Source organism: Marinobacter sp. (assembly GCF_048266785.1).
In the GTDB taxonomy this organism is placed as follows: Bacteria; Pseudomonadota; Gammaproteobacteria; order Pseudomonadales; family Oleiphilaceae; genus Marinobacter.
The window spans coordinates 57,322-114,992 of the sequence record NZ_JBLWYX010000013.1 but is presented as its reverse complement, the minus strand read 5'-3'; the positions used below and the strand labels follow the sequence as shown (position 1 = coordinate 114,992).

Genomic DNA, 57,671 nt, shown 5'->3' with positions numbered 1-57,671 from the left:
GACGTCACTGTCCAGATTGTTGCTCTTTGCGCCTTGAATTTCGACATGGATACTCAATATCTTTTCGATGTAAGGCAGACAATACTCTGTAAAAAATTCTCGGGCCCTGTTGATGCGAAAGGGGTCAAGCATCTTATGAAGCGCTTGCTCCAGCTCCGCGTAATTTTGAACATCGAAGGTTTCAATCACTCGGAATTTAGTTGGGACCCCAGTCGTGTAAAGCTGCCGAATGCGGACAGAAACATCTCCTGTCGTAATACCAATCTTTACAATTTCCACACCCGTTTTTGTGAATAGCCCAGTACCAAGGACATAGACAGTGCCAACTCCTTGCTCCAAGCGCTGCAAATTCTCCGAATCTATTAGATCCACCGCTTCGATGTCACTCTCGTCGGCAAACGAAGACGGGGACTCCATGGCCAGGGTCATTGGCCGAGTTGATTTGTCGGCGTAGATATCCGATGCCTGTCGTGTGGCAATATAAATTTCAGCCAGAAGGGCGTGATCTAGATTGTTATAGTGGCCTTTATCGACGTTTCTTCGGTGGGCCGCTGTTCCATACCAATCCGTATAGTCGGCTTTGATCTGATCGCGCAACTGTTGCGGAGTTGCCCCTTCTGGCCTTTGACGCAAGATCATTCGAATAAGCTCGATAAATTTCATTGCCAGCAAACTCCTTTATTTCGTTCGTGGTAATCCACAAAACCGCCCATTTCGAGCTACTTCATCCAATCTGAAAACCATTCACTCGGGTTTGGCGATGCTCTTCGCAATTGCAGAGCGACATCTGTCACGCCGTTTGCACCAAATACTCCGAGCCAAGTCGTTGCCTTCCTCGTCCGCGTTGAGCAGAAAGCCTTCATACATTGCCTCCATTTCGTAGGCGAGCGCAAGGAGGTCAGGGTCTGGGTCTTGGAGTTTGTAGGCAGACTCGAAAGCGCGAAGATCCTCGTGTTCTTCAAATCCGTGCGGACCGTCACGCACAGTGATCCAGCCTTCATCCGACACAAAAACATCAATGGGGTCGAAATCAATTTGAACATTACCCTTCTCGAACTCAACCGCGACCAACGAGGATCGAACTGCGGCTGCCATGTGCGGAGTTAGATTGAGGGATTTAGACATAGCTAGTTCCTGATTCTGATTCGCCGAGGCCGCGACGAATCGAGGTGATTTTTTATGCGCGACTCACATATTTAGAGAAAAGCGAGTCCATCTCCTTCTCGAGAAGCAACTGGTTGCAACGTTCCAGTTGTCCATAGACTCCGAGGAGAGCAATCACAGCGTTCTTCTTCGAGTCAAAATTTGGCCCCAGTTTCAGCCCTTCAAGAGCCTGTTTCGTCGATTCGAGCTCCGCGTACTCTTCCAAATCATCCAAGCCTTTCGCCTTCATATCGCGCACCGTCAGACTTATCTCGAACGGCGCTGCGCCGAGATATAAACGGGCAATAGAATCGAAAGTGTCGACCATTTTTTGAACGCCAAAATCCGAATCATCTTCACGTACTGCTGCGCTCACCCCAAGCACCTGCCCTAATGAGGTTGTAAGCTCGTTATGGCTCTCCAACAACCGCTTCTGTCGCTCCTTGTAGTAATCAAAGAGGTGCTGTCTTGCTGAAAATTCGTTCGCCTCCCGTAGTTGAGCGAGCGTAGCTTTAAATTGTAAAGACGCGGCCTTATAAGCCGCGAACGCTGCAATAGCGGCCGGTCCAACAATTTTGATGGCCTCCAGGCCAATAGAATTGAGAAGCTCAGCAAGAACTGGGTCCATGATTTTTCTCTGTAAAGTTACGACTTATCTTTTCCGGCCTTTTTGCGGTACGAGGCCAAGGGGGTCCCACAGTGTTATTGGGCTCTATGAGAATCGTCACCGGTTTTCAAGGCTCATTCACCGGCCATACTTTGGTTCCTATTGATTTGAACTTCTTTACCGCCAAAGCACCACGCTCATTTCGGGCTTTCGAACCTGGCGCCAGGATTGCCTCCTGAACCACTGGGCGTTCCGCCTCCCACATTTCGATTACTTCAAACCTGTCGTCCAGCAAAACCAACAGGACGGTGTCCCATTCGTGGTCAAGGCGAATCGATCCCAGCCTCTGGCCAGCCCCGGGGTTTTCCGGCAAACAACGGCCCTTGATTTGAACCTTTCGTCCCGCGAGATCAGTTGCGTCGTAACCAGCTTGCCTTGCCTCGGCTAGCTTTAAGTCGAGTAGCTTAGCGGCGGTGAACTCTGCAATCTCACCAGTAATTCCCAGTGGTTTGCCGGTCAGCTTTTTAAAACGAACAGCGACATCTTTTGCCGCCGAAAGAATTTCGTGCAACTCGTTATCCACGGCATTCCTCTCTGTCTGACACTTACAGCAAATCTATCTTCCCGTCGAACTCCAAAACGTTGAAACTCCATTCAATTAATTCGGAGGCTAGACCAAACAATAGTTCGATACCATCTGATCTGACCAGTTGCTCGCCTTTTCCTCTAGAGTCATCCCCTCGCAACTAAAAAATAAACATACAGCGGGCCAGGCGATCAGCCCAGGCAGAACGAAACCGAAACCCCAAATCCCAAATCCCAGCTCCAAACGGGTACTTTCAAGAATTGATGATTGGTCGGAAATTAACCAAATATCCGCTAACTTCAACCTGTATCTTTTGCTTACATTTTACTACTAGAACTGGCATGGCCGGCATGACAGCATTCTGACTGAGCTCACGCCATGAGTGAGATGACTTTAGGAAAAACGGAAATCAGTGCCTTGGATGCAGCTGAATTGAGGGAGAAAAAAATAATGTCAGGAATAAATCAGTACTTGAAGGAAAGACTTCCGGAGATGGGCGGGCGAACTTGGATAGTTTCTGATATACCCGACAAAAAGCTGAGCAATGCTATCAAGTCATTTAAATACGACGGTGACCCTGAATCAGTAATTGGCATTTGCGACAACACGACGTTAGGAAGCGCCAAAGAGGGATTTTTACTTACAGGCGCCAAGATTATTTATAAGGAGGTTTTTGAGGACCCTGTCGTTTTCCCGTATGAAGATATCGAGTCGATTGAATATCAGGTTCACGTTGAAACTAACGCGAAGGGTAAAGAAAAGAAAACCGAGTTCATGGTTATAAAACAAAAAGATGGAGAAACTCAGGAAATAAAGAACTGCAGCCTGGTTAATCGCGAAAAGTTGGCCGATATTGTGTCTGGTGCACTGAGCGAATTTGAGAATTTTGGTGAACAGAAACAGCTGCAACCGATCGAGGATTTGTCCGAGGAACTGAAGACAGCTTATGTGAAAGTCATCGTCAATCTGGCATTTGATGATGATGACAATGTGGATGATGCTGAATTTGCAGAAATTCTACAGCTGATGACAAGGCTAAAACTGAAGGTTGACTCACGACACGCAATACGCGGCTATATCAGCGACATCAACAACCTGGCACCTGTCCCAGATCTGGTAAAGATCGTTGATTCTTACTCGCCAGATGGCATGAAGAAATCGTTGCACATCTCACTAGTGAAAGATCTCATCAGCGCACACTCCTCGATGACCGGGCATGACACCGCCAATTTCAGTTTTCTTGAAAAACACAGAAGCGCCTTTGCCATTAGTGACGAGGAAATTGAACTGGCTCAAATGGCGATTGCCAATGATCGAAAGATCCTCGACAGAAAATATACCGACAAGGCAATCACCAAAAGCCTTAAGGATCTCAGCGCCAAAGCCGGAGCAGTTGGAGTACCTCTGGGTGCTGTATACCTCTCCGGCTCTGTCGTGGGCTTATCTGCAGCAGGCATGACATCCGGATTGGCCACTCTCGGGATGGGCGGGGCTCTCGGTCTTTCTAGTATGGCTACTGGCGTGGGTGCCGCTATTATCCTTGGTGTGGTTGCATACAGGGGGGTCAAACATCTCACCGGCTCTGGTGTGGATGAGGGCGACAAACGCCGCGAAATCATGTTGCAGGATGTCATTCGTCAGAGTCAGCGCACGCTGAATATGGTTATTGAGGACATCAATCACTTATCAACTGAGCTCTCCGATGCCCTAGCTCAGGAAAGCGTTACGAAAGCCCAATTCGATAAAATCAGAGCAAAGCTTTCCCAGTATTCCCGCGCCTCAAAGGTCCTAGGAAATAAAGTTGAGCAGGCCGAAGCAGACAGAGCACGATTAAAATCTCCGGAATTTCTTGATATTGATCGTCTAGGAGCGCTGACGCAGGATCAGGACAAGAAAAAATATTACGACATGGTTCTGAGCTTTTACGAAGAAGCCCAACTTAAGGAAGAGAAAGACGGCGAGATTGTTGAGTCAAAGGTGTACAGGCTGTCTCAACGTCGAGATTCCGAAGAATTGGAGCAGCTTGGACAAATCTTTGAGATTCTGGGTTATGAGAGCACGCAGGCTGCTATTAAGGGCAAACTCAAGGGATTTTTGAATAATGACAAAGCATAGAACGGAAGCCTATGCCTTGCTGGCCCAAAAGCATCAGCAATCCGCAGCTCAGAAAAAAATGGGTGAGATTAAGTCCGGTGTTGAGGCCCTCAACGGCCTCCGGGATGAAAACATTCAGACTTTTAACGATCTGGACGCCGAGTTGGACGCGCTTTTAGAGGGAGTAGGCATTGAGTTCGATCCAGACGATAGCTTTGTGGATACGGAAATCCAGGCGCTGCTGGAGTCTAATCATGGAGATCGTAACGCCGCGAGAAAAATATCACTCTTAGAAGTGATAGAGCTTGAGGACGAGTCAGGCTGGAGCCAATACCTGGCTTCAGTTGAGTGTTATGCGTACCGGAACGACCTAGATCTCACGGGTGATCCGTTCAGTGCTTTGCTGACGGAATCCCAAAGGATTGCAATTGAAAAACGCATTGATGAAGACCTTACCTACAAAAATGCACAGTGCGATAAATATGATTACATGCTGGCGGGAACCTGTGGCTTGCTCGCCGGACTAGTAGATATTCTTTTCGTGGGTGTGCCTGGCAAGGGGAAAATCGGCGAGACAGCAGACCAAGCTATGGATGGTGTCATTGTTAATACGGCGAAACTGCTTGGATGGTCAGGCCCCAGAGCGGGCAGCGACCCAAAGGCAAGTGCCATCGGTTATTTGGAGAGAAATTTTAAGGTTAACTACGATCAGACTCATGGCAATGCGCCGGGCTCCAAAGGCACTGGAGGAAAGGTTAAGCATCTGACCCCAACAAACCACCATGTGAAAAACTTGGGTCACTCCCCTGACCTGATCGGTCTGTTATTTTCTATCATCAACCAGTTCAACAACACGTCGACATTTGTCGATGATGGGCGGCTGATAACAATCGATACGGATAGCTACGAGCTTCAGGGTAACAACTTTCCCGCCAAAGTTTTTTCTGGATTCTGCAACTGGCTGGGTCACCTTGCCTCGGATATGGGAGGCTCCTCCGGCTCATCAGGTCGTGGTACTGGCATACCGATGCCCTTCTATTCAATGCTTCAATTCTTAAATTTTGGTTCATTCGGTCAACATAAAGACACGTTCGCAAAAGTCGCTGTGAAGGTATTTGAGCAAGGATATGACCTGCGACACGGAATGGCGCTTGCGGTACCGGTGATGATTGCCGAGCTATTCACGAGAATGGCGTGGAGTTTTAAGCAGAACCTATACCACGGCAAAGATTGGAGTGACTGCATACCAGTAGGAGCGAATCCCGAGCTAAGACGCATGCTGCTTGTCGCCCATGGTTCGTTGTGTATGGTTGACGGCGTAGATGCCGGTCTCCGATCCGGCGGGAACATGGTGCAATTCATGTTGCGTGCGAACGTGCTTGCCTGGGCAAGATTCGGATTTCTCGCTATCAAGGAAACGAGAGCATGGTACGCGACTGGTTCGCTTGATATCGACGCAGCGAATGGCCAGCTGGATCGGGAATATCAAGTACTGCTATCTCGCGACCGTACGGCTTGTTAATTAAAAAGGACCCAGAGAATCGAATAGAGTGGCCGTGATTTGGCCACTCGTCTTCCATCACTCAGCAACGGACTTCGCCGGAGGCAAGTTCCCTTTCAGTTTCGACACCACTGAAGAGTCATTCGATACGTTTCCTGTCTCTGCTGCCGGAAAGAACTCCTCCACCAGAGTCGCCTCATCTTCATCATATTCAAACAGCGCATTGCCGAAGCCCTTCGCTGCAGCCGCATCCAATGCATCCTGGTCAACGCCCTCCTCCTTTAGCTGCCTTGCTTGTTCCATTGCCTCGGCCACCGCCTGCTGCAGTAACACCCCTTCCTTGATAACCAGATCAACATAGTAGATAGGCGTCCGGTGGCTCTGAGTCGTGCTCTTCCCTCTCAGCTTCAATTCCAACGGCATGTAGGCCAATAGACCACCAGAGACTGCCTGGTAGTAGCTCAGCCTGGCCGCAAGCGTCCGGATGCTGTTGTAGCCGGTCGTGCGGAAGATGAAGGTGCCGAGATCATCGTCACCACCGACCTTGACGTTCAGACGGCCATAGGGCTTGCACAGACCACCTTTGCCAAACTCACAGAGCGTCGGTCCCGGGCATGGCAAAGATTGCACTCCTGATTGCGTCAGGCGCTTACAGATGTCGCCGTTACCGACACACATTGGCCGTCCACTTTTGCGGTCGAACATGGTGTACTCAGCCCGCAGATTGAGATCCGCATCATTGAACAACATACGTACCGGGATGGTTCGCAGCTTGCCGTTTGGCGCATCCTTTCTGAGCTCTTCGTCCATGGGGTGTAAAAGCCACCCGGCGTCCCTCTCCTGGATCTGGGAAGTGATGGTGAATTGGTCGTCTTTCTGCGGTAGGCGGATGCCGTTCTTTTCAACGACCCGACCAATGCTGATACGCCCCAGTACGGGAGGCGTGATGGCTAAACCTTTAATCATGATGTCTCTCCTTAGAAAAAGGACCACGGGGCACTCGTCACGCCCGCGTGGCCAATGGGGGTTTTATGCCTGAATGAGAAACCGCCGACTGCCCGGCTTGGTTAGTGGGTATTGATCCAGAAGCTCTGGCTGATCCTTCAGCAGTTGCTTCACGTTGAGCCCCACGGAATCCTTGTTCCGCTTCCAGCTGACGCTGCCACTGGGGAAGGTTGCTTTTGAGGCTTCGCCCATCTGGCTTTCGATTCGCTGTTTCAGGTGGGATTCGGTGGATTTGAGGCATTCCATGTCCGAACGAATAGCCAATAGCTCGTCGAACGCATCCGACAGTTCTTTGCTTTGGCTGAAGTCCAGGGTCTCCCCTCTGTCCACTGGATACAGATGGCGCAGGGCGCGTTCGGCAGAATCCGTGCCGTCCACAGGTGGCGGCGTATCCGTCTCCACGAAATCCCAGAACTGGCGCTCCAGTACATACAGCGCATCGATGAGTTCCTTGTTCCGTTCAACGCGATAGATCCTCAGCTCCTGGCCACACAGCAACACGCACACGTCTGCGGACTGTTTGCCGGTAACGGCCAGTTGGTGCTGGACCTGGCACTGAATGTAGTCCGGCACGCCCTCTTTCCAGAGTCGTGAGCCGAACTCCCCTGCCGTCTTGCACTCAAGGATCTGCACGTCGTCATCGGCCACCACGGAGTAATCCAGGTTGGCCAGCATCCAGTGCTTTTCGGGATCTGGGTGTTGCAGGACCGCATTCACCCTTCGCACCTTGCGGCCCGTCTGCTGGCTGTACTGTTCCGCCACAATCGGTTCCAGGATATGCCCCCAGTAGACCGGTGAAGCGGGATCGTCTGAATCCGGTTTTGGTAAGCCAGCATCTCTGCCAGTCTTGACCATCCAGAGCTCCAACTGGGACTGGTAAGGGTTCATGCCCACGGCTGCAGCCGCATCGCTACTGCCAATGCCCTGCTTCCGTACCTTCAACCATTCGTCCCGGCTGAGGCCCTTGGTGGAGACCAGGCGCAACGCCGGTCGCTGTTTCTGAATTGTGTTTGCACTCATGCCCATGGTGTTTTCCTCCAGACATAAAAAAAGCCCACCAGAGCATCAGGCTCCGGTGGGCTTTATGGCGTTTTCGAGATTTGTGGGGGTGGCTCAGGCCACAAGTGACATGGCCTGCTCTAATGCACGGCTCTTCATGGCAGCACCGGTACCGAACCAGGCGGAATCCAGGCGGTGGTCCACGGTTTTGGCCCGGCGTTGGTGATCGATGAACTCAGTAACGGCATTCAGCAGGCCGTATGCCGTGCCGTCAGATGAAGCCAACGTGGCGCCCATGCCCTCGCCTTCATAGAGTGACAGCGCTTTGGCCATGGATCGCTCGTTGGTCTTCCCGACACCACTTCCGGAATCATCGGTGAACACCTTCAGGAAGTAGTTCCTGGCCTCTGTGGTCTTCACTTTTCGCTCACTCAGGGTCCTCAGTCGGTACATGAAGTCGTCCCACGCACTGACTGAGATTCCAAGCTGTTTCTTTACCAGGTCCGCATCGAAGGCGGTGCTGTGCTTCACCTTGACGGCATTGGTCGTGGAGCCTTTCAGGGCAACCGCGAGAGTGTTGTTGCACACCACGCGGATACTGGTGAACTGAGCAGTCGTGGCCATGGTGCCGTCACAGGCGGTAGCCAGCAGCACGTAGGCATTGGTTTGATCGTTACCCTTAAGCATGCCGGATTGGCCGGTGCGGGCCAGCGCCCACATCTTGCGACCGCCTTTCAGGACACCCGCTGTCTCCAGTTCAAAACCGGAAACCTCGGTCAGATCCCGGTAGAACTCCAGGATTTCTTCTGGCTGGACCACTTTGAAACGGTTACCAACCACCGATAGCGGTGCCCGTGTATCTGAGCGGTAAAGCACTTTGGAATCCGGATAGGACAAGATCTCGCCCAGGGTGCCTCCAGAGTTGTTGACGTAACGTACCGGGCTTTCCTTAATCTGCCAGTCCAGTCCGGCTTGCTTTGCCCAGACCTCCAGGGGCTGATTCGAAGTCAGTTCATTCCCCAGGCCATGCCAAGGGGTTTGGCCAACGTAGGCCATTTGCTCGATGAGATGAGCCATGGTTGTTCTCCTTTGAAATGCGCCAAGGGAATTAGCGGATATCGTCCCGGGAGTCGGGACCGGTACTGAAGGCATAGCCACAGTCAAGGCAGCGCAGGTTGTCCAGCACCCGGTCATCCAGGACGTCGCCAAGAATCACGCCAGCGGAAGCGCCGGTAGCACCACCCAGTAGCGCACCAATGACAGCACCGCCGATACCGCCCACGGTCGCGCCGACAGGACCAGCGACGACTCCGAGAGCTGCACCCGCTTGGGCACCCGCCGTGGCAGCGGCATAGCCTCCGTAGGTACCGGCAGACGCACCGACTACACCAGCGGCTTTCTTGCCGTAGTTGTTCTTGCCAATCCGCCGGGACAGGCAATTGGGGCATTGTTCAGACATTGGGAATTACCTCTGTGAATGGGGAGGAAAGGCACTGTCAGTGCCCTGGTTCATAGAGGTGATATAGGTTTGAAAAATCTTGGTTTCAGATCGTTTCAATGGAGTTAGCCGCCTCACACGTGACAACGAAGCGGATGGTGGGTATCGATCTGATCCATGGCTGAGTTCGCCGGAAAACTGAATGGTTCGGTTCATGTTCCGCTGGTGATATGTCAATGTACCGGTCAGAACTTAAACGGGTCACACTTCATGACACCGAAGATCTTGCAATTAGGATTTGGCAATTGTGAAAGCGGGTGCCGATAGGGAGAGGATTGCATGGGAAAGAAGTCCCGCAAGAAACGCGAGCGCAGAATTGCACGAATGAGAGCCGACCCTTCGGCCCTGTTGAATGAGATGCTCAAATCTCATCGACAAGAAGCCGACACTAGGGATCAGGTCAATCCGTTTCAAGAGCATCTCGAGGCGACACGGAGGGTGCTCCGAAAATATGAGGGCCTCGACGCAGCAATTGCTTTAGGCGTCTCCGAGCTTTGGCCGGCTAACGCCGGCAGCCCTATCAAACACATTTTCGCTTGGGCTGTCCTGATAAGCCTTCCAAAGGATGAGGAAAGCGGAGTAGCGATCGCTAACTACGCAGACTTCAAGGCATTTTCTGAAGCACTTTACGAGGCATGGCCCGAGTTCCCGATGCTGGAGGATTTCTCTCCCGAGGCCGACTGGGGGCAAATCAAGATGCGCCTCGGAGGGGCCTTCGTCCCGATGTTCTACGGTAGCTGCCTTGAACGCACCCCCGACTTCGTAGAAGCCTTCCGCATCACTTACGCTCACGTTCCTGAAGCCCAAGCACAAATGGACCTCGCCGTTGCGTTGCAAGCGCGAATCATCGAATCGATGTCGGACCTAGGTGCCTCTACCGCCGGAGAAGCACCACACGCCCACGTCGAGGTGCCTCCAAAAGAATTCTGGCAGGCTTGTAGGCAAACGCTTAAAAAAATCGGTACCGATATTGCTGAGTGGCGAGAAAAGGCGGGCAACGCCCTCGACACTCCCTTTGGCACATTCAAGGCCCCATTGGCATCGAATGCTTTCGGGGACGCTGTAATGCAAGGAATGGCCCTCCCCTTTTTAGCGGTCGAAAGCGACAGCACGTGGGTGCCGATGTCAGTCCGTAGCGCCCCAGCAGTCGTCATTGACCACTGGGCCAACAAAGAAACGGATGGGGTCAACGCTCAGACGCATCGCAGTCTTGCTCGGTTCGTTGCCGAGCGGTTCCCAGAGACGGTCGCGGGCCCCCTAACGATGTTCATCGATGATGCCATCTGTGAAGACCTCCCTATCAGTTGCATCATCTCAGCCAACTCTCGTGTATACCTTATATGCACATGCGACCACGCATCGAATAAGCGGATGTCAAACTGTGCAAAAAAAACGTACGCCAAGATAAGGCGCGGCGCGGCGATCCACTTTCGTCTCGCTGACGGACGCGGACTCATGTTGCACAAGAATGGGTCCTCTGGGCCAAATGCCGACGAGCTCCGAATCGTCATTGTGGTAACCCAAGCGGGCACTTCGTTCGGCTCGATAAATGTTCCCGAAAGACCCGCGCGTTTATTGCCGCTAGCAGACTTCATCACTATTTTCGATAGCCTCAGAGATCTAGACGAACTGGAGAGCTACTGGGAGTTCGTTGACGTTCAGAGAGCTTCTCTCAGCTTGTTCTCTAGTGGGCCCGCAGATCTTTTTGCATCATACAAAGACACACACGGTGTCCTCATAGATGGAGCAACTTCGCCGACCTTTATTGGATTGGACCCTCATTGGGGAACGTCCTGGCGTTTCAATTCGCTTGCCAGTTTTTGGTCACGTGCACCGCGAATATTTCCGGACGGCTCTTCGGGCTGGCGGGTGACTTCCGGAACCGATGGCGTCAGCGAACTCGAATCGCGACATCATACAGCGATTGCGTACTCCACATCAGTCGCGTCATGCACGGTTCAAACACAAGTAGAACTATCTGAAGCGCTAAAACCTGAGGATGCTCGTCTCATAGATCTCTTTGCTCAGCTCCTCGCGGACAGCATATACCGGAGCCGCGACCAGATATCAGACATCCAGCTTTTCAGCGCGCCTCATGTCCTGTTTAACTGCGTTCCAGCCCCCTCCTGCTCTGTCGAGGCAGAGGAAGCCCCTAAGCCAATAGAGGAATTCGTCCATGTAGTAATTTCAGTTGAAGAGGACGTCGTTCGCAAAGGACTCTTTCATTTGAGCGTTGACCCAAGAGCAGTACTTGCTGGATTAAACGCGGCTAAAGACGCATCGTTCGAGGTTCGTTGCTTGCTGGAAACACTCAAAAGAAGTCAAACTGCAAGCGGATGGGAATTGCCCGACCATTTTGGAGATCGGCTCGGCAGCATGGCGAAAGAGCAAGCCCGTTACCACCTGAAAGTTGTTCCCCGAAACGTTGATGTTCCGGACTATGTGAACCCCGTCGTCCCCACACCTACCGATTACAAGCTTGCACGGAAGCAATTGGCTTCAGAATTCATGGCGCTCGATCTGTCTCCTGGGCGATATGAACTGTCGGAGGCCAAGACAAGGATTGATTCTGGAAGCGGCCGCTTGCGTCTGTACATTGAGAATAAGCTAGCTTCACTCGATCGGCATCAAATGCTGCGGGCATGCATTGAGCAACATGATGCACTCCTAGTTAGCGAGAGAATGAAGGTTCAACGAACCCGTCAAAGCCTAGCGCATCAAGTCGATTACGACAGGCTGGATGCAATTGAACAAGCTCGGAAAGAATATGGTTCTGTAGCTCGTCATTATCGATATCTACTAGAAAAGGTGGTCAGCTCGCCTCCAAGTGGCACCGGAGAGGTTAACAATCGAGTACTTAGAGAGCTGGTGGGACTGGTTGATTGGTATATGGTTCTTACCGGTGCTAGCGACGTCCTTCACAACGGCATAGATGTTGGCGGTGTTGTCATCGACGACTCGTACATTCCAGAAGTTTTCTACTCAGATGGTTATGAAGATCGAGAGGCTGAGTTCGCGCGTGAGTATGCAAAGTCACGATTGGGTCTTGGAGCAAACAGCGAAGATGCCGTGGAGGGCGAGCCAGAAGAACTGCTTTCCTCAGATAGTCTACGAAGCGCGTTCACAGCTGATTTAGAATTTGACTTTCAGCGCATGGTCACGGCCCTTGCGGTTTTATCACAAGCTCACAGGTATGGCTTTGGCGACAGACTCGCTCTCTCGTATGCCGCTGCCCCTAATCTGGTTGCACAAAGACTGGCAGATAACATTGAAAACCTTGATTTTGCAGAGGCCGAGAGGATTGTAGCATTCCTCACGCTCTCTGAGCTCGGCGTGCGCAGGCTGCCCGGGAGGGATGTTGATGAATCTGATGTCCCGTTTTGGGAGCATAATAAACGAACCCATCGATACGCGATCAGGCCACTGATTGTCGACGGTCCAGACTTACGTTGGGGGGCGGAGGTGACCAGTCGGGCAATGCATAACTGGATGTCAACGGTGCGGGATGGTTACCTCCCGGCGGATTTCGATTGGCCGCATGTTCGACCAGTCATTCGAAAGATCAAAGCAAGTATCGAGAAACGTCTGGAAACTCGTACGGAGGAGATATTTCAAAAGCACACTCCATTCGTTAAACGAGGTGTCGATTTTTTCAGGAAGTTCCGTGAAGAAGGGTTCGACGATGTTGGTGACTTCGACCTACTTGCTTACTGGCCAGGCATCAATCTGCTCGTAACTGTTGAATGCAAGTACAATCAACCACCCTACACGATCAAAGATGGCCGTCGACTTCGTGACAAAATTTTCGGGAAGTCCGAGGATGATAGAGGTGGACAGTTCAGTCGAATCCTTGGCAGAAGGCGATTCCTTGAACAGAATCGCTCACAATTGATTGAGCTTCTCGAGTGGCCAAAATCCGAAACCGAGCCGCCGAACAATCTGGAGCTTTACGTCAGTCGCGACGTTTACTATTGGATGGTTCATCCGCCTTACCCTGTGCCTACCCAGTTCGTTCGAATAGACACGCTGGACAACTGGATCAAGACCGAGCTGGTCACACCGAGCAACTATGTCTGAAAACATCAAAAACACTGCGATTACTGCAGCCGGCTACGTATACCAAAATCGGCAAGGTCTGAAAGTCCTTTGTGATTGGCTCGACTCCCCAGTGCGCTATAGACGGGTGAAATTCGAGTGCGACAACGAAAAGGAGGCCCCACAAGCATTGGACGACATTGTCGTCGAGCGGAGCGATGGTCTCGTTGACCTTCAACAGGTCAAGTTCACTCCGAACCCGGATAAACACCTGCTGTCCTGGGAATGGCTGCTTGAGAAGAGCGGAAAGACGGCACGGTCTAGGTCTATGCTGCGAAAGTGGTTCGACGCATTCAAAAAGCTCGACCCAGCCCTAATTGGCGAAATCTCGCTCACGACAAACCGCCGGCCTGATGCAAGCATCGAGGCCTGTTTGAATGCTGACATGATTTCTTTTGCAAAGATTCCAGAGCCCACACGCTCGGAGGTAATCAATGAGCTAGGCAGTTCTGAAGACTGCAAGACTTTCTTCGATCAGTTACGCATTCGGCACAGCGATAAGGGATACAGCACTTTGGAGCACGAGGTCGATGCGCGCCTCCGGACGCATGGCACCCCTGAGGGCATCGCCATACTCAAAAACGTTGCCCTGAACTGGGCGACTCAAAGAAACTACCCTCTCCCAAACGGCTGGATCACGATCGATGAGGTTCGTTCTATCCTGCAGGCGTCCCCGCCGGCACCGCTGCCCGAAGATTTCGTAGTGCCCAAAGGGTATGAGGTGCCAGACGCAACGTTTCACCAAGAGTTTTTCCAAGACGCACTCGGCGCCACGGGAAAAACGATTGTTCTGACAGGGCCTCCAGGCCGTGGCAAGAGCACCTATCTCAGCTTCTTGTGCGACAAGCTTGCAGAGCGGGACATCCCGACCGTTCGCCATCATTACTTCCTCTCTTCGACAGAGCGTGGCCGGGACCGGGTGAACAGCTACGTCATCGAGCAAGCCATTAGAGCTCAGATCAAACAATTTCACGAGGGTGCCTCAGTAACGGCAGGGAGCCTACGCTCGCTCCTGGATGCCTGTGCTTCCTACTGTGGAGATATTGGCAAGCCGTTCGTGTTTGTTCTCGATGGACTCGATCATGTTTGGCGCGTAAACGCAAAGGACAAACGCCCTCTGGATGACCTTTTCGCTCAGGTAACCCCTTGTCCCGAAAATATGGTACTGCTTGTAGGCACTCAACCTGTAGATGATGCTCAGTTACCCACAGACCTACTCGCTGTCGCGCCCAAAGCTGACTGGCGAACCTTACCGGCGATGTCAGAAAACGCGGTCCTATCTTACTTGGGTAAAGCGGTTAAAGAAGGAAGGTTCACAACTACCTTCGACCGCAGGAAGCAGGCCGAGAACGAATTACAGGATGCAGCATCCGCGCTTCATTCAAGAACCAACGGCCACCCTCTCCACGTTATCTACGCCACTGCCGAGCTTGAGCACGCACGTCGCAGGCTGTCGAGTTGGGATGTTGCTCAGTTGAAGGGAGATCTGAGCAAAGACGCAGAGTTTTACTATGCATCACTGTGGCACAGCCTTCTTCCGAGCCTGCAAGACACGTTGCGGCTCGTCTGTGCTTTCCCATTCTTCTGGCCAAGGACTGCGTTCGCTGAGATTGCTGCAGAGATCCAGGCTTCCATTCCTGAAATCGAGAAAGTCGAGCACTTGCTCTACTCGTCTTCTGCAGGTTTAAAGGTCTTCCACGAGAGCCTTGCGGTATTTGTTCGCGCGACACCAGGCTACGAAGGCCGCATTAAGGAACTGATGCCGACAGTTGCAAGTTGGCTAGAGAGCTCAGCGCCACCTTCCCTCAGGACAAACTGGCTGTGGACGGTTCAAGCGAGGCTCGGCGATCCTAAAAACCTCATCAAGGGCCTCACTCGCGACTGGATAATGCTTCGCCTTGAAGAGGGGTATCCAGAGTCACTGTTTGACGTGCTGCTCTCGGAGGCCCTGGTTACGGCACTCGAGAACAATGCGTTCGCGGATGCTTACCGCTTGGAGCACCTGAAGGCTCGTATGGTGGGCGGCAGCGACTTCCAAATGCAGAATGACGACTTAGCCAGACTTACCTCCCTCACTCTGACGCTAACTAAGGAGGAAAGCGTCGTACGGGAAGCCTTTGCCTCAAGACATGAATCCGATATCTTGCGTTTAGCAGCGCTTGGTCTGGCCTTGCATTCTCGAGGAGATCAAGTTCTCGCACAAATTTGCGGCGACGAAGCACTTCGTCGATTCAGGGGGCTGAGCCGATTTTCAGACAGGTATAACTCGAGAGCTGGCTCGGATGAACTCCAGTTCCTCGTTAGCGCATTAACGCAAATCGGCACCATCGGCTCCACTTCTGAGGCGCTCATTAATCTCGTTTCCAATAACGGGTCGATCGTTTGGTTGCCTCGAGTACAAATGTTAGTTGCTGAGGGCGACCTCGACGATTTGATGTCAGTCGCTACCTCACTCGCCTGTGGAGAGCGCAAAAGGATAATTAGCGATGCTTGCGTCCGAGCAGCCGCGAATGCAGGTGTACGCATTGTGGATCGAGATGATTTCAAGGAGCTTTATCAGACTCCCTTCGTCGCTGCAGTGGATGCAGCCCTCACCAAGTCCCCTAAACCGCTTTACGACCCGATACCTTGGGACTGGCTGAACAGCGATTACTACGAACGCAAGGAAGATTTGGCTGCCCTCACGCACCACTGGTTCTTTGGTGCTGTACATCTGGGATTATGGATGGCTGCCGAGGGGCAGACCGCTTTCGATTATGCGCCAGCCCCTATTTTTGAAGGCAGGGAAAACATCACCCACTTCCTTGATTCTCTAACTACAATCGGCATTCAAGTTGCGGAACACTGGTGGAGGAGAAAGTTTGTGGACTTCCATGAGCTTTTCATGTTTCTAGAACCGGTGGAGTTTCGTCAGTTCAGGCAAAACCACGACCAAAGCTCAGCGGCCCAAGACTTCAGGAGAGCACTGCATCGCATCGCTTGCGATGTCCGCCATGGCAGCAACCTCATAGACAACTCTGTAGATGCAACCCTGAGCGAAGAGTCAATAAAGGCCGCCATGCGGACCGCCTGGTTCGACGGTACATCTTTTCGTGAGCGATACGTATCCAATTCACTTACGAGAATGACAGATGATGCGGCTGCTGCGTTCGTAGAGTCTCAACGTTCATTATTTGATAGCGAGGTCTGGGAGGAGACTAGCGTGCGTCTTCAGACACCGCTGCAGCTCTGTTCTGTAGCAACCTCCCACAATTTGACAGCAGAGGCAGGTGAACTCTGCCAACAGACGTGGGAACTGACCACCGGCTTTGGGCATCGCAAAGATCCAACTTTAAACGACTCGGTAAACGCAATTGGGTACTTAAGCGAGGTTACGGCTAAAGATGCTCTGCAACTGCTCGGTCGAATCGCGCCGCAGATCCACCATATCCTGCAGTACACAGACGGGAAAGGTACTAGGCATGTACTGGAAATGGCTGATCAATTGCTCGCGAAATTAGAGCCTAGTGCACTGGTGACTAAGTATGAGGAACATACTCATGCAGGCGACTGGTGGCAAGCAGAGAACAGCTTACGGTCGTATGTTCAGCAAGGAGTGAGGGAGGGTTGGCAACTCAATGCGCTTATGCGAACAGGCCTCCAACCAGAAATCCAGGAGATGATTCAGCAACTGGTTCAGGACGGCGTCTCGGGTGGCACGGAATTGCTCCACATTCTTCGAGAACACTACGGGTGGGATGTCGGCGTTCTATTAAAATCAGAGCCCTACACTAGTGATACCGATAACACTCCCTATGAGGGCGACGTCAGTAGCTTTGCTCCCAACCAATTAGACGACCTGCTCGATAGCCTTTCAGTTAGTCACAATGATAGAACCGAGCTTCTCCGTGCCTGGTATCAGCACTGGGAATCCGAGGGTCGAGGTAGAGAACTATTAGATGAACTTGAAGACCTGCTTTTCTCACAGGAGGGACGGCGAAGGGATATCCTGGTTCTATCGGAACTTGCATTTCATACAAGGCGGAAGCTGAGCGGCAAGAAAGCAGCCTGGAAATACCTAGTCCAGGCGCATATCTTGAGTGGTGGCTGGATTGGATACATGGAAAGTCCAACAAATACCCGTGAAAGGCTCGATATGGTAGCGAAGTACTACCCCCAGCGATGCGATGAATTTGTGGTCGAGACAACATACAGCATGTTCCAGGAACCTGAGCCACAACGCTTGGCCCCCAATGACCTCATGGCTTACTTCTATATGAGACAAGGACGCTTTCCGGAAGCAATCAGTTTCGTGGAGACGATGGTAAATTGCGTCATCGAAGATACTCGGACGCTACCCTTGGAATCACCTCGCTGGCAATCAGAGCTCACCCAAACATCCGGATCAGTTTCTCAATGAACGACCTGCGAATACTCATTGCACGACTTGGATGGCCTTCTACGTCAGCGCGTTGGTGGACCATGCAGGAACTGGCGGCTCGACTTGGAAAGCCAGCTGTAAAAACTGAGACCGAGGCAGCACTGCTTGAGTTATTGGGTTCGCGGAAGCTTGAGGCAGAGGTTGTCGAGGTTCTTTGCATCTTTTGGATGGCCGTTCAGGAATTTGGCTACTTGCCCACTGCAGAACTAGCTGAAGGCATCTCTAGGCCCTCATTGCTATCAGGCCTGTTAATGGAAAATTTTGGTCTCTCAATTCAAGCCGCCCGCGCTGACTTGAGGGAAGTACCGGAGGACTTCGAAATCCCTGATGATTTTGAAGGCGTGCAAGGAGTGGACTTGCCGAGAATCTTTCGGACATCCTTAGCCTGGTTGGAGGACCATACTGGACTTCCGTTTGTGAAGCAGATGGCCTTTGAGTGGACACAGAGCCATGAAGCATACCCTGAAGCTCCATACCAGGGTGACCTGTGGCACTTCGCTCAGTCACGGGGCAAAGGTCTAAGCAGCAGTCTTTCGGCTCGAGCTGCGCTTCGAGCCATTTCTGCATATCTCCGGACGCTGGAAGTTGCGAAGCAGTTTTGGAACATGCCAGTAGAATTAGCAAACAAGGAGTCACTTTTAGCATTGCCGATTCATCCGACTTTCGCCCTTCTTCGCCCCATGACTCCCGGATGGTTCTCTTCAGCCCACTGCGACGGCAGCACCGAAGCAGTAGAGTCAGCCGTTCGGACCATCCTTGATCACCTAAGTTGTACCCGACCCGGAGATGAACTTATAGCGTTCAACTCGCCGGTACTGATGTCGGCGGAGCGATGTATCGAGGTGTCTTTAGTAAGGTGGTCGCAGACTACAGGTGGAAATGTCGACGATATGGATCTTGCCGGCTATCTAGATGGCTTTTGGAAGCATGGTCCGGTGCTCTCCAGCGATGCTAATGAACCTCTGAGTACAACCACGATCATCAAGCCCCCTACTCTCCCGGAACTGATGAACGGAGACGCCAAAGCTTGGCCGTTGGCTGCAACAATCGATCTTGAACGAATCGGGTACCTACAGCACGACCTTTATCCTTCCAGGCTATATTTCCCAACGATGCCTGGTTCGCAAAGTGTTGAGATCACTCCTCATGAAGGGCAACTTCAGGTCAGCGCAGGAAGTCAGATCGTTGCTGATTTTTGTTACTGGAATGCAGGGTGGGGACCAGCTAGGCCCAAACATTTTGGTGGAAATTGTGGGACTGCACTCATCTCACGAGGCAAAAGGTACCGCGAAGATATTGCGCCGGATGACGGGCCATCGCGCGAATTCTACCTCTGGCAAATACGCATGCTACAGCGAAAAAGCTCCTTCGATGAGTTCAGTGAAAGACAGTTAACTGGCGTCATATTCGTTTAGCTGGCCGGCGTAGCTCCAGCTTGCTATGGTTCAGACAATTAACTGGCAAGCGATATATCGCACGACCGCTCCTGTCCAATTGGGTCGGCGGACTCATGAATTCGCTCCTTGATAAGCAAGTACGACCCTTAGTCTATGCACTCAAGTGACCACCGACCCAAAATTGCTTTGCTAACAGTTAGGCTGAAATCTATTTAGGCATCAAGACCTGCTTTCGCTTACAGAAACGACTATAGGGATATATTTTGGGGCACATCCACCAAAAAAAAATATAAATACATATACCGTTCAGTTAGTTAAAGAGAAATGTGAGTCCTGCCGAGGGCACCACCAAACAGTATTCCGCCCAATTTACATCCTCTGCGGGTACATCCGGGATGAGATCTACACCTCATCTTGCCAAAGCATATTTTGTACTCAAAAATGAGTCCAATACTGCTCGATCTGGTGACAAATCCCAAGCCTCAGAATTACAGTCCTCGCCCTACAAATCATCCTCGTTAGCGTCGTACCTCATCGGTCTAAACAAGACATGATAGAGTGCTAATTATCTCACTCCAGAGAAGGAAATCTCAGGAATTATGGATACCAACTACAAAATCGCCCTCCTGATCGACTGCGACAATGTCAGCCACCAATCGATTGAGGGTGTGCTTCAGGAATTGGCCAAATTTGGTGCCGTGAATGTACGCCATGCTCACGGTAACTGGCACGGACCACAGCTAGGTGGCTGGATTGAAAAGCTGCATGCCAATGCTATTCGACCGGTTCAGCAGTTCGCCTACACTACCGGTAAAAACGCCACAGACGCATCAATGATCATCGATGCAATGGATCTGCTATACAGCGGCAACGTTAATGCCTTTGCACTGATGACCAGCGATAGCGATTTCACGCCGCTGGTCATGCGTATTTTGGAGGCCGGCCTACCCGTTTTCGGTTTTGGCGAGCGCAAAACTCCTACGCCTTTCGTTAATGCCTGCTCTCAGTTTATTTACACTGAAAATCTGCGGGAAGACACCGAAGAACCAGACAGCGCCATCACTGGCGACAATCCAAAGCCGACCGCCAAAACCAAGTGGGACCGCAAGCAGCTGCGGGGAGACTCGGTTCTGGTGCGGACCATGCGAACGGCGGTGGAACAAACCGCAGATGACGATGGCTGGGCCCACCTTGGTCGGGTTGGGCAGTATATTTCCAACAACAGTTCGTTCTCACCAGTGAACTACGGCTATAAAAAACTGAGCGACCTGATACGGGCCACTGAGTTGTTTGAGGTTACAGTTCGGGACAAAGGCGTTCTGTACGTCAAGAGCCCCTGATGTCGGGAACCAAACAGATCAAAGCCTTACAGCTTTCCAAAAACTGACCTGACGAACGGCAACAAAAAACGGATAATGGCCGCGATCCAAGGCCGTCGTGCGCCAAATTCTACAAACCGGGTACCCTCGCAATGGAAATCAACGTCAATTATCTCGACAACCTCCGAGTTGAAGCCAAGTTTGATGACTTCTCGGTGATTGCCGACCAGCCCATCCGCTACAAAGGCGACGGCTCGGCGCCCGGCCCTTTCGACTATTTTCTGGCTTCATCGGCCCTGTGCGCGGCTTATTTTGTGAAGGTGTACTGTCTGGCGAGGGATATTCCGACCGATAACATTCGTCTGTCCCAGAACAACATTGTTGATCCTGAAAACCGCTACAAACAGATTTTCAAGATTCAGGTTGAGTTACCAGAGGATCTGCCCGAGAAACACCGCCAAGGCATTGTGCGTTCAATCGACCGCTGTACGGTCAAGAAAGTCGTACAGACCGGCCCGGATTTCCAGATAGAGCTGGTGGATAGCCTGGATGCCGACGCACAGGCCCTGCTGATTGCGAAACCGGAGGGCGACACCAGCACCTATATTGCCGGTAAAGACCTGCCGCTGGAGCAGACTATCGCCAACATGACCGCTATTCTGGCGGATCTGGGCATGAAGATTGAAATCGCATCCTGGCGCAATATCGTGCCCCACGTTTGGTCACTGCACATGCGTGATGCGGCCTCGCCCATGTGTTTCACCAATGGCAAAGGCTCCACCAAAGAAAGCGCCCTGTGTTCGGCTCTGGGCGAGTTTATTGAGCGCTTGAACTGTAACTTCTTCTACAACGATCAGTTTTTTGGTGAGGAAATCGCCAACAGCGAGTTTGTTCATTATCCAAGGGAACGATGGTTCAAACCGGGGCCCAATGACGAGCTGCCTCAGGGCATACTGGATGACTACTGCCTGGCCATCTATAACCCCGAGAATGAACTGTGCGGTTCCAACCTGATCGATACCAACTCCGGCAAAGTGGAGCGCGGCATTTGCTCCTTGCCCCTTGAGCGGCACTCCGACGGTGAGGTGGTGTACTTCCCCACGAACCTGATCGAGAACCTGTACCTCAGCAATGGCATGAGTGCGGGCAATACCCTTTACGAAGCCCAAGTGCAGTGCCTGTCAGAGATTTTTGAGCGGGCGGTAAAAAAGCAGATCATCCAGGAAGAGATTGCGCTTCCGGATGTGCCGCTGCACGTACTGGAAAAGTACCCGAACATTCTTGAAGGTGTCCGTGCATTGGAAGCGCAGGGGTTTCCGGTGCTGGTTAAGGATGCTTCTTTGGGCGGCCAGTTCCCCGTGGCCTGTGTCACCCTGATGAACCCGAAAACCTGCGGCGTGTTTGCCTCCTTTGGCGCGCACCCCAGCCTTGAGGTGGCTTTAGAGCGCAGCCTCACGGAGTTGATGCAGGGCCGCAGCTTTGAAGGCCTGAACGATGTGCCTCCACCCACGTTCAACAGCCTCGCGATCACCGAGCCGAACAACTATGTGGAACACTTTATTGATTCCAGCGGGGTAGTTTCCTGGCGTTTCTTCAGTGCCGAGGCCGATTACGAGTTTAATGAGTGGGATTTCTCGGGTACCAACGAAGAGGAAGCGGCGTCCTTGTTTGGAATTCTCAAAGACATTGGCAAAGAAGTGTACACAACCGTTTATGACGACCTGGGTGCACCGGTCTGCCGTATGCTGGTGCCGGGCTACTCCGAGGTCTACCAGATAGAGGATCTGATCTGGGACAACACCAACCGGGCCCTGGACTACCGTGAAGACATTCTCAACCTCCACATCCTGAGTGATGAGCAACTGTCCGCTCTGGCGGAACGCCTGGAAGACAGTCAGATTGATGACTACACGGATATCATTACCCTGATCGGCATTGAGTTCGATGAAAATACGGTTTGGGGTCAGCTCACCATTCTTGAGCTGAAGCTACTGATTAATCTGGCTTTGCAAGAATACGAAGAAGCCCTTGAACGGGTCGAAATGTTTATTCAGTTCAACGACAACACGGTTGAGCGCCAACTGTTTTACCGTGCGATGAGTGCGGTTCTGGAAATCACCCTCGATGAAGAACTTGAGCTGAGTGATTATCTGTTTAATCTCAAGCGTATGTTTGGGGAAGAAACCATGGACGCCGTGGTAGGCTCGGTAGATGGCAGTGTGCGCTTCTACGGCCTAACCCCGACCAACATGCAGCTGGAAGGCCTGGATAAGCATCTGCGTCTGATTGAAAGCTACAAGAAGCTGCATGCTGCGCGGGCTGCCAAGGCAACGCTCCTTTAAGTACCCGAGCGTTTACACCTGGAGCTTGGCCCTGAATTCAAACTGAAAAAGCCCGAGCCCAGGTGCGCTCTATAGCTTCAAACAAGCTGTCGGTCGCCAGCGCCAGCATGCCAATCAGTATGGCACCTTGTAACACGTAGGCGGTATTGCCGTTAACCAGCCCCGCAATTACCGGATCGCCCAATGTGCGGGCGCCAATGGTTGAGCCGATCGCTGCGGTGGCGATGTTGATGGTGACTGAGGTGCGAATTCCAGCCAGTATCACTCGCCCTGCCAGGGGGAGTTCTACCTTCAGCAAAACTTGCGCGGAAGACATGCCCATTCCTTTGGCGGATTCGAGCACAGCCGGGTTAATGCCGTCCAGGCCTGCCAGGGTATTCCGCAGAATGGGCAGTAAACCATAAAGCACCAGCGCAAACAGCGTCGGTTTTTCACCAAAACCCATAACGGGCACTGCCAGCGCCAGCACAGCGACGGGCGGCACGGTCTGGCCGATGGAGGCTATTTGGGTGGCCAATGGCAGAAAGTCGCGACCGGCGGCGCGGGTCGCAAAAATGCCGGCAGACACAGCCACTAGCGTGCCGATTGTGGCGGAAGCCAGCACGAGCCAGATGTGGCTCTGCAACAGCACATAGAAACTGTCTCTGTTGTAAATCAGTTTATCTGTGCCAGGTTGCACCCAGGAAAAAAGCGGCGTCATTGTGGGAAGCGCGGCCGCTAATGCGCACAACGACGCAATCCAGACAACCGGCGCCAACCACGCGCGCATCAGGCACCGCCCTGCAGGAGTTGTTCGCGCGTTAAGGTGCCAACCTCTTCACCCACCTTACTAAAAACCGGGAGTTGTGCCGTGTTTTTCCAGACCATCACGGATAGCGCAATTCTCAGACTGTCCGCCTCATTCAAGCCGTCTGCACCGGGTTCGGATTGCCGGGGCTGAGGATGCGGTTCCATCAGGTCGCCCACCGTGCGCAAAGCCAATAGTTTCAGGCCACGATCACCCTTGCCAATCAGGTTTTCCACGAAAGCGGATGCCGGGCGCCGAAGAATCGCCTCTGGCGTATCGTGTTGAATAATTCGTCCTTTATCCATTACCGCGATACGGGTAGCCAATTTTAAGGCCTCATCGATATCGTGGGTCACGAACACGGTGGTTTTATTGAGTTGCCGCTGGATCCGTAACATTTCCTGCTGCAGATTTTCCCGCGTGATGGCATCCAGTGCGCCAAAAGGCTCGTCCATCAGGAGAATATTCGGGTCGCCCGCCAGTGCCCGCGCCACGCCTACCCGTTGGGCCTGGCCGCCGGAAAGCTGGTGCGGATATTTGGCAGCGTCGGTTGCCGGGTCCAGCCCAAGCAGGGTTAGCAATTCATTTACGCGTTTATCGCGTTTGCCGGTTGGCCATTTGAGGAGATCGGGCACCACGCCAATATTACGAGCGACAGTCCAGTGGGGGAACAACCCGGTGCTCTGTATGGCGTAGCCCATATTCAGTCGCAGCACCTCGGGGTCTGCTTTGTTGATATCCTCTCCATCCACAAGAATTTCGCCGCTGGTGCGAGGCAAAAGGCGGTTGATCATCCGTAGCGTGGTAGATTTTCCGCAGCCAGAACTGCCCACAAGAACGCAGACTTCGCCGGTTTCTACGGTCAGATCAATATCATCAACTGCCACGGCATCACCGAACCGTCGAGTGACGCCTTTCAGCTCAATCACCTTGATGTCTCCTGAAATTTCAATGCGGACAGAAGGGCATCGGCCGCCAATGCCAGAACGACCGTAGGCAAGGCACCAAGCAGTACCAGGTCCATGGCGGCTTGGCCCAGCCCCTGGAAAATAAACGTGCCGAAGCCTCCAGCGCCGATCAGCGCGGCGACAGCGGTCAGGCCAATGGCTTGTATGGTGGTAATCCGCACGCCTTCAACAATGACCGGCAGGGCGAGAGGAAGCTTCACCTGCATAAATATCTGTCGCTCGCTCATTCCCATACCACGCCCAGCGTCAACAACAGACTCAGGCACTTCCATCAGGGCAACATAGGTATTGCGCACCATCGGCAGCAGGCTATAGGCAATCAACGCCAGCAGCGCCGGCGCCCAGCCAATTCCCCTGATGCCCAGTGTCTGAAGAAACGGGAATGCTGCCGACAATGCCCCCAAGGGCGCAATTAGCAGCCCGAAAAGCGCCAGACTGGGGATGGTCTGCATAAAACTGACCAGCCCCAGCAGCGGTCGCCGCATCCGTTCCCGCTTCACCATGGCAAGCGCCAGCGCGAAAGCGAGCACAGCACTGATGGCCACGGCACCCAGCGACAATGACAAATGTACGGTTAACGCTTGGGAAAACTGATCCGCCCGATTGGTGTACTCGCGGATAAGCGACAGGCTGGACAACCCCTCACGGCTGGCGCAGAGCCACCAACCAGCGACAATCAGAAGCACTGTTGATAACTGAAAACGGCGGGAAGCTTTGAGTTGGCCCAGTGTTTCCAAAAGCATCAGGGCGAGAAAAAACGCCAAACACCAGAACCCTGCACCTATGCCAATCCGGGCATATGCGGAGTCCGTTGGAAGCTTGCGCAGCGCAAACACCTCAAGCAGCAGCGGCAGGGCCATCAGTGCGGCCGTAAGCAATGCCGCCAGCACCCAAAAACGTTTGTGAATAGGCCTTGTGGCGAGCACAACCACAACCAACAGCAGAGACGAAACAACGCCCGCACCAAGCCAACCGGTTGCGGCATAAAGCCCGTACCCGGTTCCGGTCACAATACGGTTGGGCTGAACCACACCGAGATTCAGCAACCACACGCATCCAAGCGCAGCCAATGCTAACGCTAGTACTACACGGTTTGATAGCACACGGTTTGGCAGCGTTGTCGATGACGTCACGGATTAGTCCAGGCTAAGGCTTTCCAGATAGTCCCGGGCCACCGCATCTGCGGGAGCGCCTTCAACCGCCACCTTTGCATTCAGCTTTTGCAGTGTTTCCAGATCAAGCGATTCGAAAACTGGTTTGAGCAGTGGGCGTATTTCAGGGTATTCCTTCAATACGCTTCCTCTGACAATCGGTGTCGGTTGATAGACCGGCTGCACGCCTTTGGTGTCTTCCATCACTTTAAGACCCAATGCGTTGAGACCGCCATCGGTGCCATACGCCATGGCCCCGTTAACGTCATTGGAATTGATCGCTGCCGCCCGCAGGGTCGCTGCGGTGTTACCGCCAGATAGAATCAGGAGCTGGTCAGATGTGAGCTGGAAGCCGTAAGCTTTCTGGAACGCTGGCAGTGCGCTGGCCGACTCCACAAATTCAGCGCTGGCCGCAAATTTAAAGGGCTTGCCAGCGTTTATATAATGCGCCAGATCTTCCAGCGTTTTGAGGGTGTTCTTTTCCGCCAAATCACCGCGCACGCTCATGGCCCAGGTGTTGTTGGCGTTCGCAGGCGTGAGCCAGACAATGCCCTCAGCTTCGCGGTCAAGCTCGGCCGCCATATCGTAAGCCTTTGCGGCATCCTTCCATACGGGGCTGTCTGCCTTGTCGTAGAAGAACGCCGCGTTACCGGTGTACTCAGGATACAGATCAATTTCTCCAGCCTTGATCGCACTGCGTACAATGCTGGTGCTGCCAAGCTGTAGCCGGTTTTCTACCGGAATACCTCCGCTCTCCAGGCGCTGCAGAATCATCTGGCCAAGGACGCCTCCCTCCGTGTCGATTTTCGAAGAAACCACGACCGGATCCTGCGCCGCAACCGCACCAGTTACACACATCAACGCAATAGCAAAACACCGCACCAGTGATTGCGAAATCCCACGACACGCTCTATTCGGAGCCAGAGTTTTATATTGGAGCTTTACTCGACATGTTCTGAAATTTGGAAGATACACAGGTATTCCTCTTGGTCATTGAGCTACTTTCAGCAGCCCAGAGTTCAATGAGTTTGATGGAATTACAGACGTATCCTCAGCCCTGAATCGCTTCCAAAGCCACTCTCAGATTCGCCACCGTCCTGTCCACATTGTTCAGTTTCTCCAAGCCAAACAGCCCCATGCGGAAAGTCCGGAAACCCTCCGGCTCACCACACATCAACGGCACGCCAGCTGCCGTCTGCAGCCCCTGCTCACGGAACAGGCTGGTGTTGTGAATATTGATATCATCAGTATGCAAAACCACCACGCTGGGCGACTCAAAGCCGGGAGCTGCGACGCTTTTGAAACCAGCACTATAAAACAGCTCTCGCACCTGTTTACCAAGTTCCTCCTGGCGTTTGTAAAGCAGATCCGGGCCGGTTTTCAACGTTTCGAACATGGCGTCACGAAGTATGACCAGAGCGTCGGTAGGCATAGTGGCATGGTATGCGTGGCTACCGGAATCATAGGCCTGCATGATCTGCGACCATTTGCGCAAATCTGCCGCGAAGCTGCTGCTGGTGGTTTCTTCCATGCGTGCCATGGCCCGTTCACTCAATGTAATCAGAGCGGCGCAAGGTGAAGCGCTCCAGCCTTTCTGAGGCGCGGTGATAAGGACGTCCACGCCGCAGGCTTTGGTATCAACCCATAATGCACCGGAGGCTACGCAGTCCAGCACAAACAGGCCATTGACGTCCTTTACGGCTTCGCCAATGATTCTCAAGTAATCGTCTGGCAACACAATACCGGCAGCGGTTTCCACGTGGGGGACAAACACAACGGCAGGTTTTTCTGCCCGGATGCACTCTGCGGCCTCTTTGGCTGGCACCGGTGCGTAAGCTGCCTGAGGCGCATCGTCCAGAGCCTTGGCCTGAAGTACGGTTATTTTATCCGTGATTCGGCCCGCTTCGAGTATCTGCGACCAGCGATAGCTGAACCAGCCGTTGCGAACCACAAGGCACTGTTCGCCATTGGCAAACTGACGAGCGACAGCCTCCATACCAAAACTGCCACCACCGGGAACAATAACGGCGCCCTGGGCGTTATAAACCTGCCGCAGGGTGGAAGAAATATCCCGCATTACTTGCTGAAAGGGGGCAGACATGTGGTTGAGTGAGCGATCATTGAATACCACGGAATATTCCAGCAACCCATCGGGGTCGACGGACGGAAACAGTTTGGACATGGTAGGTAGCTCCTTGCCTGATGCAGGGTGTGGATGAATCGTCTATGGTGTCAGTCTAACAAATCTGGCGTTATGCGCTTTATTTCTCACCTTTTCCGCGCACCCACTTGTGGAACCCTGCAAAAGCTTATAAATTGATCAAAGCGGCCAAGTTACCGCTTTTCCGTTAATTAATCAGAAACGACGCATCAGGTGAGCCTGTGAGAACGCTTTTCTCAGAGACCATTCCTTTCTACCGTTTCAGTGCCCGCCAACAGGCAGGCACCGCTGGTGTGTTGTCCGCCTTTCTCTTTTCTCGCTGAATCCGCTTTTAAACCGCCGGATTCGGCGTCTGAATTCTGAAATTCCGAGTTATTAATTTATTTTCTGGAGATTGCTATGGCTGATATGCCGGACGTATTGGTTGCTGAAGAAGATTTCAACCGTTTGACAACCCTGATCGAAAAGCAGGGTGATTCCGATATTGCGGACGGCCTGGACGATGAGCTGAGCCGGGCAACACTTGTTCCGCTCGCGGAAATGCCTGACCACGTGGTAACGATGAATTCGAAGGTTCGCTTCCAGAATGAGGATAGCGGCCAGGAACAGGAACTGACCCTGGTATACCCCCATGAGGTGGGCACCGGGGAAGGCAAGATTTCTATTCTGGCGCCGGCGGGCTCTGCTCTGCTCGGGCTTGCGGTGGGCGATTCCATCGAGTGGCCGATCCGTGGCCGTAACAATATCCATCTCAAGATCATTAACGTCACCCGACAGGGTTGACCTGCGGGTGTCGGTTACGGGGCGGGCCTTTAGAGGCCGTCCCGTCAGCTGTTTTTTCTGGTCAACCGGAACTGCTCAATGGTTTCTCTGAGCGTTTCAGCCATCACAAGCAAGTCTCCCGCTATATCTGCCGTTTCCTGCGCATCCGTTGATGCCTGCTCTGCGGAGCGACTGATCTCGATAACGTTCTGATTGATGGCCTCTGACACATCGCTCTGCTCGTTTGCTGCGCTTTCCATCTCCTGGTTGAGAGAGGTGATTTCACGCACAGCCGAGGCAATGCTTTGTAACTCGGACTCTACTTTCAGAATGGCCTTTACCTGATGCCCCGTCATGTCCGAGGCATGGTGCATGATAGCCACACAATCAACCACTTCGCTTTTGAGCCCGTTAATTGTCTTGCGGATGTCCTCAGTAGAAACCTGCGTGCGTGCGGCCAGTGCACGAACTTCATCCGCAACCACCGAGAAGCCACGCCCTTGTTCCCCTGCCCTGGCGGCCTCTATGGCTGCATTGAGCGCCAGCAGGTTCGTCTGATCAGCAATATTGGAGATTTCTTCCAGCATGCTCGCCATCTGGCTGGTGCGCTGGTTAAGATCCTCGATTCGTCTGGCACCACCCTGCACTTCCGTATTCAGAGCTTCGATACCTTCCACCGCATCGCGTGCCAGGCGCTCACCGCTATTGGCTGATTCTGCCGTTTCTGCAGATTTGCGGGTGGTATGATTGGCGTTTTCCCGCACCTGAACGGCCGATGCGGCCATTTCTGTTGTTGCGCTGGCAACCTGATCCGTATTGTCCTTCTGTGCCATCACTTCACGGCCGGTGGTTTCAGCTTTTGCTGAGATACTCCGGGCTGCCTGTTCAACCTGGGCCGCGTTATCCATCACCGTGTGCATGCTTTTGCGGATTTTCGCCATCATGCGATTGAAGGCCAGTGATACCGAGCCAATCTCATCGTTGCGGGAAACATCCAGCTCAATCGTCAGGTCGGAGTTTCCGGATATCTCATCCATTCGAACCTGGAGCCGACGTAGCCGGGAGAACACCAACCGGCTCAACGCAAGCGCGGTCAGGAAAAATACCACAATAAAAATAACAACCTGAATACCACCACTGGCCAGCAACTGCTGGTGCAGGCGATCGTCACTCTCCGCAAGGGAGTAATCCACCCGAATCGCACCTAACACATCACCTTCCTGTGCCTGATGACAACCCAGACAATTAACGCCTTGATAATCTTCCCGCGCAATAACCGGCTCGATCAGCGTGTAGATGCGACCATCATCGTTGCTTGAATAGCGCTCGATCCGTTCACCCGCCAGGGCTTGCTTATCCGCTGGATCACGCGCCTGTTCCGCTTTAGTACCGCCGCCAAACATCCGGTTCAGCTGATCACTCCGGATCACCCTTACGTCCAGCACATCCTCCGGAGCCATTACCTTGTCCCGCAGCACCTCGCGATTGCTGATCGTGCCGGTCACCATCATGGTATTCAGGCCGTCAAAATACGACTTGGCCAAGCCATCGACGTATTTGTGACTGAACTCCTCCATGTGATCACGCTGGGCACTCGCGCTGTAAAGCACGGTAAATACCAGAATGAGTGAAAACCCGGCTGCCAGGGCGGCGAGTAAAAGAAAGCGGATGGAATAGTGTTTTTTCATAATAAACCGGGGTTCCTTAGGGCTTCCCTGTTAATGACGGCAAAGCGACGGGTAACTTTACCTATCTGCGTCAATTTTTTAATGATGCAGATCAGAATGACGTATTTCCCTCACGTGGCCCGAAATGTGCTTCTTAACGTTCTAACGGGCATTTTTCTGGCACGCCTGCTGCGAGCCAATGGAGGACTTCACACCATGTCACTGCTGACATCCCTGATTCAGGCGAGCACTCGCTTCCAGCAGACTCTGGAAAAGCGACCGGCAACGGGAGCCGAGGAACAAAAAGCCAAAGGCGCTGGCAGTGCAGAGGCATTGCAACCCACAGGACCCGGCGATGATCGCTTCACACCATCGGGAGATACTTTGGGTGATACAGGCCGACTGAAATCACAGAAATTACCGCTGGCAGATTACAAGCAAACGGTAGGGCAGGATCTTGCCTTTATCAGAGAAACGCTGCGGCACAAACTTGCCGAATACAACCTGAACCCGGCCTCGGCAATAAGCGTTAATAAAAACGATAGCGGGAAGGTTGAAGTGGGCGGCAATCTGGCGGAAGAAACCCGCATCCGCATCGAAAATGATCTGAATGTGAACAAAAACTTTACGGATGCCTTCAACCGGCTGAGCGTCAACGAACCGACATTGCATTTCATGGACAATGCCCTGAAGCTCAACCAGGCCTACGGCGTTAATAATTCACTGCTGGATACACTGATCAGTGAAAACCAGCAGTTTAACGGCCTGCAGGATCTCGTTCATCGCTACGACACCCTGCGCCGTTCAGCCCCAACTGACCCCTTCGAAGCTGCGGCGAACCGGGGAGCCTACGCTTTCAACCTGAATACCCGGGCCTGAACGTTAGGCCTCAAACGGTGCCGGGTCGCCTTTGCCAACTCGGGTAACCTCCGGCACGTCGCCGGTAAAGTTCACCACTGTGGTGGGCTCCATACCGCAGAAACCACCATCAATGATCAGATCCAGCTCGTGCTCCAGCGTATCCCGGATGTCATAGGGATCTGTCATAGGGTCGGACTCGCCCGGTAAGATCAACGTACTGCTCATAATGGGCTCGCCAAGCTCAGCCAACAGTGCCTGAACAATCGCATTGTCCGGCACCCGCACGCCAATAGTACGCCGCTTGGGATGCTGTAACCGCCGAGGCACTTCGGTGGTGGCATCAAGGATGAACGTATATGGCCCCGGCGTGAAGGTTTTCAGCAGCCGGTATTGAGTGTTATCCACCTTTGCATAGGTCCCGATATCCGAGAGATCCCGACACACCAGCGTAAAGTTATGCTTGTCATCCAGCTTGCGAATCCGCTTGATCTTGTCCGCAGCCGGCTTGTCACCCAAATGGCAACCAAGGGCATAGCCGGAGTCAGTGGGATATACAACCACACCGCCACTGCGAAGAATCTCAACAGCCTGCTTGATCAACCGCTTTTGCGGGTTTTCTGGATGAATCTGAAAAAACTGGCTCATGAATGCCCTCCGCTCTGATTTTGAGCGCCTGAAGTCGCTAACTGAGAATCCGCCTTGGAACCGCCCATACAATCCGGCGAAGTGGGCGCAACTTGCCCAGAGGCCTCCCATTCCTGTGGAGAGTATAGATGCAACGCTAACGCATGCACGCCACCAGCCATCTCCAGTTCTTCGGAAAGCAGCTTATAAACAGCCTGATGCCGCTTAACTTTCATCTGCCCGGCAAACGCCGGCGACACCATCGTCACCTTGAAGTGCGTTTCCGAGTTTGGCGGCACACTGTGCTTATGGCTTTCGTTCTCAACCAGGAGAATGCTGGCGTCAAACGCCTCGTTCAACTTGGTTTCAATTGCATTCTGCATTTTCATAACCTGTTAACTCCCAAAACTCGCTCTATATGCAGTGGCGATACCTCGGAGCACGAAGTGGGTGTGGGGCTGGCCTTTCCAAAACTGTGTGTTGCCAAGGATGGCAACACCAAGCCCCCATGGATGGGTTCACGGCGTGTTTTGGAAAGGCCAGCCCCACACCCACTAACTCCAAAGCAACAGTCTACTACAGAAGGCGCGCACCCCCGAACCTTGACACCCAACGACCAAACAGCCACATTCCCCTCCCACTCAACTCCGGACAAAACCATACCCAAACCATGCTCCTGTACATCGCCGAAAAACCCAGCCTCGGCAGAGCAATAGCCGCCGCCCTCCCCGGCCCCTATCAAAAAGGCCAAGGTTGGATCCGCTGCGGCCAGGGCAGTGAGGCCGCTACCGTAAGCTGGTGCATAGGCCACTTGCTGGAGCCGGCCGAACCCGCCAGCTACAACCCGGCCTGGAAAACATGGCGCCAGCACGACCTCCCCATGTTCCCGGACAAATGGCAGGTTACCCCCAAAGATAGCGTACGACAGCAACTCAACGTTCTGGAACCCCTGATCAGGCAGGCAGACGCCATCGTTCACGCCGGAGACCCGGACAGAGAAGGTCAGTTGCTGGTTGACGAAGTCATACGCTATTTCGACAGCAAGGCGCCGGTAAAGCGAGTGCTCATCAACGACCTGACTCCGGCGGCGATTGCCAAAGCCCTGCAGCAACCCAGAGACAACCTGGAATTTCGCCGGCTTTCGCATTCCGCGCTCGCCCGGCAGCGGGCCGACTGGCTCTATGGCATCAACCTCACCCGCTTTTACACCCTGAGCTATCAACAACAAGGGCAGAAGGGTGTTTACTCCGTCGGTCGCGTTCAAACACCGGTGCTCGGGCTGGTCGTTGAGCGCGACAACATCATCGAGAACTTCGAGCCCAAGCCCTACTTCCGTATAGAAGCCCGCTTCAAGGCACAGGAAGAAGAAGCAGACCAGCAATCCTTCATTGCGCGATGGCTTCCTGACGAACAGTTTCAGGATTATCTGGACGAAGAAAACCGCCTTCTGGATCGCGCAACCGCCGAGCAGATTGCCGCGAGCGTTCAGAGTCGGCCAGGCTCTGTAGTGGAATCCCGCTTCCGCGACCGGCCCGAGGCCCCGCCTTTACCGTTTTCATTGTCCGCCTTGCAGATCGAAGCTGGCCGCCTGTTTCGCATGGGGGCAAAAGACGTACTGGACACTGCGCAGAATCTTTACGAACGTCACCAACTGATCACCTACCCCCGTTCTGACTCCCGGTATCTGCCTGAAGGCCATTTTGCCCAGCGCGAGCAGGTCACGGGTGCAATTGCCCGGGTCTTGCCAGAGCTTGCAGGGGCATGCGGAAAAGCTGATTTCAGCCGTAGAACGGCTGTGTGGAACGACAAAAAAGTTGATGCTCACCACGCCATTATTCCCACCAGCCGCACGGCACCTAATGGCAAGCTCACTGACGCCGAACAGAAAATCTACGGTCTTGTCAGCCGCTATTACCTGATGCAGTTTTCGGCAGACGCTGTGCATCGCGAAGGCCGGCTTACTATTCGGGTAACAGAGCACAGATTCCGCGCCACAGAAACCGCCGTCCTGGAGCGAGGCTGGAAAACGCTGGAGCTGAAACTCCGGGACAGCAACAAAGAGACAGAAAAGCCGCCGTTGCCACGCCTGGACAAGGGCGAACCGGTAGTCTGCGAAGACAGCACCGTAAACGAGCGCAAAACCCAACCTCCCCTGCACTTCACCGACGCCACCCTGCTATCGGCGATGACGAATATTGCCCGATTTGTAACCGATACAGAGCTGCGAAAAACCCTGCGGGATACAGACGGTCTTGGCACAGAAGCCACGCGGGCGAACATCATCGACACGCTGTTCAAACGGGACTACCTGTATCGGGACAGCCGCCACATCCGAGCGACCGATAAAGGTAAAGCACTGATCAGTGCGCTGCCGGAGTCTGTCAGCAAGCCCGACAGAACGGCCGTTTGGGAAGCAACGCTGGAAAGTATTCGCAGGGGCGAGGACGACCCCCGGAAATTCCTCGAAACTCTCAAGGCGGAAATTCGCCGGTTCATTGGCCCAACTGCCGATGCGCCTGGTATCGGGCCGCAAAGCAACGCCCCAAATTGCCCGAAATGTCGCGCTCCGATGACCGACAGAGACGGCAAGTTTGGCCGTTTTTTCGCCTGCACCCGCTATCCCGACTGTCGTGGAACACGTCCCATTGAAAATGCGGTTCCAGAAGACGGCACTGAACAAAAACCCATTCCCTGCCCCCACTGTTTTTCGCCCCTGGTCCGGCGAAAAGGCAAAAAAGGCTGGTTCTGGGGCTGCAGCAATTTTCCTGCCTGCCGACAAACACTGGATGACAACGACGGTAAGCCAGCAACCCGTTTACGCAAGTCTACATAACGAAACGGAATGCCTGGCAGCATTTTGTGATAATTGGCTGATATGGCAGGGAATCCCCTCTCACGCACCGTGAAACAGGGCCACACCCCCACTACTTACTCCAGGAGAGGCGCAATGCGCATTGCTCTGCTTGAAGACCAACAAGAACAGGCGCAGCACATTCAGTCCATTCTGTCTGAGTGTGGCAATCACTGCGACAGTTTCCCCACTGGCCAGAGTTTCCTCAGCGCAGCACTGCACCGCAGCTATGATTTGATGATTCTTGATTGGCAGATTCCGGATATGACCGGGATTGATGTGCTGAAAAGCGTCAGAGCACAGATCAACTGGCCCATTCCCGTGGTATTTCTCACCCAACGCGACAGCGAATCCGACATTGTCGAGGCCCTGGACGCGGGCGCGGACGACTTTCTCGCGAAACCTGCGCGAGCGGCAGAACTGGTAGCGCGCATCAACGCTCTGGCACGCCGCGCAAACCCGAATAACGAAAAAGAAGTCCTTACATACGGCCCTTTCAAGATCAATACCCAACACAGAACCATTGCCCTCCACGGTGAAGCGCTTACCTTGACCGACAAAGACTTCGATCTGACCCTGTTCCTGTTTCAGAACCAGGGTCGTCTGCTAACCCGTGAAGTACTTCTGGAACGAGTCTGGGGGCTTACCCGGGATATCAACACCCGAACCGTAGACACGCACATGAGCCGCCTGCGACGCAGATTGGGCCTGAACCCGGAAAACGGCTTCCGCATCAAAACGATCTACCAGCGCGGTTATCGTCTTGAGGCCATGCAAGCCACATCCACAAGCGACGAAGTGGTGGAAATCCAGGCAGCAGACCAGGAAACGCAAACATCAAATGACTGAACACCGCACAGCGTTTGTCATCAAAGCATTCCTGTTGCTGGTTCTCCTGGCACTTGGGATGCCTGTGTGTGCGGAACTTTCCATTACTCGCGGCTCGGCGACAACGATGGCAAGCTCCCCCCGCGATGCTGCGACAGAGTGGATCTACACCTTTAAACCCGGTGAGAGTTTTTCGGAAATCGCCAGCGACCTTCTGGCTAAAAACGTCAGCGCCGGACGGCTGCTCCAATATAACTCTATCGACAACTCCGCCACGCTGGGAGAAGGCGATCGTATTCGCATTCCGCTGTCCTGGCTTAAGAGGCAGCCCGACCCCGCACGCGCCACGTCGGTTTCTGGCAACGTTCACCTGATATCCGGCGTTGATGGTCACAAAAAGCCGCTAACCAAAGCCACGTTGATACGAGTGGGCGATGAGGTGCTTTCCGCGGAAGGGGCCGCAACGATCACCCTGGCCGATGGATCAGAAGTACGGCTCTCCCCGAACTCCCGGCTGATCTTCAACCGCCTGACGCAGTACGGCAAGTCAGGAATGATAGACACGCGATTGAGGCTTAACCGGGGAGAAGTGCACACGCGGGTGAAGCCCGTCATTGAAGGGGGCGCCCGCTTTGAAATTGAAACCCCATCTGCCGTTGCAGCCGTTCGCGGTACCGCATTCTCACTGCAAACCGGGCCAGAGGGCACCAGTTTGCAGGTTACCGAAGGTGTGGTTGATTTCGGTGCGCCGAACCGGACCCAGCGAATTCCTGCCGGCTACAGCGCAACAGTTGCCAGTAACAGCACTAGCGAGCTAAGCATCCGCAGAATGCCACCCGCACCGGAAATCAACCCACTCCCCCCGGTACTTACCCAACTGCCGGCAGAGATGACCTGGAAGCGAGAACCTGCGGTCAACTATCGGCTGGATATCTTCGAAACAGAGAGCGGGCGCTGGGTTGAAAGCCGTGAAATCAACGACAGCCGCTTCGACATCAGCCGCCTGGACAATGGCCAGTATGAGATTCATCTCGCGGCGTTTGACGCGCAAGGAATGGCAGGAATGCCTGGCATACTGCCGATAGAGGTTGATTTGCAGGCCCGCACCGCCAACCTGCTGGAACCAGAAAACGAAGCGAGCGTTAACGACGATATGCCGGAGTTCCGCTGGACTCTGAATGGTGAGAACGAAGTAGCCCGGGTAGAAATTGCCGAAGATGAATCCTTCCGGGATCTGGTTACGACCAGTGAATGGGCGCCGGGCACAACCGCCCTGCCTTCCCGCCCACTGAGTCCTGGCCAGTATTTCTGGCGCGTGGTGACAGAAGCTGGCGGAAATTCAGTGGCAACAACGCAGCCACGCAAACTGATCGTAAACGGCACGCTACCGCCGGTGCGCATCATTAGTATCAATTACGTCGACAGCCAGGTGCGTGTGTTCTGGGAGAAGGTTGATACGGCCGCCAATTACCGGATGCAGTTGGCGGAAGAACCCGGCTTCAACAACATCATAAAGGAAGCTACACTGCCAGATACCACAGCGGCCTTGCGTCTTATTCCCGGAAGGCGGTATTTTGTGCGCCTGAAAGCGCTTTCTGACGGCCTGTTGCAAAGCCGCTGGGGGCCAGGGAGGGAGTTGTACCTGGAATAACACTTTGATCAATCAGCACCTACAGCAGGACTCATGACCCGGGATTGGCTGCCAATTAAAACAACTCCGTGGACGCTCGGCCTTACACTCCTGTTGATCTTCCTGCTGGCAGAGGCGACGGCGCTACCACAACGGATTGATTACTGGCTTCTCGATTCCGCCATGCTCGCCAGCCCAGCCATCGCATCCCGCGACGTAGCGATCGTCGCTATTGATGATCTTAGTCTGACTCAACAAGGCCGCTGGCCCTGGCCACGAAGAACCCACGCCGCTCTTATCCGTAAACTGCACCAGGCCGGTGCCGAAACCATCGTATTCGACGTTCTGTTTACCGAACCCTCTCCGGATGATGCTGTGCTTAGACACGCCATGCAGGCCCATGGCAAGGTTGTTCTGCCAGTGTATCTGTCGCCACCAAGCTCGCGTTTTATGTTGAGTGAACAGTTTCCTGCCAGTGACCTGATCACGGCCGCTATAGCCCTCGGTCATGCGCACGTTGAGCTGGATCACGATGGCCTTGCAAGGGGGCTGTATCTTTTCAACGGCATGACGCGCCATCTGTGGCCTGCTCTCGCGCTCGCAGCCTCCGGTGTGAGCCCCAGACAACCCGAACTGAGTGGTCTGCCTTCATTTATCAATGTGCGGGACGACTATCGGATCGTTCCCCTTGCGGGCGGGGCCGGTGCGCTACCCACATACTCCTACAGCGATGTGCTGAACACCCCTCTGGCACTGGATATGTTTGGCGGCAAAACCGTTTTTGTCGGCGCCACGGCAGCCGGTCTGGGAGACATTCTGCCAACGGCTTTCTCTGGCCTGAGTCGGCCGATGTCCGGGGTGGAATTCCACGCCAATGTATTTTCAGCGAATCAACAAGGACTTCTTGTCAAACCGGCCCCTGCATGGGCTGGTATAGTTTTGGCGCTTATCACACTCGTGGCGCTGGCTGTGCTTTTGCCACGCATGCGCCCTGCTCGCACGCTGTTTGCGTGCGCTGCGGCAGAGGCCACTCTCCTTGGTCTGTCTATGGTGATGCTGGCAGCATTTCAGGTGTGGCTTCCCGTCGCCCGTGCGTTGATCATTCCCCTGTTGGCGTTCCCTATAGCCAGCGGCTTGCGGCTGGCTATGACCAACCAGTTCCTCAACCGCCAACTGGACGCTCTCGTTCGCAGCCCCAGAGTGGCTCTGCCGGACCTGTCAAAGCGCCCGCCGAGGCAACTTCTCGAGCATTTTCAGGCGCTGTTTCAACCGCAGGGCTGGTTACTGCTGGAAGGCAACGACATTCTTACTAGCCGCAATCTGGGGCCGGCCGATGTTCCTGCTAACCTGGAACCGGGGCTCTGGCGAAATGATGGAAACCAGAGCTGGATTCAGCTGAAGCGTGGCAGCAGTTGCTATACGCTCGGCCTCACTCTGCCCAACGATCTGAGCAGGGACGCCATACAGCGTTACCTGCGCCGGTTGAAAATTTCCAGCTCCGGCCTTGCAATAAAATCGCTCAGGCCAAGCGAAAACATTTCAGCCCGTATCGAGCGCGTCAAACTGGCCACCGAACGCCTGAACCATATGCAGGAGTTTATCCGCCGCAGTTTTGAACGCATGCCGGATGGCATCATCGTGACGGATGAGCTGGGCATTATCCGTTTTGCCAACGGCCATATTGAAGAATGGTTCGGAGAGCCCATGCCCAGCCTGGGAGGGCTTCCTCTAACACGACTTCTTGAAGGTCACGACCCCCGCGAAACTCCGCCCTGGCATGAAACGGTTTCCGAAACCCTTACGCTGCTGCAAAGCCGGACGGTGGATCTGAACATCCGGGATAAGGACTTCCTCATTCATTTCGCGCCCTTCGCTCTTCCCAACAGCAATCAATACGGCATTATTGCCAACATATCCGATATCTCCGAGCTTCGTGAGCAGCAGCGTCAGCACAGAGAAGCCATTGACTTTATTTCCCACGATGTTCGTTCGCCATTGGTGTCACAACTGGCACTTATCGAACAGTTGAAGCGTGACCCAACTCACATTGAACAAAGCCAACTGGAACAGCTGGGGCGACTGGCAAGACGAAGCTACCATCTCGCCGAGGAATTCGTTCAACTGGCGCGCGCCGAGCAGCTGACCGAGACCCGTTTTTATGAGTGCGAATTTCTCGCCATTGTTGAAAATGCCCGTGATAGTGTGAGTGAACAAGCAGTGGAAAAGCACATTTCATTGCAACTGCAAGGCACGGAAGATCTGTGGTTAAGAGGTAATGCAGAACTACTTGAGCGGGCGGTTATCAACTTGCTGACCAATGCTGTGCAATACAGCCCGGCAGGCTCAGCCGTGAGCCTTCAGGTTTTCCGTGCGGGGCATCAGGCCTGCCTGACGATCGCAGACGACGGTTCTGGTATCGACCCGGACGAACTGCCGCACCTGTTTGACCGTTACCGCCGCCAGAAAAGCAGTGAGCTGGCAGGCATTCACGGCACAGGGCTTGGACTTTCATTTGTGAAAACGGTGATAGAAAAACACCGGGGTGAAATTTACGTGATCTCCAGCCCGGGGGAAGGCTCATCTTTTACACTTAAACTTCCGATTACAGATCCGATGCCTTAAGCCCCCTGTACACGGGGCTCATCGCCGGTTCTGAAAACGCGTTGTCAGGATTTGATTTCCTTATCAACGACCGCGGATGGAGCACTCAGCAAACCATTGGTATCCTGAACCAGAATTGTGAAGTACCAGACTCCAACGTCCAGACCGCTCACCTTGTGAGTCATGCGGGCCTCCACCTGAGCATCAGAAACAACAACCTCCCGGTCCAGGTTATTGGCATCCTGGCCGTAGCGGATAATGTACTTATCCAGCTCAGCCATCTTGATGCCATCGCCGTTTACCCGGCTGTCAGGTGCGTTCCAACTCAGAACTGCGGACTTCTCGCTCCCGGGAAGATTGGGCTGGCTGATACCTATATCTGAGCCAATTCCGCCAGAGGCCGAGCCGGTGCTAGTACTGGCAGAATCAGAACCACCACACCCCGTAAGTAGAACTCCAAAAAAAAACGCGGCGATCCATGCCTGTGACACTTTAATGACGCGCTTCATATTATTTTTACACCAATATATCGTCGGATTTGTTAAATAGTACAAAACGCGGACAATTACCGATGTGAGGCCTGTCTACTATAGAGTTAAAAAACCGTCAATATTTCGTCAGAAAATGATAATTAAAGTGACCAGATTCATGCGGGCCATTGATTACTCGGACACTTTTTTGAAAAAAGGCGCAATGCGGCTCTTGGAGGAGAGGAAAAAAGTAATAAATGATTTATCGGGGTTTTATTTCGAGGTAAAAGCGGTACTGACCGGATTCGGGAGCCATAGTACTCACGTTCAACTAATGAAGCTCTCAGGTGATACCGGCAAAAACCCTAAAGGCAAAGCTGCTAAAGCCATTTGTCGTTGTGCCAGATGCTCTTGCATCAGCGCCAACTCCTCGTTCGCCATGTGTTCAGCGATGGCGAGAAGCTCACCAGTAGCGCGGTCTTTCAATCTTTTAAGAGCAACGGACTGCTTGCGATGGGTTTTCGGCTGATTAAACGGTGTATGCCTGCCGAGCTCGCGCCATTTACCGGGCACCAATGTACTCCCTTTGCCTTGATCATGCGCGAGCGCCAGTCCAGCCGGATCGAAATCAAAGAACCAGGCCAGTTTGTCTGCAGGCTGGTTGCTGGCGATCTTCTCTACAGAGCGAACATTCTCTCGATGGCCACGGTAGAGAATCACCGAATCCTTCCATGAGTCCGGCAGTTGAAGGTCTGACCAAAAGGGCATGACGCCGCCGTTTTCAATGATCACCAGTTTCTGGGACTGAAGATGATCGGTATCCAGACAGTCAGGTAGCACACTGGAAACGCTGCCCCGGGGCGTTTGGAAGTTTTCGCCGTTCACCCTCACTTTCGCAGTACCGGCTGTCGCCAATACAATCAGGTGACCAAAAACCGAATCACTGCTGAGCTTTTCGCTGGCATTCTGAAGGGCCATAGCCATCCTGCCGCCGGCGCGTGAATCGAATTGCGGGTCTATCCCATGCTCGGCTTGGACATACTCTCTCAAGCGCTGCTTCTCAGTGACAGTAAAGTGGATCTCTCTGCCGATGACCTGCCCTACTCCATTCTCTGCGCAAATCTGTTCCCAGACCTGGCTGCGTTTAACCTTCAACTTGGCCGTCTTTAACAGATGTTCAATGGCAGCGATCTCAGCCCGCATTGTAATGCCTCAGAGTCAGATCAAAAACCATTAGGTTATCCGGGTAAATCCGGTGTGAAATCTGATGGTAGATCACCTCAATACATCTCTGCTCTCCGTCCGGCAAAGATTCAATCTCTGAGACGATGGCCTGTAGCCAGTCGGCTTTATCGATTCCCAAGCCTGTACTGGCAAGTGCCTCGGAAGCAAGGATGGTTCGTGCACCCAAGGCGCCGTCTACGACCAAATGAATCAGCTCTTCGATGGCCTCTTCTACCGGGTCGGCTTCCTCAGCTTCGGTTTCGCCCGCAACGTCAAAACTAACGGTATCCACATCATCCGGGACAGGCTTGTCTTCAATGTCAACGGGAACGGTTCGGGCCTTTGCAGCAAGCTCGATCAGCTCAAGATCGTCAGATGAATCGTAAATATCCCCAAAGCCGCGCATCTGGAAAGGGGCTACCGTATTAAGGGAGTCCGGAACGTACCTTAAATCCAGATGATCGACGGAGGGCTCAAATCCCCGGTTGTTAATAAAATGCGCTTCAAAGGCGCCGACCATCCGGCTCAGCCTCTGGTCTTCGCGCAAGCGTACCAGCATCTTGCGCAACTGGTTAAGTGCGTAGGAGAGGTTCTTCTGCGAGGATTCCAGAGTAGCTGGCAGATGCCTCAGCAACAGGCGCTTCAGAAAGGCATCGGAACCTGCTTGCTCCGCCAGTTCCGGAATGCGGAAGCTCTCGAACAAGGTGATCAGCCGACCTGCTCGCTCAATAACCCGCTCGTTTTCACGGATGCGCAGATTCAAGTCTGTAATGTAGGCAAAGCCCGTATTGATGTAGGTCGCGAAGGCTTCCGTTGCATTCCGGATGTCTTCAATCACATCTGCCAGGCATTCCTTGATTTCACCTTCCAGCCGATCGATGTCGCTCAGAGCAGACTGCTTCTTGGCCTCTTTGTATTCCTGGAACAGCTCACTGAGTTGCTGCCAGAGAATGTGTACCTGGGCACTCGCGTAGCGCCGCCTCTCCGACTCGGTGATGTGATCGAGAAACTGAACCAGCACTTTTTTCAGTTGCAGATCTTCTGATTCGCCAATGCGCCACACCAGGCGGTGGTGCTCAAGGGTTTCAATCAAGCCGAGATTGTCATCCGAATCCGGAATACGGTTGCCGTTTCGAAGGTGCGCCTCGAGAATCGCCTCGCCATACTTGGCCAAGGCCCGGAGCGTGCCATGAGCATCTTGAGCACGTGCCATCAGTGCAGCCTCATTTGCTCAGAATCTGCTTTGTCAGATCCCTGAATGCCTTCATGAGTCTGGATAAACGTCATGGCATCGTACAACCAGCTCCACCGGCCGGTAGCCCGGTAAAGGCTCCCACTCGTGCCAATGGGTTTCAGATACCCCATTTTCTCCAGACTGGAGAGCACCGCGCGAATCTGTCCTGCTGAATCCGAACGCTTGGTGTGAAATACCTTTTTTTCCGCCAGCGACCGCAGCTTTGATTCCAGTGCGGGGGCCGCCGCAATGCGGTCGAGTATGGCGCCTTCCGACAACTTGTCTCCCGGCAAAACGGGGCGGTCATTTGCCTCCAGCATCATTACAAGCCGAAGAAACTGCACAAACGCTTCAAGGTTGTTGGCAACGTCCCGGAACTGATGGCGGATCGCATCTTTGGTGTCGGCATCTGAAGTATCAAGGTACGCGCAAACAAAAGCGTCATGAGCGCTGGTCTGGCGAAGCGTTCGGTTGATCTGGCCCAGGAAGCGATTCACGGAGTCCTGATTGGCCGGCAATAGCAGGTAGTTATAAAGCTCGTCATCACTGACTTCACAGATAACCCGCTCCTGAAGCAGGGCTGTGACGGTTCGCTCGAATAACGGACTACTCATGGCTTGTCACCTCCTCTGCTGCCTGCCCACCGTGGCTCACGCTGGCGAACATCTCCGCATGCGTTCCATCGCGCTCGGAAGATTCATAGGTATGAATCCGGCCCTGTTTGAGTGAGATCTTGTTCTCAAAGAACTTACGCAGGCTTCTGTCCAGTTTCGGGCAGGCCGAGATCATGGTCAGGTTGTTCGCTTCCAGCATCTCGGCCAGATGGGAGATGTTATTGGGGCTGAGCGTGGCGAGTTCATCAATAGGCCAGGTAATACGGGTATTCAGATCAGGACAGAGGTAGCGGGTAAGCCCCATGAACACCGTCATGATTGCCAGGTAGGTCAGACCGGTCGAACTGGCTGACAGGAAATCCGCATCGGTGCGAATCACCACCTGCCGGTCGTTTTCTTTCATTTCCAGACGCATGTCGATCATCGATTCGACACTGTCCTTCACTTTGGCGTCACTCAGGGTGTCCGTTACCAGCTTGAAACGCCTCAAAACTGCATCGCTCGGCAGTGAGCGGCGGTTCATGTGAATCCAGGTTTGCCACTGCGCCACGAACTCCTTCAGGGGCTGCCAGGCTTCGTCCTCATAGATTCTGGGTTCGAGCACAACCTGAATATCGCTGAGGCTTTCTATCTGTTGGTCCGTGTTGATCTTTCGTTTCAGCAGGCTGGAAACAGCCTTTACCTCACGGGCCATCACTTCCAGGCTGTCGAAATACTTCACCAGACTTCCAGCCTCCGAGACGAACTGGTCGATCAGCGCGTCACGCAGCTGGGGTATGTCGGTATCCAATAGCTCACGCAGATCCGGAACCCGCGCCAACTTGAAGCTTTCTTCATGATCCAGCACGTCGCCGGTCATCTGGCCGCGCCTGTGTGCTGAAAGCTTCTGCCAGGCCTGCTGAATCTGGGTGTTGTCATACCGGTTCAGGATGGCGGTGGATTGATCAAACGTCCCTACCACCTCTTTACGCAACTGCTCCAGCTTCTGGTAGGCACCCTGAAGCTCCTGAGTGAGATCGGCGATATTGCCCGGAAAGCCTTCAGCGAGTGTATTTCCCTGGAAGTGTTTGAGCACGCCCTCTGCGGCTTCCGTTTGATCCCGTAAAGCCTTGATTGCGCTTTGGTGCTCAACAATCGAGACTTTCAGCTTGCTGTCTTGCTCCTTCCACGAGCGTTCTGTTTCGTCGCGTTTTCGAGCCGCTGCCTCGCGCTGCATCTTCGCCTGATTGGCTTGCTCGGTAAGCGCTTCAACCTTGCGCCATTCCTGTTTGCGCCATTTTCGATATCCGCGCACAAGATCTTCCGACGCAACAATCTTTTCGACTGTCTCAGTGAGTTTTGCCAGCGCTTCTCTCGCGTCCTGAACCACTTTGGGATCAATGCCTTCCTCAGAGAGGCGCTGATCGTATATCTGGCGCTTTTTCTTGAGGCGTATTTTGTGGTCGGACTCTGCCGACGCAATCAGCTCTTTCTGATGATCGATGCTGGTTTGAAGTTCAGATTCCTGCTCAGCCCAATGGCCTCGCATATCCAGCATCTGCTGCTGAAAGCCGGATTCGACATCCCGAATGCCTTCGCCGGTTTGCTCATCAAAGGCCTTAAGCGTGTGCTGAACCGCCTCCAAATCTTTTGTGATCTTTGCAATCCGAGCTGTTTGTGCCTCTTTAACACGCTGGCGCGCATTGGCGAGCTTGTTCTGGGCGTTGCTGCGAGTGCGCTCAACCAGCGAGAACTCCGTTTCCAGCCGATCGGCGGCTGCAGCGCGTTCCTTGTAGGTTTCATGCCGGCGCTGAGCCTCGCGCTCGGTTTCCGCCCGCTGTTTGATAGCAGTCTGGCGTTCCGTATCTATGCTTCGACTACGCTTCTGCAACGCATCTTCGGAGGCGGCAAAATCCGGCACTGGCAAAGCATCCAATGCAAGTTGCCAGCCCATAACAGCGGTGCCACTGGCATCAGGATCGCGGGTAGGCGTAAGGTCTTTTCTGTGCAGAAGCTGCGGATTAACAACTTTCGCCAAGCCGCTTCCCCACTCCGGGTCCTGCGCACGCAACTGTGATAACCATGTACCGTCTTCCGGTGTGATCTGCCGCTGAAGCTCGTTAAACCTGTCTTCCAGCTCCTGGACTTTTACATCCATGTGCTGAACCTGCTCCTGAGCCGATTTCCAGTCACGATCCGCCTGATCCCTTTTGCGGCTGGCTTCCAGACGATTTTCGTGCGCCTGCGCGACCTGCTCGGAAGCTTCCTCGGAAGCCTGCTCCGCAACGGCAATTTCCTGCTGCTCCGCGTCCGTCTGACCCGGACTTTCCTTGAGCGCCGACAAGCGGGCTTGTTCGTTCGTCAGCTCCGACCGCTCTGCCGACCGCGTATCTTTGTATTCAGAAACCGCAGTGACCTGGTTCGTTTTGATGGAATTCAGTTTCAGATCGTATGCGTGCTTCGCAGAGGTAAGCGCGTCACCAGCCTCCCGCAATCGCTGCTGCCGCTGGGCCTGGTGCTTTTCATGCTCGCGCTGGATATTCTGCTTCTCAAACTCGTACTCGCTCTCAATGGCAGACGCCTTACCTGTCAGACTGTCGTAATCAGCCTGTGCGGTCGCCAGGCGCTGGCGATAATCGGGCAGGTTGTCAAAGCTCTGGGCCAGATCAGACAGGCCATCGGCCTCGTACTTGTCGTTCTGTTGGTGCAGAGCCGCAACTTGTGCATCAAGAGTTTCAAAGTCGGCGTTGTGATCAGTAACCTGGCGGGCAAGCTGGCGATCTGTATCCTCAAACTCCGCTCGCCGGTCTGTTCTCTGTGCCTCAAGCCGTTCCTTTTGCTGGCCCAGCTCACTCGCTTTTTCCCGCGCTTCCTCAACAGTCACAAACAAATTGGCGACGGTTTTATCCGCTTGCTCAAGAATCGCGCGGCGCTCGGCGTCCTTTCTGAGGCATTCACGAATTTTCTCTTCCTCGCCCGCAAAGGCAGAAAGGCTCTGTATGTCTGCAATCAGATCTTTACGATCAATGGCCCGGGGCTTGGCGTGCTGGTGGATGTTTTCAAACTGCGTTTCGCAGATCATCGCCTTGAAACTGCTCAGGAGCCGGTGCTTGTTCAACACCACGTGCGTCAGCCGCTCAATGTTGGTCATCTGGGTGTCGCTGTCACCCAGACCGAATTCAGCAGCCAGCGCACGCAGCGATCGGGCATCCGCAGGAAGCCGCTTCAGCAACTTCTGATTGCGCTGGATAATTGCCCGGTAGTTGGTAATTGTATCGATATTTTTGGAGACAGTTGTACCGCGCCTCCGAAGGGCTGCGAAAACGTCATCTGCGCTGGCGCCGGTTTGAAGAAGCTCCTTCACTTCTGGCGAGAAGAAGGTTTCCTCGGCGGACCCGGCCACAAACCGGTAGCAGGGCTTTCCCTGAGAGTGACGATACATTACGGAGCAATAAAGCCCCGTATGGCGCCGGTACTCGAAAATGATCAGGCTTTGAAACGTCGGCAGGTAATAGTCCAGAAAGGACAGTTTGCCCGACGCCTTGGTTACTATCCGCTCTGGCTCTTCGCCAAAAAAAGCGGGAACAAGCGCAAGGACAGAGGTTTTGCCGGCTCCGTTCACACCCCCCAGGTGCGTTCGTTCACGGCAGTCGATTTTGATGGTTCGTCCCTTCACTTGCTTGAAGGAATGGTGCAGGACGATGCTTTCCAATCCGTAGCTTACAGTCTCGCCAGACAAACTGATTTCCCCTAACGGCAGGTCGTTCTTGATGCACGCAGTATACAGCGAATAGCTCACGGACAAAGCCACCTGGCTCGCCATAACATTGACACCGATTGTACATGCGCTTGAACCTTAGAAATGCGACATTTGTAGTAGGTTGTAATGCATCACCGAGCGACCACCCGTATCCATAAGTCAGAACTGTCTGAGGAATACAGAATGGTATCAATCAAATCGTTACACGGTTCGGCTCAACTGGTTCTGGATGTTACCGGTGGCGTTACTGACATCGTCGAAAAAATGCATCGCACGATTGCGAGAGAAGTAAATCCACTGAACCGGCTGCGAGACATCGCAGGAAAGACGCCTGAGGTGCGACGTGGCTACACTTACCAGATCATTCAGTCGACCACCTCGTTGCTAAAACAGGGATTGCACCGGTCACTTGATGGGTTATCAACGCAAGAAGAGCGCTCACTCTCGCCACAAAGCGTGAAAGTCACTGCTGCACTGAACGGAGTGTGCGGAGATCATCTGGAAGCCAGCAACAATCCTCTGGCAATCAGCATGCATTTCAGAAACAGTCAGGGCGAGACACTGCAGCCTGGCTCAGCAAATGTCAGCGATATGATCCAGAACGCAAGCCCTCGGATCGTGGTATTGGTTCACGGCTTATGCCTCTCACATGAATACTGGAAAGGACACAACGAAGGGAATCTGGGTACGGAGCTACAAAGTGCCCATGGTTTCACTCCGCTGTATCTCAATTACAACACGGGCAGACATATCTCCAGCAATGGCAAGGAGCTGAGCGAGCAACTGCAACGGCTGATTGAAACCTGGCCGGTTGAAGTCGAGGAACTGACCCTGATTGGCCACAGCATGGGTGGGCTCGTTATCCGCAGCGCCTGCTGGTACGGCAATGAGCTTGATTTGCGCTGGACCAAGCGGTTGAAAAATGCACTTTACCTTGGCTCACCTCACCACGGCGCCGTACTGGCCAAGGCCGGGCACCTGCTGACCTTCGTCATGGGGCAGTTCCGCTACGCCAGCCCGTTCGCGCTCGGGAGGCACACCAGCGCCGGCATCAAGGATCTGCGACACGGAAATTTGCTCGACGATGATTGGAAAGGCATCGATCAGGATGGCTTTCACCCGGACTCTCGCAAACCGGTTCCACTGCGCGAGGGAACTCGACACTATTTCATAGCCGCGGCGATTGGCAAACATATGTCGGATTTCCCCAGCACGATGCTGGGGGATCTCCTGGTTCGGCTGGATAGCGCCAAAGGGCAGCATTCTGATGATTTGAAAAAATTGTCAATTCGCCCGGAAGACTGTCGTGTATTCGAAAAGCTGAACCACCTGGACCTGCTCGACAACAAAGTTGTGCATGACCAGATCCTGGGGTGGTTAGCCTGACAGGTTTTTTCAGCCCTTAAGCTTGGCTGCTATTTTTGCAACATGCTCACCCTGATGGCGGGCGATGCCGAGCTCACGCTCGTCTGGCTGGCGCGAACCATCGCCGCCTGCAATCGTTGATGCACCATAAGGGGTGCCGCCACCCACTTGTGAGACATCAAACAGCGCTGGCGTGGTGTAGCCGATTGGAACGATGACCATGCCGTGGTGTGCAAGGGTCGTCCAGGTGGAGGTGATGGTCATTTCCTGGCCACCACCAGTGCCAGTCGACGTGAACACACTGGCTACCTTGCCCGCCAGAGCACCTTTCGCCCAAAGGCCACCGGTCTGGTCGAAGAAGGTACGCACCTGCCCGGCCATGTTGCCGAAGCGGGTGGGCGTGCCAACGATAATGGCATCGTAGTCTGCCAGCTCTGTTGGCGTGGCGACTGGCGCTTTCTGATCAATCTTGCCACCGGCCGCTTTGAACGCTTCGGCATCCATGGTTTCCGGCACGCGCTTTACTGTTACCTCTATTCCAGCGACTCCGCGAGCGCCTTCGGCTACTTCGTTTGCCATGGTTTCCATATGGCCGTACATCGAATAATAAAGAACCAGAATTTTCGTCATTTTGAGTCCCCTTTTCAGTTTGGTTTGGTTTTGCTTGGTTTGCTTATGCCACATCTACCAGCACGATTTCGCTGTCTTCCCGGGCACTGACCTTCAGCAGTCGTTCGTCGTTGATCGCAACGCCGTCACCGGCTGAAGCTGTCACTCCGTTTATTTCAATCATGCCAGTCGCTGGCACCAGATAGACCTTGCGCCCTGCAGCGATGTGGTACTCGGTGCTCTGACCTGCTTCCAGGGTTGCTGCCACCATGCGGGCATCCGTGCGGATCGGCAAGGCCTCATCATCGCCGGGAATACCACTGGCGAGGGTAACGAAAGATCCACTGCGCTCGCCCTTTGGAAACGGCTTGGTGCCCCAGGTTGGTGGCAGGCCGGCTTCGTTGGGCATGATCCAGATCTGGAAAATGTGTGTAGCTTCGTCTTCTTCGTTCATCTCGCTGTGAGCAATGCCTGTTCCGGCACTCATCACCTGCACATCGCCGGCCTCAGTGCGGCCTCGATTGCCAAGACTGTCCTGGTGCGTAATGGCACCTTTGCGCACATAGGTGATGATTTCCATGTCGCGATGCGGATGGCGCGGAAAACCCGAGCGCGGCGCAATGGTGTCGTCATTCCAGACTCTCAGATTTCCCCAGTGCATGCGATTGGGGTCGTAATATTCGGCGAACGAAAAATGGTGGCGAGTATCCAGCCAGCCATGGTGGGCACCGCCGAGTTCACTGTGGGGTCTAAGTTCAATCATTTTAAGAACTCCTGTTTCGTGTAAATCGTGACGGTAAGATCGTATTGCCTTAAGGGATCAGGACGATCTTTTCAGATCCACCCTCATTTACCTTGTTGTAGGCCGCAACTGCTTCCGAGAGCGGCAGCTCCGTAAACTCGTCCGGAATCGGTAGAACACCCTCAAACGCTGCGCCTATTCGCTCAAGCATCTTCGCGCAGTCTTCCAGGCTGTATAGCAGCGAGTTGACGCCGATGATCGAGCCGCCGCGGCGGTAAAGGTTGAGAACGGGCAAGCTAATCAACCCGTCCACCGGTGCTGCAATTACCGCGATACGCCCGAACGCACCCACCGCATTAACCGCGGCTGGCAGCCAGTAGCCAGTGGTATCAAAGATGACTTCGGGCAAGTGCTGTTGAAAGCGTTCTTGCGCCAGCTCTGGCAGTTGATCCGCCTGCGGCAACTGAAAAGCACTGATACCTTGTGCTGCCAGATCTTGCACGACCTCGGCACGGCGTACACCCAGTACAACATTGGCGCCCCTTGCCTTGGCAAGTGCCTGCGCTGCTCTTGCCACCGCACCGGCACCAATAATCAGGAACCGGGTGCCCGCTTGAACCTGGCTTCGCTCCAGAGCATCCCACGCAGTGATGTACGGAACGCCGAAGGTAGCCGCCTGAGCAAAGGTTAGCGATTCCGGCTTGGGCGCAACTGCGTTTGCCGGCACAACCACATACTGAGCGTGACAGCCGTCACGGGTGAAGCTGAAGCCTTTACCCGTGCCGCCCCAGACAGCCTTACCCTGAAGCTCTGGCGGCCCCTCCACAACAACACCTGAAAAGTCCCTGCCGGGAATGCGCGGCGTAGTGGTGTAGGGAAAACGCCCGAGAACATTCTTCAAATCGCTGGGGTTCAGGCCCGCCGCCCGAACCTCAACCAGAACCTCCTCGGCGCCAGGAACAGGCGTGGGCAGGTCGTTTAATTGCAACGAATCGAGTGAGCCGGTTGCTGAGAACTGTAAGGCTTGCATAATCGACCTCGATAATTGGGTTTATGTTATCGGCCAACACCACCGAAACGTTCCAGAAGCTTCTGGTCCAGTGCGAACCGCCCGGCACCCTGGATAGCGAGGGCGACAGAGACCACAAACAAGGTCAAGGCGAACTCATAACCGTTGTTGGCCATGAACAGGCCGTTGCCAATATGCACCGCGAATATAGCAATCAGCATGGCGAAGGCTACAACCACAGCAGCCGGGCGTGTCAGCAGCCCCAAAACCAATGCCAGTCCACCGAAGAACTCCGCACCGCCGGCCATCAAGGCCATCAGATAGCCGGGCTCCAGGCCGAGGCTGGCCATCCACTGACCGGTTCCTTCCAGACCATAGCCGCCGAACCAGCCGAAGAGTTTCTGCGCGCCGTGTGCCGCCAAAGTCAGACCAACCGGTACCCGTAGAATCAGCGATGCGTAACCGCCGTTGGAATCGAACAATGCTTGTGTAAATTTGGAGCTCATCGTAATTCCTCGAATATGGATTTGTTGATTTCCCCTGAAGCCTCGCTCCAGATGATGAACCTACTTTACTATCGCCTAATCGAAAGAATAAGATAGAAATCATTGCCTCACTATCAACACAGCATTAATAATCGACAAAAGTCACGTCAGAGAGCCAGGATGAAATTATGGATCGTATCGATGCCATGCGCGCCTTCGTTACGGTGGTGAATGAAGGCGCCTTCACCCGCGCTGCCGACAGGCTGGACATGTCCCCACAGCTGGTCAGCAAGTACGTTTCCCAGCTTGAGCAACACCTGGGTGTGCGCTTGCTCAACCGCACTACCCGGCAGATTCACCTGACTGAGGCGGGCACCAGCTATCATCAGCGAGCGCAACAGGTGCTGAACGATATTGATGACATGGAGAGCCAGATTGGAGACCTGCAAACCGAAGCTCGCGGCCTACTGAGGATCAGTGCACCCGTATCCTTCGCTATCCGCCATATGGCGCCGTTGCTGAGCGAGTTTCAGAAGGCTCACCCGGGCGTAGGCATCGATTTGCAGCTGAACGATCGGAAGGTAGACGTGGTTGAGGAGGGATTCGACGTAGTCCTGCGGATCGGCCACTTGAAAAGCTCTTCACTGATCGCCAAACGGATTGCACCGATTCGGATGGTGGTGTGCGCCTCACCTGCCTACCTCAAACAAAACGGCACTCCGCAACACCTTGAAGATCTTCAGGGGCACCGCTACCTGCGTTACAGCTACATCGAGCTGGATGCCGGTCAACCCTTACATCGGTGGCTGCAAAACAACGGTCAGAACGACAGCAACGGTATGACCAGCAACAACGGAGATGTGCTGGTTAAAGCCGCTATTGCCGGCGCAGGGATCGCCTTGCAGCCTACGTTTATCTCAGGCCCGGCAATCAAGGAAGGAAAGCTGCAGGTTATCCTGCAGGAGTACGAACCCGAAACCATGGGGCTCTACGCGGTGTATGCGCACCGGCAGCTCTTGGCGAGCAAGGTTCGGAGTTTTGTTGATTTTATCGATGGATATTTTGGCGATCCGCCCTACTGGGATTGAGTTCAGCCTTCTTTTGCTGGTCGATTTCTGCGGCCGGTAATCCACGCTTCCTCGCTTACAGTGCGACTCCTACTGGCAAGGGCATTGTGCTAATTCTCGGAAAGTAAACTTGTCAGCAATGCCCGCAAGCGATTGGGCTTTACCGGTTTGTTCAAGATAGGCAAATGATGCGCTCGCATCTGCTTGCGCAGTTCATAGCTGCAGTCTGCTGTAACCAGCGCCGCAGGCAATCGCTTACCCAATAACGTGCGTACAGCCTCAATTGCCTGCCAGCCTGTTTTTTCATCATCAAGATGATAGTCGGCCAGCATCGCAGCCGGCACCTCTTTTGATTGCTGCAGGTACTCCAAAGCCTGGCGTTCGTCAGGACTGGCAATCACTAAACAGCCCCAACGCTCCAATATCAGTTTCATACTCTCAAGCACGGCTGGTTCGTTATCAATCACCAACACCCGGGTGCCAGCTAAACCAGGCACTGCAGCAGCTAAAGGCTGTTCGATTTTGCTGGCAACCGTGTGCACCTCAACCGGTAACTGTAGCGAAAATCGTGAGCCTCGTCCCGGCCGTGACACAACGTCCATCTGGTAGCCCAACACCGACACCATACGGTCAACAATGGCCAAACCAAGCCCGGCACCTTGGCGGCCGCCCGTTCCCTGTGGCAATAACTGATGAAATTCTGTGAAAATATCCTGTAATTTGCTTTCTTCAATGCCTACACCGGTATCCCACACTTCAATGCGCAGGCTATCGTGGCGGGCCCGCAAAGCCAACAGAACACGTCCACTGCGGGTGTAGCGGAAAGCATTACTCAGCAAGTTGCGAAGAATCCGCGTGAGCATGCGCTGATCTGTTTTCGCGAGCGCCGGAATTGTGCGCACACTTAGCCCAATGCCGGCATTCGCCGCTACGGATTCAAATTCCTGACCCAGCCCCTTGGCCAAAGCAGCTATGTCAGTCAAGGCCAAGTCCGGCACCATTGCCTTCTGATCCAGTTTCGATATATCCAACAGGTCTGCCAGTAAATCCTCTGCCCCCTCCAGAGCGCGGTGCACCTGATGCACCATCCTCGCCTCCTCTGCCGGCAGTGCGCTGTCCTGGAGTGCCGAAATAGTCAGGCGCGCCGCGTTCAGAGGCTGCAGCAAGTCATGGCTGGCCGCTGCCAGGTATTTGTCTTTGCTACGAACAGCATCCGCCGCAGCTTCTGCAGCAATCACCAACTCACGCTCAGCCTTTTCGCGTTCGGCGATCTGGAAATGCAATCCAACGTTGGCTTCTTGCAGCGCTTGAGTGCGGTCTTTTACCCGGCATTCAAGATCGGCGTTAATCTGCACCAGTTCTTTCCGCGCCTGAACCCGCTCGGATATATCTGCCACAAATGCCTCAACCACCTCTGGGCCTAAATCGGGCCTTCTTAACAGGGTGATCGCCACGTCAACGGCAGTATTGTCGGCACGACACAGGCGAATCTCGCGCGCACTTATGCTGCCATTATCAAGTAATTCCTGGCGCAGCGTGTCGAACTCACTGGCACTGCAAAAAAGCTGCTCACGCAAACGAATAACACGGGCTTGCAGATCCTGAGGACTTGAGTACCCGCAAATCTTGGCCATGGCCGGGTTGCAGGCTAAAAAACCGCCCCGTAAATCACCCTGGAAAATGCCGTGTAACGCCCTTTCGAAAAGCCACTTGTAGCGGTTTCGCTCCTGCTCCAACTCCTCTATCTGCTTTAGCAGTGCCGGATAGTAGCTCTTGCGGGCAGACTGACTGCCAAGCCCCAGCAGGTCGCTGATGCCATAGTCACCCGTTCGCTCAGAGGGCTTCTTCATAAACAACCTGAACGTCTCTGAGTGATGACTTACGGGGATTGGTCAAAATGCACGGATCCTGTAAGGCAAATCCCGAAAGGGACGGAATATCAGACACGCTGACGCCCAACTCAGAGAGCTTCGCTTCCAGGCCGACGGTGCGTTTGAGCAGGATGATACGGTTCATCAGTCGCTTCTGAATTTCTGACCGGCCCATACCGCGGGTGTCGATATCCATAGCCTCCGCAACCCGGCGAAAACGCTCCTCCGCAGAACGGAAGTTATAAGCCACCACGTGCTCTAACAGCATGGCGTTGCACAAGCCATGGGGCAAATCCAGAAAGCCTCCCAGGCTATGTGACATTGCATGAACAGCCCCGAGGATTGCGTTGGAGAATGCCAGGCCAGCCTGCATGGAAGCCAGCATGATTTGCTCACGCAAATACGGATCTGCGGTATTTGCTACCAACGGCTCCAGATTACGGTTAATCAAACGGATGGCTTCGAGTGCATGTGAGTCTGTCAGTGGCCCACTGCCGGTTGACACGTAGGCTTCTATGGCATGAACCAGAGCATCTACCCCGGTGCAGGCGGTCAGATAGCTACTCATGGTTTCGGTCACTTCCGGATCGATCAGCGAGACATCCGGCACGATCGCTTTGCTGATGATGGAAAACTTGAAGCGACGTTTGGGGTCAGAAATGATCGCAAACTGTGACACGTCGGCTGAGGTACCGGCGGTTGTTGGAATCAGGATCATCGGTGGCGGCGGGTGGTCGATGGTATCCACCCCCTCAAAATCCAGAATGTGCCGACCATCACTGACAACAATGCCAATGCCTTTGGCGCAGTCCATCGGGCTGCCGCCGCCTATAGCAACAATCACGTCACACTCTGAGGATTTGTAGAGCTCTGCGCCAGCCATGACCTCATCAACCCGGGGATTCGCAGAAACCCCGGTATAAACCGTAGTGCGGATACCTACGTCGGCCAGTAAGGTAACGATTTCGCCCACCCAGCCGGCTGCCGAAACACCTGGGTCTGACACCAAAAACACATGCTTTCCACCGAAATTACTGGCGAAGTTGGCAACCGACTTGCGCGACCCGGCTCCAAATACAATCTCTGGCGAGACAAACTTTCTTAATGCAGATATGTCATGACCCATGAAAACGCACTCAACGTTATATTTGTTTTTATCGTAATAGTTGAGAGTTTAACTCAAGCTTTGTGTGCATTCACTGGGCTTTCGGCTATGCCTTTGATAAAAACGATAGAGTCGCTCAAGCATGACGGCCTGATTCGCCGGCTGTAAAAAACCATGGCCCTCGTCCTGAAACCAGTGCAGCTCCGGGTCCTGTCCGGCTTTGTGCATTGCTGACACCATGGCGCGGGTTTGCTCCGGCACAACCACCTTGTCTTGCCCTCCCTGAAAAAAGATCACCGGCGCAACCATTGCGGCCGCGCGCAGCCTGGGCGTGCGCATTTGCCAGCGCTGTGGATGTTCCTCGGGATCGCCTAAAAGCCAATCCAAATAGCCGGATTCAAAGCGGTGTGTCATACGTCGCAACCGGGTCGGATCAGTAACGCCAAACAGGCTGGCACCGGCGCTGTAGCGATGATCTGTGCTCAATGCCATCAGAGCCGTGTAGCCACCAGAACTACGACCTTGGATAAATACCCGCTCGGGGTCTGCCCGCCCGGCGCCAACCAGGCAATCCACTGCGCGCGCCATGTCCTCTACATCCAACTCACCCCACCGTTCCGCCAAGGCTAAGCGGAAGGCACGGCCGAATCCACTGCTGCCGCGGTAGTTCACCTCGGCTACGGCAAAGCCCCGCTGGCACCAGAATTGTATCTGAGGGTTGAACACCGGGTAGGCTGCAGAGGTAGGCCCACCATGGGCTATGAGAATCAATTTTGGTGGTTGATTATCCGCCGTCAGTGGCGCATATAGAAAACCCTGGGGAGGCTCCAGCTCCACACCGACAGCCGGCACTCTGAATGCTACAGGACGCACCAGGGTGTGCCCGGGAAGTGCGGGCTCCCCACCCGCAATAACATGGGCCTGGGCGCTGAGCGGATCGATACGAAGAACCGCATCGAGGCGATGTGGCGATCTTGCGATCGCATACAGAATGCCGTTGGTCGTGCACAAGCTGCGAAAATCGCTAAAATCCGGGGAAATGCGCACCGGTTCTGAGCAGTCTGGACCAGAGAGCCACAACTCACCGTATCCGTCGTGATAACGGACCCGGGCCCAACAATCGCCAGGCAATGGGCAGTGGTGACTTTCACCGAGCTGCCAGGGCGCATTGGCGTGGTCTCGTTCGGGCGCAGCCGCAGCTTTTAGCCAGCCACTTTCTGCGTTCTGATAATCCACCTGCCAAGGTTGCCACCAACCTTCATGGTCAGACAAAACCCACAATGCCTGACCGAAAAAAACAGGCTGTTGAATAGAACCTTCATTGGGCGGCGGATGACTCTGAACATGCTCTAACGTGCCGCTTTCAGTAACATTTGCTGTCCACAGGCGAGTACGTAACCAAGGCATATCAGGCAATTGCCAAGTCACCCAGGCAATTTTTTTACCATCAGCTGTGAGTGCCGGCGCACCGTAAAAGTCTTCACCTTCATGCAGCACCGTCAACTCACCCGTGCGCACCAGCGCCACCAGTTGCTGTCGACCCTCTGCAACTCCCTCACCGGTTTCACGTACCGCCAGCACACGCTGTCGCAACGGGTCTGACACCAGGCCGCCATAAGCCGCCGCATCGGTGGTCAGCACCTGACTGCTGCTTTCTTCGCTGGCAATAAAACAGATGTGCTGATCGCCAGTGACTACAAACGCGCCATCCGGAGCCGCCGCCAAAGCACCGCCGCCATACCCATTCACCCGGCTGCGAATGTTCAGGTATGGCGTAGCCAATGGGGTCGAAGTCTGGTTACGTATCTGCCAAACTTGATTCGCGCCACTGTCAGGGTCACTTTGCAGCCAGAATACGCCGGCTTGCGAAGCGACCAAGCCACTGCGTTGGATATAACCAGCGCACGCCTCAGTCGCACTCAATAAGCCGACGGGCGACTCAACTGCGGAAGAATAAACGGGAGTTGCCGGCGTTGCGATAGGTCAGCTCCTCTATACCTGCGGTAGCATGGTCAGCGGCTTGACGGGCGGCCAGAATGCGATCGTGATGGGGCGACTTGCTGCACACCGGATCTGCGTTATCGGCATTGCCGGTAAGCAAAAATGCCTGGCAACGACAGCCACCAAAATCCTTTTCCTTTTCATCACAGGACTGACACGGCTCTGGCATCCAGCTATCGCCACGATAATGATTAAAACCTGAGCTTTCGTACCAGATGTGCTTCAAGTTTTTATCGCGC

The 57,671-nt window shown here is 53.9% G+C and carries 44 protein-coding genes (2 of these 44 only partly in view); 15 read left to right on the top strand and 29 right to left on the bottom strand.

Going from position 1 to position 57,671, the window contains the following annotated elements; translation table 11 throughout:
• The 4 genes from ACN0V1_RS16430 to ACN0V1_RS16415 form a co-directional block, all read right to left on the bottom strand.
• On the bottom strand, nucleotides 1-663 hold the 5' portion of the coding sequence (locus ACN0V1_RS16430) for a GIY-YIG nuclease family protein (protein WP_417546029.1). 6 nt of this gene lie to the left of the window's left edge; the window shows 663 of its 669 coding nt (coding positions 1-663); its start codon is at nucleotides 661-663; its stop codon lies off the left edge, out of view.
• Between the two features lie 81 nt (nucleotides 664-744).
• Nucleotides 745-1,125: a hypothetical protein gene (locus tag ACN0V1_RS16425; RefSeq protein WP_417546028.1), complete on the bottom strand. Its 381-nt coding sequence runs from the start codon at nucleotides 1,123-1,125 to the stop codon at nucleotides 745-747.
• Nucleotides 1,126-1,177: 52 nt separating this feature from the next.
• A complete protein-coding gene (locus ACN0V1_RS16420) occupies nucleotides 1,178-1,771 on the bottom strand; it encodes a hypothetical protein (RefSeq protein ID WP_417546027.1) in 594 nt (197 codons plus the stop codon).
• Between the two features lie 106 nt (nucleotides 1,772-1,877).
• Nucleotides 1,878-2,333 carry a DUF6998 domain-containing protein gene (locus ACN0V1_RS16415; RefSeq protein WP_417546026.1) on the bottom strand — a complete coding sequence of 152 codons (456 nt, stop codon included), beginning with the start codon at nucleotides 2,331-2,333 and terminating at the stop codon, nucleotides 1,878-1,880.
• Nucleotides 2,334-2,714: 381 nt separating this feature from the next.
• On the opposite strand from ACN0V1_RS16415, the gene ACN0V1_RS16410 reads away from it, so the two are divergent.
• Entirely contained in the window at nucleotides 2,715-4,451 is a 1,737-nt protein-coding gene (locus ACN0V1_RS16410; RefSeq protein ID WP_417546025.1) for a hypothetical protein, read from the top strand.
• Nucleotides 4,438-5,952 carry a hypothetical protein gene (locus ACN0V1_RS16405; protein WP_417546024.1) on the top strand — a complete coding sequence of 505 codons (1,515 nt, stop codon included), beginning with the start codon at nucleotides 4,438-4,440 and terminating at the stop codon, nucleotides 5,950-5,952. Before ACN0V1_RS16410 ends, ACN0V1_RS16405 begins: the two co-directional genes overlap by 14 nt.
• A 57-nt stretch (nucleotides 5,953-6,009) precedes the next feature.
• Here the strand turns inward: ACN0V1_RS16405 and ACN0V1_RS16400 are convergent, their stop codons facing one another.
• From ACN0V1_RS16400 to ACN0V1_RS16385, 4 genes are all read right to left on the bottom strand, one after another.
• The gene (locus ACN0V1_RS16400) at nucleotides 6,010-6,897 is read right to left on the bottom strand and encodes a hydrolase or metal-binding protein (protein ID WP_417546023.1); all 888 of its coding nucleotides are present in this window, start codon (nucleotides 6,895-6,897) and stop codon (nucleotides 6,010-6,012) included.
• Between the two features lie 63 nt (nucleotides 6,898-6,960).
• Entirely contained in the window at nucleotides 6,961-7,962 is a 1,002-nt protein-coding gene (locus tag ACN0V1_RS16395; protein ID WP_417546022.1) for a YqaJ viral recombinase family protein, read from the bottom strand.
• A gap of 87 nt (nucleotides 7,963-8,049) precedes the next feature.
• The gene (locus ACN0V1_RS16390) at nucleotides 8,050-9,012 is read right to left on the bottom strand and encodes a DUF932 domain-containing protein (RefSeq protein WP_417546021.1); all 963 of its coding nucleotides are present in this window, start codon (nucleotides 9,010-9,012) and stop codon (nucleotides 8,050-8,052) included.
• Between the two features lie 31 nt (nucleotides 9,013-9,043).
• On the bottom strand, nucleotides 9,044-9,394 hold the full coding sequence (locus tag ACN0V1_RS16385) for a hypothetical protein (RefSeq protein WP_417546020.1): 351 nt from the start codon (nucleotides 9,392-9,394) through the stop codon (nucleotides 9,044-9,046).
• Nucleotides 9,395-9,712: 318 nt separating this feature from the next.
• Between ACN0V1_RS16385 and ACN0V1_RS16380 the strand changes: the two genes are divergently transcribed.
• From ACN0V1_RS16380 to ACN0V1_RS16360, 5 genes are all read left to right on the top strand, one after another.
• Nucleotides 9,713-13,510, top strand: coding sequence for a hypothetical protein (locus tag ACN0V1_RS16380; protein WP_417546019.1), 3,798 nt, complete (start codon nucleotides 9,713-9,715; stop codon nucleotides 13,508-13,510).
• Complete coding sequence (locus ACN0V1_RS16375) at nucleotides 13,503-17,927, top strand: NACHT domain-containing protein (RefSeq protein ID WP_417546018.1); 4,425 nt, start codon at nucleotides 13,503-13,505, stop codon at nucleotides 17,925-17,927. Before ACN0V1_RS16380 ends, ACN0V1_RS16375 begins: the two co-directional genes overlap by 8 nt.
• Nucleotides 17,924-19,363, top strand: coding sequence for a multidrug DMT transporter permease (locus ACN0V1_RS16370; protein WP_417546017.1), 1,440 nt, complete (start codon nucleotides 17,924-17,926; stop codon nucleotides 19,361-19,363). Before ACN0V1_RS16375 ends, ACN0V1_RS16370 begins: the two co-directional genes overlap by 4 nt.
• 581 nt (nucleotides 19,364-19,944) lie before the next feature.
• Nucleotides 19,945-20,685 (top strand): NYN domain-containing protein, encoded by a 741-nt coding sequence (locus ACN0V1_RS16365; protein ID WP_417546016.1) that lies wholly within the window; start codon nucleotides 19,945-19,947, stop codon nucleotides 20,683-20,685.
• 131 nt (nucleotides 20,686-20,816) lie between these two features.
• Nucleotides 20,817-23,006 (top strand): OsmC domain/YcaO domain-containing protein, encoded by a 2,190-nt coding sequence (locus tag ACN0V1_RS16360; RefSeq protein WP_417546015.1) that lies wholly within the window; start codon nucleotides 20,817-20,819, stop codon nucleotides 23,004-23,006.
• Between the two features lie 37 nt (nucleotides 23,007-23,043).
• Here ACN0V1_RS16360 and ACN0V1_RS16355 read toward each other — a convergent pair whose 3' ends face one another.
• From ACN0V1_RS16355 to ACN0V1_RS16335, 5 genes are all read right to left on the bottom strand, one after another.
• Nucleotides 23,044-23,775, bottom strand: coding sequence for an ABC transporter permease (locus ACN0V1_RS16355; RefSeq protein WP_417546014.1), 732 nt, complete (start codon nucleotides 23,773-23,775; stop codon nucleotides 23,044-23,046).
• Nucleotides 23,775-24,722 (bottom strand): ABC transporter ATP-binding protein, encoded by a 948-nt coding sequence (locus tag ACN0V1_RS16350; protein WP_417546013.1) that lies wholly within the window; start codon nucleotides 24,720-24,722, stop codon nucleotides 23,775-23,777. Before ACN0V1_RS16350 ends, ACN0V1_RS16355 begins: the two co-directional genes overlap by 1 nt.
• Nucleotides 24,719-25,894, bottom strand: coding sequence for an ABC transporter permease (locus ACN0V1_RS16345; protein ID WP_417546012.1), 1,176 nt, complete (start codon nucleotides 25,892-25,894; stop codon nucleotides 24,719-24,721). Before ACN0V1_RS16345 ends, ACN0V1_RS16350 begins: the two co-directional genes overlap by 4 nt.
• A gap of 3 nt (nucleotides 25,895-25,897) precedes the next feature.
• Complete coding sequence (locus ACN0V1_RS16340; RefSeq protein ID WP_417546011.1) at nucleotides 25,898-26,731, bottom strand: ABC transporter substrate-binding protein; 834 nt, start codon at nucleotides 26,729-26,731, stop codon at nucleotides 25,898-25,900.
• A gap of 232 nt (nucleotides 26,732-26,963) precedes the next feature.
• Nucleotides 26,964-28,094: an aminotransferase class V-fold PLP-dependent enzyme gene (locus ACN0V1_RS16335; RefSeq protein ID WP_417546010.1), complete on the bottom strand. Its 1,131-nt coding sequence runs from the start codon at nucleotides 28,092-28,094 to the stop codon at nucleotides 26,964-26,966.
• Nucleotides 28,095-28,472: 378 nt separating this feature from the next.
• On the opposite strand from ACN0V1_RS16335, the gene rnk reads away from it, so the two are divergent.
• Nucleotides 28,473-28,856, top strand: a complete 384-nt coding sequence (gene rnk, locus ACN0V1_RS16330) for a nucleoside diphosphate kinase regulator (protein ID WP_417546009.1) — start codon at nucleotides 28,473-28,475, stop codon at nucleotides 28,854-28,856.
• Nucleotides 28,857-28,900: 44 nt separating this feature from the next.
• On the opposite strand, the gene ACN0V1_RS16325 is transcribed toward rnk, so the two are convergent.
• Nucleotides 28,901-30,523, bottom strand: a complete 1,623-nt coding sequence (locus ACN0V1_RS16325; protein ID WP_417546008.1) for a methyl-accepting chemotaxis protein — start codon at nucleotides 30,521-30,523, stop codon at nucleotides 28,901-28,903.
• 195 nt (nucleotides 30,524-30,718) lie between these two features.
• Here ACN0V1_RS16325 and ACN0V1_RS16320 point away from each other — a divergent pair, with 195 nt between their 5' ends.
• A complete protein-coding gene (locus ACN0V1_RS16320; protein ID WP_417546007.1) occupies nucleotides 30,719-31,381 on the top strand; it encodes a hypothetical protein in 663 nt (220 codons plus the stop codon).
• Nucleotides 31,382-31,384: 3 nt separating this feature from the next.
• On the opposite strand, the gene ACN0V1_RS16315 is transcribed toward ACN0V1_RS16320, so the two are convergent.
• Complete coding sequence (locus tag ACN0V1_RS16315) at nucleotides 31,385-32,008, bottom strand: L-threonylcarbamoyladenylate synthase (protein ID WP_417546006.1); 624 nt, start codon at nucleotides 32,006-32,008, stop codon at nucleotides 31,385-31,387.
• Nucleotides 32,005-32,376 (bottom strand): BolA family protein, encoded by a 372-nt coding sequence (locus tag ACN0V1_RS16310; protein ID WP_417546005.1) that lies wholly within the window; start codon nucleotides 32,374-32,376, stop codon nucleotides 32,005-32,007. Before ACN0V1_RS16310 ends, ACN0V1_RS16315 begins: the two co-directional genes overlap by 4 nt.
• 281 nt (nucleotides 32,377-32,657) lie before the next feature.
• Between ACN0V1_RS16310 and ACN0V1_RS16305 the strand changes: the two genes are divergently transcribed.
• The 4 genes from ACN0V1_RS16305 (at nucleotide 32,658) to ACN0V1_RS16290 (ending at nucleotide 39,918) form a co-directional block, all read left to right on the top strand.
• Entirely contained in the window at nucleotides 32,658-34,820 is a 2,163-nt protein-coding gene (locus ACN0V1_RS16305; protein WP_417546004.1) for a DNA topoisomerase 3, read from the top strand.
• A 114-nt stretch (nucleotides 34,821-34,934) separates the two neighbouring features.
• Nucleotides 34,935-35,687, top strand: coding sequence for a response regulator transcription factor (locus tag ACN0V1_RS16300; protein WP_417546003.1), 753 nt, complete (start codon nucleotides 34,935-34,937; stop codon nucleotides 35,685-35,687).
• Nucleotides 35,680-37,317, top strand: coding sequence for a FecR domain-containing protein (locus tag ACN0V1_RS16295; RefSeq protein WP_417546002.1), 1,638 nt, complete (start codon nucleotides 35,680-35,682; stop codon nucleotides 37,315-37,317). Before ACN0V1_RS16300 ends, ACN0V1_RS16295 begins: the two co-directional genes overlap by 8 nt.
• Before the next feature lie 33 nt (nucleotides 37,318-37,350).
• Nucleotides 37,351-39,918: a CHASE2 domain-containing protein gene (locus tag ACN0V1_RS16290; RefSeq protein WP_417546001.1), complete on the top strand. Its 2,568-nt coding sequence runs from the start codon at nucleotides 37,351-37,353 to the stop codon at nucleotides 39,916-39,918.
• A gap of 44 nt (nucleotides 39,919-39,962) precedes the next feature.
• Here ACN0V1_RS16290 and ACN0V1_RS16285 read toward each other — a convergent pair whose 3' ends face one another.
• The 5 genes from ACN0V1_RS16285 to ACN0V1_RS16265 form a co-directional block, all read right to left on the bottom strand.
• On the bottom strand, nucleotides 39,963-40,406 hold the full coding sequence (locus ACN0V1_RS16285) for a fibronectin type III domain-containing protein (RefSeq protein ID WP_417546000.1): 444 nt from the start codon (nucleotides 40,404-40,406) through the stop codon (nucleotides 39,963-39,965).
• Nucleotides 40,407-40,694: 288 nt separating this feature from the next.
• On the bottom strand, nucleotides 40,695-41,570 hold the full coding sequence (locus ACN0V1_RS16280; RefSeq protein WP_417545999.1) for a hypothetical protein: 876 nt from the start codon (nucleotides 41,568-41,570) through the stop codon (nucleotides 40,695-40,697).
• On the bottom strand, nucleotides 41,560-42,804 hold the full coding sequence (locus tag ACN0V1_RS16275; RefSeq protein ID WP_417545998.1) for a hypothetical protein: 1,245 nt from the start codon (nucleotides 42,802-42,804) through the stop codon (nucleotides 41,560-41,562). The genes ACN0V1_RS16280 and ACN0V1_RS16275 overlap by 11 nt, the downstream gene beginning before the upstream one ends.
• Entirely contained in the window at nucleotides 42,804-43,439 is a 636-nt protein-coding gene (locus tag ACN0V1_RS16270) for a condensin complex protein MksE (protein WP_417545997.1), read from the bottom strand. The genes ACN0V1_RS16275 and ACN0V1_RS16270 overlap by 1 nt, the downstream gene beginning before the upstream one ends.
• A complete protein-coding gene (locus ACN0V1_RS16265; RefSeq protein ID WP_417545996.1) occupies nucleotides 43,432-47,217 on the bottom strand; it encodes an ATP-binding protein in 3,786 nt (1,261 codons plus the stop codon). Before ACN0V1_RS16265 ends, ACN0V1_RS16270 begins: the two co-directional genes overlap by 8 nt.
• A gap of 144 nt (nucleotides 47,218-47,361) precedes the next feature.
• Between ACN0V1_RS16265 and ACN0V1_RS16260 the strand changes: the two genes are divergently transcribed.
• The gene (locus ACN0V1_RS16260) at nucleotides 47,362-48,564 is read left to right on the top strand and encodes an esterase/lipase family protein (RefSeq protein WP_417545995.1); all 1,203 of its coding nucleotides are present in this window, start codon (nucleotides 47,362-47,364) and stop codon (nucleotides 48,562-48,564) included.
• A 9-nt stretch (nucleotides 48,565-48,573) separates the two neighbouring features.
• On the opposite strand, the gene wrbA is transcribed toward ACN0V1_RS16260, so the two are convergent.
• From wrbA to ACN0V1_RS16240, 4 genes are read right to left on the bottom strand one after another with little or no spacing between them, the layout of a single operon-like run.
• Nucleotides 48,574-49,173 carry an NAD(P)H:quinone oxidoreductase gene (gene wrbA, locus ACN0V1_RS16255; RefSeq protein ID WP_417545994.1) on the bottom strand — a complete coding sequence of 200 codons (600 nt, stop codon included), beginning with the start codon at nucleotides 49,171-49,173 and terminating at the stop codon, nucleotides 48,574-48,576.
• 43 nt (nucleotides 49,174-49,216) lie between these two features.
• Entirely contained in the window at nucleotides 49,217-49,915 is a 699-nt protein-coding gene (locus ACN0V1_RS16250) for a pirin family protein (protein ID WP_417545993.1), read from the bottom strand.
• 49 nt (nucleotides 49,916-49,964) lie between these two features.
• Entirely contained in the window at nucleotides 49,965-50,924 is a 960-nt protein-coding gene (locus tag ACN0V1_RS16245; RefSeq protein ID WP_417545992.1) for a quinone oxidoreductase family protein, read from the bottom strand.
• Between the two features lie 26 nt (nucleotides 50,925-50,950).
• Nucleotides 50,951-51,409, bottom strand: coding sequence for a DoxX family protein (locus tag ACN0V1_RS16240; protein ID WP_417545991.1), 459 nt, complete (start codon nucleotides 51,407-51,409; stop codon nucleotides 50,951-50,953).
• A gap of 167 nt (nucleotides 51,410-51,576) precedes the next feature.
• Here ACN0V1_RS16240 and ACN0V1_RS16235 point away from each other — a divergent pair, with 167 nt between their 5' ends.
• Nucleotides 51,577-52,476 (top strand): LysR family transcriptional regulator, encoded by a 900-nt coding sequence (locus tag ACN0V1_RS16235; RefSeq protein ID WP_417545990.1) that lies wholly within the window; start codon nucleotides 51,577-51,579, stop codon nucleotides 52,474-52,476.
• A gap of 89 nt (nucleotides 52,477-52,565) precedes the next feature.
• Here the strand turns inward: ACN0V1_RS16235 and ACN0V1_RS16230 are convergent, their stop codons facing one another.
• The 4 genes from ACN0V1_RS16230 to pqqE all read right to left on the bottom strand — a co-directional run.
• Entirely contained in the window at nucleotides 52,566-54,305 is a 1,740-nt protein-coding gene (locus ACN0V1_RS16230; protein ID WP_417545989.1) for an ATP-binding protein, read from the bottom strand.
• Nucleotides 54,289-55,452, bottom strand: a complete 1,164-nt coding sequence (gene ercA / locus ACN0V1_RS16225) for an alcohol dehydrogenase-like regulatory protein ErcA (RefSeq protein ID WP_417545988.1) — start codon at nucleotides 55,450-55,452, stop codon at nucleotides 54,289-54,291. Before ercA ends, ACN0V1_RS16230 begins: the two co-directional genes overlap by 17 nt.
• A 48-nt stretch (nucleotides 55,453-55,500) precedes the next feature.
• A complete protein-coding gene (locus ACN0V1_RS16220) occupies nucleotides 55,501-57,213 on the bottom strand; it encodes an alpha/beta hydrolase family protein (RefSeq protein WP_417545987.1) in 1,713 nt (570 codons plus the stop codon).
• Nucleotides 57,214-57,370: 157 nt separating this feature from the next.
• Nucleotides 57,371-57,671, bottom strand: the final stretch of a protein-coding gene (pqqE, locus tag ACN0V1_RS16215) for a pyrroloquinoline quinone biosynthesis protein PqqE (protein WP_417545986.1). The gene runs 857 nt beyond the window's last position; 301 of the gene's 1,158 nt are visible here — the last part of the coding sequence; its start codon lies off the right edge, out of view; it ends in the stop codon at nucleotides 57,371-57,373.

What these genes read in the sequence shown, in the direction of transcription:
- ACN0V1_RS16425 (WP_417546028.1), bottom strand. Translation starts at nt 1,125, where the DNA reads ATGTCTAAATCCCTCAATCTAACTCCGCACATGGCAGCCGCAGTTCGA.
- ACN0V1_RS16420 (WP_417546027.1), bottom strand. Translation starts at nt 1,771, where the DNA reads ATGGACCCAGTTCTTGCTGAGCTTCTCAATTCTATTGGCCTGGAGGCC.
- ACN0V1_RS16410 (WP_417546025.1), top strand. Translation starts at nt 2,715, where the DNA reads ATGAGTGAGATGACTTTAGGAAAAACGGAAATCAGTGCCTTGGATGCA.
- ACN0V1_RS16405 (WP_417546024.1), top strand. Translation starts at nt 4,438, where the DNA reads ATGACAAAGCATAGAACGGAAGCCTATGCCTTGCTGGCCCAAAAGCAT.
- ACN0V1_RS16400 (WP_417546023.1), bottom strand. Translation starts at nt 6,897, where the DNA reads ATGATTAAAGGTTTAGCCATCACGCCTCCCGTACTGGGGCGTATCAGC.
- ACN0V1_RS16395 (WP_417546022.1), bottom strand. Translation starts at nt 7,962, where the DNA reads ATGGGCATGAGTGCAAACACAATTCAGAAACAGCGACCGGCGTTGCGC.
- ACN0V1_RS16390 (WP_417546021.1), bottom strand. Translation starts at nt 9,012, where the DNA reads ATGGCTCATCTCATCGAGCAAATGGCCTACGTTGGCCAAACCCCTTGG.
- ACN0V1_RS16385 (WP_417546020.1), bottom strand. Translation starts at nt 9,394, where the DNA reads ATGTCTGAACAATGCCCCAATTGCCTGTCCCGGCGGATTGGCAAGAAC.
- ACN0V1_RS16380 (WP_417546019.1), top strand. Translation starts at nt 9,713, where the DNA reads ATGGGAAAGAAGTCCCGCAAGAAACGCGAGCGCAGAATTGCACGAATG.
- ACN0V1_RS16375 (WP_417546018.1), top strand. Translation starts at nt 13,503, where the DNA reads ATGTCTGAAAACATCAAAAACACTGCGATTACTGCAGCCGGCTACGTA.
- ACN0V1_RS16370 (WP_417546017.1), top strand. Translation starts at nt 17,924, where the DNA reads ATGAACGACCTGCGAATACTCATTGCACGACTTGGATGGCCTTCTACG.
- ACN0V1_RS16365 (WP_417546016.1), top strand. Translation starts at nt 19,945, where the DNA reads ATGGATACCAACTACAAAATCGCCCTCCTGATCGACTGCGACAATGTC.
- ACN0V1_RS16360 (WP_417546015.1), top strand. Translation starts at nt 20,817, where the DNA reads ATGGAAATCAACGTCAATTATCTCGACAACCTCCGAGTTGAAGCCAAG.
- ACN0V1_RS16355 (WP_417546014.1), bottom strand. Translation starts at nt 23,775, where the DNA reads ATGCGCGCGTGGTTGGCGCCGGTTGTCTGGATTGCGTCGTTGTGCGCA.
- ACN0V1_RS16335 (WP_417546010.1), bottom strand. Translation starts at nt 28,094, where the DNA reads ATGTCCAAACTGTTTCCGTCCGTCGACCCCGATGGGTTGCTGGAATAT.
- rnk (WP_417546009.1), top strand. Translation starts at nt 28,473, where the DNA reads ATGGCTGATATGCCGGACGTATTGGTTGCTGAAGAAGATTTCAACCGT.
- ACN0V1_RS16325 (WP_417546008.1), bottom strand. Translation starts at nt 30,523, where the DNA reads ATGAAAAAACACTATTCCATCCGCTTTCTTTTACTCGCCGCCCTGGCA.
- ACN0V1_RS16320 (WP_417546007.1), top strand. Translation starts at nt 30,719, where the DNA reads ATGTCACTGCTGACATCCCTGATTCAGGCGAGCACTCGCTTCCAGCAG.
- ACN0V1_RS16315 (WP_417546006.1), bottom strand. Translation starts at nt 32,008, where the DNA reads ATGAGCCAGTTTTTTCAGATTCATCCAGAAAACCCGCAAAAGCGGTTG.
- ACN0V1_RS16310 (WP_417546005.1), bottom strand. Translation starts at nt 32,376, where the DNA reads ATGAAAATGCAGAATGCAATTGAAACCAAGTTGAACGAGGCGTTTGAC.
- ACN0V1_RS16305 (WP_417546004.1), top strand. Translation starts at nt 32,658, where the DNA reads ATGCTCCTGTACATCGCCGAAAAACCCAGCCTCGGCAGAGCAATAGCC.
- ACN0V1_RS16300 (WP_417546003.1), top strand. Translation starts at nt 34,935, where the DNA reads ATGCGCATTGCTCTGCTTGAAGACCAACAAGAACAGGCGCAGCACATT.
- ACN0V1_RS16295 (WP_417546002.1), top strand. Translation starts at nt 35,680, where the DNA reads ATGACTGAACACCGCACAGCGTTTGTCATCAAAGCATTCCTGTTGCTG.
- ACN0V1_RS16290 (WP_417546001.1), top strand. Translation starts at nt 37,351, where the DNA reads ATGACCCGGGATTGGCTGCCAATTAAAACAACTCCGTGGACGCTCGGC.
- ACN0V1_RS16285 (WP_417546000.1), bottom strand. Translation starts at nt 40,406, where the DNA reads ATGAAGCGCGTCATTAAAGTGTCACAGGCATGGATCGCCGCGTTTTTT.
- ACN0V1_RS16280 (WP_417545999.1), bottom strand. Translation starts at nt 41,570, where the DNA reads ATGCGGGCTGAGATCGCTGCCATTGAACATCTGTTAAAGACGGCCAAG.
- ACN0V1_RS16275 (WP_417545998.1), bottom strand. Translation starts at nt 42,804, where the DNA reads ATGGCACGTGCTCAAGATGCTCATGGCACGCTCCGGGCCTTGGCCAAG.
- ACN0V1_RS16270 (WP_417545997.1), bottom strand. Translation starts at nt 43,439, where the DNA reads ATGAGTAGTCCGTTATTCGAGCGAACCGTCACAGCCCTGCTTCAGGAG.
- ACN0V1_RS16260 (WP_417545995.1), top strand. Translation starts at nt 47,362, where the DNA reads ATGGTATCAATCAAATCGTTACACGGTTCGGCTCAACTGGTTCTGGAT.
- wrbA (WP_417545994.1), bottom strand. Translation starts at nt 49,173, where the DNA reads ATGACGAAAATTCTGGTTCTTTATTATTCGATGTACGGCCATATGGAA.
- ACN0V1_RS16250 (WP_417545993.1), bottom strand. Translation starts at nt 49,915, where the DNA reads ATGATTGAACTTAGACCCCACAGTGAACTCGGCGGTGCCCACCATGGC.
- ACN0V1_RS16245 (WP_417545992.1), bottom strand. Translation starts at nt 50,924, where the DNA reads ATGCAAGCCTTACAGTTCTCAGCAACCGGCTCACTCGATTCGTTGCAA.
- ACN0V1_RS16240 (WP_417545991.1), bottom strand. Translation starts at nt 51,409, where the DNA reads ATGAGCTCCAAATTTACACAAGCATTGTTCGATTCCAACGGCGGTTAC.
- ACN0V1_RS16235 (WP_417545990.1), top strand. Translation starts at nt 51,577, where the DNA reads ATGGATCGTATCGATGCCATGCGCGCCTTCGTTACGGTGGTGAATGAA.
- ACN0V1_RS16230 (WP_417545989.1), bottom strand. Translation starts at nt 54,305, where the DNA reads ATGAAGAAGCCCTCTGAGCGAACGGGTGACTATGGCATCAGCGACCTG.
- ercA (WP_417545988.1), bottom strand. Translation starts at nt 55,452, where the DNA reads ATGGGTCATGACATATCTGCATTAAGAAAGTTTGTCTCGCCAGAGATT.